This window comes from Rhodanobacter spathiphylli B39 (assembly GCF_000264295.1).
Classification (GTDB): Bacteria; Pseudomonadota; Gammaproteobacteria; order Xanthomonadales; family Rhodanobacteraceae; genus Rhodanobacter; species Rhodanobacter spathiphylli.
Map to the genome: position 1 here is coordinate 1 of NZ_AJXT01000045.1, position 57,671 is coordinate 57,671.

The following is a 57,671-nucleotide window of genomic DNA, read 5'->3' on the forward strand; positions in this document are numbered from 1 at the left end:
ATTGATCAGACCATCCTTAGGGATGTGATTCAGCACCGTTCAAGGAGCGCGATATGAGTATCCTTCTTAGCATATGTGTAACTACTTACAACAGGATCGATCTAGTCAGCAGGTTGATCGCTTCTATCTCGCTGGAATTGAGCGAGCTTGTGGAAGTTGTAGTTGTGGACGACGGATCCACGGACGGTACTGTTGCCCATATTGAGGCGCTAGATCAAACGTCGACTCTCAACATTAAATGTCATTGGCAGGAGAACCGTGGCAGGGCATCTGCTCTCAAAAAATCAATCCAACTCGCGGTGGGAAAATTTGTATTGATAATGGATTCGGATGACTACTTCATTGATGGCGGGCTAGAAACCATTGTCTCGCGACTTAATCAAATAACGGATGCAGGTATTGGAGGGTGCGTATTTCTGGTTGAGGGCGCGGACAGAAAAATTATAGGAACTGAGTTCCCTCGCCACGGGATGAGAAGTAATTTGATGGAGATATATGCTGACTACGGTGTGTCGGGCGATAAAAAGGAGGTCGTACTGAGAGACCTTCTTATCAGTAATATGTACGACTATGATTCTAAAATTCGGCGCGTCCCGACCTCGTTGCTGTGGGTGAGAATATCTAACGTCTGCGACCTCCTTTTCTTTAATGAAGCCGTTGCAATAAAAGAGTACCTCGACGGAGGTCTTACAAAAAACATTTCCGCGATTAAAAAGGAGAATGCCTCGCCTATGTACGATTTATATCGAGAGAGATTGTTGTGCTCGCGCTATAGATCTTTGCGGTATCGGATTAGATCCGCCGCGCTACTGGACCATTACGCGATCATCTCTGGCCAGAGGCTCCGCAGCTTGCCTCCCCATCCGCTTGTCGTTGCCCTTTATCCGGGAGTTCGACTGCTCAGTCTATTTTTACGGCCGCCAAAGAGCGCGCGGGTAAGGTAGGCAGATGTTTCATATTGCGTTCGTTTCTATTGCGCTAGCGGGCGTGTTCTACTTCTTGCGCCGGCCTTTAGGTGCGTTTCCCCTAGGCTACTTTTCGTCGTTGATATGGTTCGTACCAGCGTTTTTTCCGACATATCCAATAGATGACGAGGCATATTTCTATTATCTTGCGTGCCTCATCGCAATAGTGGCCGGCGACGTTCTATTCGGATGGCGGAGAAAGAACAAAAGTGTCTCGCAGACCGGAAGAAAGGACGTCGCATCATGGAGCGCCATTCTTGCGACCTTCGTCGTCTTGGGAGCGCTATATCTCCCGAGCGTTTCCATTACATCTCTTGCCCTGGGTAAAGCAAATGATCAGGCGGGTGGAGTGGTCTATTACTCATTTGCCACCTCTCTCAGCTTTTTGGCCGTCGCGGGCTTATACTTTCGCAAGCGCTGGGCGCTGGCTGTCGCGGCGATGTGCTACGCCGAAATTCTACTCTCGGGGGACAGAACGCAGATCGTGCTGACGGCTATCGCTAGCGCGATATTTCTGAGTTCAGGAAAATGTATATCGCCGCTGTCGCTTGTTAGGCGTCTTAGGTTCGCCTGGCTAGCGGCGTTCATTTTGTTAGCAATTGTTGGCATCTATGGAAAGACAATTTACGGAGCATTCTTCGATTCGCTAAATGGGGCAACATTCTCCTCCGCCATTGAACATCGGTATTCGTCGTCTGAATCTTTTGCCGACAAGTTTGAACCCTATCATACGCAGATGATAATGCAGCTCGCCGTGTCGCGCGGAGACCGAATTTCCCCAGATTATTTATTATCGGTGCCTCTCCAGTTCCTTCCTTGGTCAGGAAGTCTCGGAGGAGACGTACATGCCCAGTCCGAAATGCTGAAGAAGATGTATTTTTCTGGCTGGTCCGACTCGTCGGGCGTGGCCAGCAATTTTCTCGCGGAGGGGTATCTTGTTGGCGGCACAGCGGGCGTGACGTTCTTTATATTTCTCTACGTATTTGGCCTAGCCATTTTCTCAAAAATGCTTAGCTTAACAACGGCACTAATACCTCGAATTGGGTCTTCCTTAGGTGCCGCGTTCTGGGCCTTCTATATTCATCGATGTTCCTTGTTGCAGATGATCGGGCATGAAAAGAGGGTCGTCTATTTCTCACTATTTTTAGTTATCGTATGCGCGATGTTCTTAATAATGAGACGGAGTTTCGGTGGTGCTGGTAGTCGGAGCGATGATGGAAGAGACGGTTAGTGCCAGTGGGTTTGATAATGAATTTGGAGCGGATGGCGTCTCCCTAATAGTGTTGCCAACTGCGATGGCTGGTGGCAGCGAGTCTGTTGCTTTTGGCTTGGCGCACACTCTGGCTGCGACGGGTCAGGATGTAATCGTGTTTGTCATGGCGTGCGGTATGCAGACCTCATTGTCTCAGTTTGCGAAGCTTTCGAATGTTCGCTTGATTGTGCAACGCTATCGTTCAGAGAAGCTCTCCTCACTGCTTTCGGCGGTTCGTATTTCAGCTATATCACGTAGATATCGCTTGCGCCTCGTGTACTCCACCCACCTTCATGTAAACGCAATGCTGGGATTACTCAGGCATCTTGGGGCAATGAAGTGTGATCGACTCGCAGCCCGTGAATCAACGATTATTTCTAGACGATTTAAGGGGTTTAAAGGCTCGTTGATGAGACTCTTATACCGGTTTGGTTATGGTCGGCAGGATCTTCTGATTGCGCAGACCGAAGAGATGAAGGAGGCCCTGCCTACGTTCGTAAGGAGGTCACTTGGCAATCGAATCGCGGTTATAAAAAACCCGTTTGTTCCTCGGGATTTATCGAAACATACAAAACATGCCTGTATTTGTAGCCAGCGCCGTATTGTTGCTTGTGGCAGGCTGGTTGAAATCAAGGGCTATGATCGGCTGTTGCGGGCGTTCAAAATCCACGAAAGCAGTTTTCCAGAATACAGCCTATTTATTATTGGGGACGGACCAGAACGAGATCGCCTCCAAGAGCTCTGCAGTGACCTTGGCATTGAGCAGAAGGTGACATTCCACGGACACTCCAAGTCTCCATTACACGAGATGAGTGGTGCTTCGATGGGGGTCGTCAGCTCTCGTAGCGAGGGTTTCCCTAACGTGATTCTCGAAATGATGTACGCAGGAGTAGCTGACATTGTCAGCACTCCATGTACGGAATCTATTTCTAAGATAGAGGGCGTCCATGTTGCAGAAGACCTTAGCGTCGAGGCACTGGCAGAACAGATGCGGATATGCGCTAAAAAACCCTCGAATAATTCTTTGATCTACGCGTCTTACCTACGAGAGGAGCATTCTATGGAAGTATTTGCATCGCAAGTGGTGGGTCATCGAGTATCCATGCCTTCAGATTTTCAGCTTCCGAGCCTTGACTAGCATGAAAGGTGATTTCCAATCTGGGGACACCATTTTGATTATTGCAAGCTTTTCCGATTCTATTGTTCGTTTTAGAGGAGAGCTGATTGCGGAAATGATTAATCGAGGCGTAAGCGTGCACGTTGCAGCGCCGGGCCTAAAGACTGGCGAAAACCGTAGAGAATTGGAGGGCCTAGGCGCTTTTGTTCACGATTTTCGGCTGGACAGGACTGGGTTGAACCCGTTTAAGGACACGGTGTCTTTTTTTTCGCTTTTTGTGCTTATGCGTAGTCTTCGGCCAAGGGCGGTTATGAGTTATACGGCGAAGCCCGTAATTTATGGCTCGATTGCTGCGTGGTTGGCTCGGGTCCCTAGGCGCTTCGCGTTGATCACAGGACTAGGCTATGCGTTTGGGGATGATCGAAGCACGACCGCGATTTCAACAGTCATTCGTCTAATGTATAGATATGCGCTCGCAAAGGTTAGTCGTGTCTTTTTCCAGAATAAGGACGATGCCACTCTTTTTGCCCAATTAGGCATACTATCTAGCAGGCTGCCCGTGACCATCGTTAATGGCTCCGGCGTGGATCTTACGACATTTACACCACATCCGATTAGGAGCGGCCCTCTTAGATTTTTGATGATTGCTCGACTTCTAGGCGATAAGGGGACTCGCGAATTTGCCGCGGCGGCCCGTGTGGTTCGGCGCCAATTTCCTTTGACGGAGTTTGCACTCGTGGGCTGGATAGACAGAAACCCCGATTCGATAGCTCAGGAAGAGTTGAACGAATGGGTTTCTAACGGTGATGTAGAGTTTGTGGGGCGCTTGGAGGATGTTCGTCCAGCAATAGCAGCTTGCAGCGTATATGTGCTGCCGTCCTATCGTGAGGGCACTCCGCGCTCAGTGTTGGAAGCAATGGCGATGGGGCGGGCTATTATTACCTGTGATGCGCCTGGATGTCGCGAGACAGTGGTAGATGGTTATAATGGATTTCTTGTGCCAGTCAAATCTGTAGATCAATTGGTAATCGCAATGTCGAGGTTCATTAGTGAGCCTGGATTAGTATTGTCTATGGGTGCGCGTTCCCGATTGCTTGCTGAGGAAAAGTACGATGTTAAAATGGTTAACTCCATAATGTTGCAAGGAATGGGTATTGATTTGGAGCCGGTTAATCTTGTGGAATGCCATGAATAGATCTGATGTTACATTTGGGTCGATTGTTGCCTTCGTACGTAGTATCTATGGAGAGGGCTCTGTCACGTTGCACCGCCCCGTGTTCTCGGGCAACGAGAAGCAGTACCTGATCGACTGCATCGACTCCAACTTCGTGTCGTCGGTGGGCGCTCGCGTCACCGAGTTCGAGCAGCAGATCGCCGCATTCACGGGCGCGAAGTACGCGATCGCCACCGTCAACGGTACCGCGGCGTTGCATGCGGCGCTGCAGCTGGCCGGCGTGTTGCCCGGCGACGAGGTGATATCCCAGGCGCTCACGTTCATCGCGACCTGCAATGCGCTCAGCTACACCGGCGCACATGCCGTGTTCGTGGATGTGGATCGCGACACCATGGGCATGAGTGCCGACGCGCTGCGACGCTTTCTCACGGACAAGGTGGAGCGGCGCGACGGCGAGGCCTTCAACAAGGCGACGGGGCGGCGCATTGCGGCATGTGCACCAATGCACACGTTCGGTTTGCCCTGCCGCATCGAGGAGATCGTTGCGCTCTGCGACGAGTACGGCATTCCGGTGATTGAGGACGCCGCCGAGTCGCTGGGTAGCTATGTGGGCGGCCGGCATACCGGCACCTTCGGCAAGCTGGCCACGTTGAGCTTCAACGGCAACAAGGTGATCACCACCGGTGGTGGCGGCATGATCATCACCGATGACGAGGAACTGGCGATCAAGGCCAAGCACCTCACCACCACGGCGAAGATTCCGCACCCGTATGAGTTCGTGCATGACATGACCGGTTACAACTACCGGATGCCGAACCTCAACGCGGCCCTGGGTTGCGCGCAGATGGAAGAGCTGCCGAAGTTCCTGGCGATCAAGGCGGACGTAGCCCGTCGCTATGAGGAATTCTGCGCTGCGCAGGGGATCGCGTTGGCACAGGCTCGCGAAGGCACGGTGGCCAATTACTGGCTCAATGCGATCGTGCTGGATTCGCTGGAGCAGCGGGATGCCTTCCTCGAATACACCAACAGCCGCGGCGTGATGACTCGTCCGGTCTGGCGTTTGATGACGCGACTGGAGATGTACAAGGATTGCCAGCACGACGGTCTGGAAAACTCGCGCTGGCTGGAGGATCGCGTGGTCAATCTGCCTTCCAGCGTGCCGGACGGGGCAATGGCGGGAGATCAAGGGGCGGGATGAGGGGCTTGGCATCACGTGGCGAACTGGCGGCATTCGGTTTCGTCGGAGCTGAGCCAGCGCATCGAGCTGTGCCCCCATGCGGAGCGTCAATGCATGCGCCCTGGCTGAACGCGGGGGCGCTTGCATGGCGGGATCTGTCAGAAACCATGGTAGTATTTCTGACATGACTTCCTTGCCCGACATCATCCAGGCCCATGCCGCCGGCCTGCCCGAAGGGGCTGTGCTGACGGCGAAGGCATTGCTGCATCTCGGAAATCGTGCCGCGGTGGATCAGGCGTTGGGACGGCTGACGCGTGCCGGGTCGCTGTTGCGGGTCGGGCGCGGCGCGTACGTGGCTCCGGTATCGGGCCGGTTTGGTTCGCACCCGCCAGAGCCAATCAAGGTGGTGGAGGATTGGGCGCGCCAGTTTGGCGAGACCGTGCTGCCGCATGGCGGCTTGTCCGCCAACCGGCTGGGGCTGACCACGCAGGTGCCGGTGCAGTCGATCTTTCTTACCAGCGGGCGCAGTCGCCAATTGAAGGTGGGCAAGCTGAAGGTGGAGTTGCGCCATGCGCCACCGCGCACGCTTGCGCTGGGGCGATCGCGTGCCGGCGAGATCGTGCGTGCGCTGGAATGGCTGGGCCGCGAACATGCCGGCGAAGCCGTCGTACGCATGGCGGGCACTCTCAGCGCTGCCGAAAAGCAGGAACTGCTGGGCGCCCGGCCATTGATGCCGGGTTGGTTGTCGGATCAGGTGAGCCGGGCAGTTGGGCGTGGCTGAATCGTATTTTGACCTCGACAACGAGAATCGGCGGCAGTTGCTGCTGACTGCGGCGGGCCAATTAGGCCGCGATCCCGCGCTGCTGGAAAAAGATATCTGGGTGGTCTGGTTGTTGCGCTGGCTGTATGCCAGCCCCTGGCGCGAGCACCTCGTGTTCAAGGGCGGCACCTCACTGTCCAAGGTGTTCGGCTTGATCGATCGCTTTTCCGAAGACATCGACCTGACCTACGACATCCGTGAGCTGTTGCCTGACCTGGCCGACCAGGGGGCTGATCCGTTGCCGGTCAGTCGCGCTCAGGCGGATCGCTGGAGCCGGCAGGCGCGCGATGCATTGGCGCAATGGGTGGAGCAGCAGGTGCAGCCCGCGCTGGCTGAGGCGACACAAGCCGTCGGGGCCGGCGTACGCTGCGCGGCCGATGTGTTGTTCGTGACCTACCCGGCGACGTTTGCGCATGACGGCTTGTATATGAGCCCCGAGATCAAGCTGGAGTTTGGTGGACGCGCGACTGGCGCACCCACACAACTGGCAGCCGTCATCTGCGACGCCGCTGCGGTGCCGGCGCTGGCACCGCTCTTGCCGCATGCGCCGCAGGTGCAGGTGATGCAGGCCGCACGTACTTTCTGGGAGAAGGCGACCGCAGCCCACGTCTATTGCCTGCAGCAGGTGTTGCCCGCGGAGCGCTTTGCGCGGCACTGGTTCGACCTGGCCTGCATGGAACGTGCGGGCATCGTAGCGTCGGCATTGGCTGACACCCATCTGGCGGTCACCGTGGCCGCGCACAAGCAGATGTTCTTTCGTGCGAAGGCCGACGATACGTCGGTCATTGATTATCATCAGGCGGTCACCGGCCACCTGCAGCTGGTGCCCGATGCTGCTGCGGCGGCGCGTCTGCACATGGACTACGATGCCATGCGCTCTGGTGGCTTCCTGGGCAGCTGGCAGCCGTCATTCGATGAGGTGCTGGCGATCTGCGCGCGCATCGAGGAGCAGGCCAATGCGGTGCCATGAGCCCTGCCACAGGCACCACGAATCCGGTATACGACACGACGGCATGGCCCCGTGCCTGTTGCCCGAGACCCTTTTTCCAAACCAGCTGATGCCATGAATATTCTTGAACTCGTCGGTCGCAAGCGGCCATTGTTTGATACGGACGTGCAGGCGCACGAAGCGGAGCTTTCTTCCAAGGTGGCGTCCAGTCGCTTTCTTGTGATCGGCGGAGCCGGTTCGATCGGCCAGGCGGTGACACGCGAGATCTTCAAACGGCATCCGAAAGTGCTGCACGTGGTGGATATCAGCGAGAACAACATGGTCGAACTGGTGCGCGATATCCGCAGCACGCTCGGCTATATCGACGGCGATTTCCGCACCTTCGCGATCGACTGCGGCAGCCGCGAATTCGAGGCGCTGATGAACGCCGGCGACGGCTACGACTACGTGCTCAACCTGTCGGCGCTGAAGCATGTGCGCAGCGAGAAGGACCCCTTCACCCTGATGCGGCTGATCGAGGTGAATGTGCTCAACACCATCAAGACGATCGAGCTGGCGAAGGCCGGTGGGGCAAAGAAGTACTTCTGCGTCTCCACCGACAAGGCGGCCAACCCGGTCAACATGATGGGCGCCAGCAAGCGGATCATGGAAATGTTCCTGATGCGTGCCAGCGAGCAGCTGCCGATTTCGACGGCGCGCTTCGCCAACGTGGCGTTCTCCGATGGCTCGCTGCTGCACGGCTTCAACCAGCGCTTTGCCAAGCGCCAGCCGATCTCCGCGCCGAACGATGTGCGCCGCTACTTCGTCACCCCGCAGGAATCCGGCGAGCTGTGCCTGATGTCATGCCTGCTGGGCGACAACCGCGACATCTTCTTCCCGAAGTTGAGCGAGGCGCTGGACCTCACCCGCTTCTCGGATATCGCCGTGCGTTACCTGGCTGCACTGGGCTTCGAAGCCCACGAATGCGCCAGCGAGGACGAGGCCCGTGATCGCGCCGCCGAATTGATCGCACAGAAGGAATGGCCGTGCTATTTCTTCCCCAGCGACACCACTGGCGAGAAGGATTTCGAGGAGTTTTTCACCGATCGCGAGGTGCTCGACATGCAACGCTTCGAGAACCTGGGCGTGATCAAGAATGCGGCGAACTACGATCAGGCGCAGCTTGACCATTTCCTCGCCACGCTGGATGCGATCCGCCAGCAGCCGAGCTGGGACAAGGCGCCGATCGTCGACCTGTTCAACCACATGATTCCGGATTTTGCCCACAAGGAAACCGGCAAATATCTCGACGGCAGGATGTAAGCCATGCAGCGACTGTTCGATATTCTGTTGTCGGGGCTGGCCCTGCTTGTGCTTTCGCCCTTGCTGGTTCCGATCGCCATTGCCCTGCGTTTCAGCGGCGAAGGCGAGATTTTCTACGTGCAGCAGCGGATCGGTCGTGGCGGCAAGCCGTTCGGCCTGTACAAGTTTGCCACCATGCTGAAGAACAGCCCGAACCTGGGCACTGGTACCGTCACGGTGAAGAACGACCCGCGGGTGCTGCCGCTGGGCGGTTTCCTGCGCAAGACCAAGATCAACGAATTGCCGCAGCTGCTCAACATCCTGCTCGGCGACATGAGTCTGGTCGGGCCGCGGCCGCAGACCCAGCGTTGCTTCGACGCTTTTCCGACCACGTCGCAGGTTCAGATCATCAAGGTGCGTCCGGGATTGTCCGGCATCGGCTCGATCGTGTTCCGCGACGAAGAGGAATTGATGCACGCCAGCGCGGAGCCGGAGAAGTTCTACGACGACGTGATCATGCCGTACAAGGGTGCATTGGAAGAGTGGTACGTGGCGAACCAGGGTTTGCGCACCTACGTGATGTGCATCGTGATCACCGCGTGGGTAGTCCTGTTCCCGAAGTCGTCCATCGTGAAGAAGGTTTTCCCGGGCTTGCCGGTTGAGCCCGCAGCCTTGTCGGGCGTGGTGTGAGGCTCGATGGAACGCCGTGATCTCTATCAGCAGGTTGCCCGGTTGCATGTGGACAACATCAACAAAGGTTTCCTGGCGACGTTGGGTACGGGCTTTGTCGCACTGATGTATCAGGCGATCGACGAGGCGCCGGCCAGCGTGTTGCTGGTCGAAGAGCGCGACGATCGCGTCGTCGGCTTTGTGGCGGGTGGTTGCGGCATGGGCGCCATCTACAAGCGCATGTTGCGTTCGCCATTCCGCCTCGGAGTCGCCCTGCTGCCCTCACTGGTGCGGCCGGGACGCATCCTGCGGATTCTCGAAATCCTGCGCTACAGCCGCGGTCACAGCCTGCCGCCGAACCTGCCGGAGGCCGAATTGCTGAGTATCGCGGTCGACCCATCCTGCCGTGGGCAGCAGGTTGCCGAGCGGCTGTATCGTCGACTGGAAGAGCATTTTCGGAAAACCGGCATTCTTTCCTACAGGATCATTGTGGGAGAGGCACTGGCGCCCGCGCACAAGTTCTATCGGCGGATGGGGGCTGTACCGACCGATCAGGTGGCGGTTCACCAGGGAGAACTGTCAACCGTGTACGTGCAAACGTTGGCTCAGGTCCAGCCACACAGTCCATAGGCGAACAAGCCCAGGTATTCGTGTAGATAGGTGTGACTGCGCAACAGGGCAGAACGGTGAGGCAACCAGGCATTGCCCTCGATGGTGGGTTTCACTTGGGGCATGGTCGGCGCAGGGGTGGCGTCGATATCCTGTTCGCGAAGTACCGCAAGCGCGCGAGGCATGTGATAGGGCGAGGTCACCAGGAGAACGCGGCCAAGCTTTTCCTGTTTGAGGATGCGTGAGGAGTACAGCGCGTTTTGGTAGGTGCTGTCGGCCTGGCTCTCGACCCTCAACGCCGCCTTCGGCAGCCCTTTTGTTTCGAGTATCCGGGCCATCTTGATCGCGCCACCCTTGTTGGCCGACAGCACCATGATCGGTGCGCGTCCTGCGCGGTAGAGCTGATAGGCAAAGCCCAGGCGATTGCGGCTGATCCTGTTCGGGTCAGCCGTCCAATCGGTTTTCGGATCGGGCATGCCATCGCCGCCGAAGACCACGATGGCATCGACGACAGGGTAGGTGCTTGCTGGCGAATAGGGATATGGCGACTCGAGATTGTCGCGCATCAGGCCAACGAAGGCCGGAGTGGAGCAGAGATAGAGCCAGGCAGCGGCAATCAACAGGAATGGCCAGCCGGTTCGATAGCGCCGCAAAACCAGCAAAGCCAGCCCGATCCCCGCGACAAGACACGACTGCCAGATCGGCGAGTTCAAACGGTCCAGCAAGTGATCCACGACTAAGAGGGGTCAATCCGCCTCGGCGACGGAATCCCTGTTGACACGCTGGCGCGCGGCTGGCCGGACGACGTGGTCGTCATTGGCGGCGAGCGGTTTGGCCATGTGCATGCCTTTCCCGGCTTGCTGGCGAACCCAGATCCGCGTGACCGTGACTGTATAGACCATGGAGAAGATGCAGAACGCCGCGAGGTTGGTGCCCGAACCCAGACCCAGCGAACTGGTCACGCTGCCAAGAAACGCCATCGACGCCGCCAGTGCGACCAACGCTACCAGGCTGGCGCGCGGACCCAGGCCCATGCCCATCAGGATGTGATGGATGTGGCCGCGATCGGGCTTGAACGGCGACTTGCCCTGACGCAGGCGGCGGTACATCACGGCCAGGGTGTCCAGCACGGGCAGGGCCACGCACCACAGCACGTCGACGGGCGACAGCTGGCTGCCCGGTTCCTGGCTCAGGCGGATCAGGGTCCAGGCCAGCAGGTAGCCGAGCACCATGCTGCCGGCGTCGCCCATGAAGATCTTGCGACCCATCAGGCCGAGGTTGGCGAAGAGGTAAGGGATGGCGGCGATGGCCAGCAGGGTGATCAGGGCCAGCGATCCGCGCAGCGCGTGGGGGCCGGCGAACAGCACGATCGCGGCGATGCTGACCAGGGCCAAGCTGCCAGCCAGGCCGTCGATGCCGTCCATCATGTTGAAAGCATTGAGCAGGCCGATCACGGCCACCACGGTGAGCGGAACGCCGACCCAGCCCAGCGTGAGCTCGTAACCGAAGATGTGTCCCAGCGATTGGATGTAGACGCCGGTGCTGGCGATAACGGTGAGGATCAGTATGGTCTGCACCAGCAGGCGGGTGCGCACGCTGAGGTCGGAGCGGTCGTCCAGCGCCCCCAGCAGTACCAGCACGCATGACGTACCCAGCAGCACCTGGCCGAAGAGCTGGAACCGGCCCCAGATGCAGGCGCCTGCCAGCACGCCGATGAAGATGGCCAGGCCGCCGACCAGCGGCACGCTGCCGACGTGGTGCTTGCGCTCGTTGGGGTGGTCCACCAGTCCAAGCGCCCCCGCGAACCGCCGCAGGGCGATGATCGCGACGAGCGAAGTGATGGCCGTTGCCACGCAAGCAAGAATCATCCGTGTGTCCTGCATGAGTTATGAGTCTCCAGTATCCCTGTGGACTATTTCAAAACAGCACGATCCGGATGGACGGAGAGTGTCGCCTTTTTATGAGTCCTCTACCTTGCCGGCAGTGGACGTTTTGGTTAAGGCCAGTTCTTTGCGGGCACCAACCGGGCAACGTCGAGGCCTGGACCAGGCTGTCCGGAACTCTGTCGCCGCTCCGCCAACCTTGCTCGGGCCTACCGCAACCCGGCCCCCTGGTGTCAGAAAGAGCCGTACTGATCCGTGACGAGGATCAAGGGTTTTGGATCTTATCAGGTATGGATGGGCTTGATCAGGGCCGGGAACGAGGGCATTCAGTCTGGGGTGGTGTAGGTGAACAAGGCGTGCGGGTCGATTCTGGACCGGTGATTGGGTGCCCGTGCGTCGTTTCGTTGCAAGTTTTGCGGGGGTGAGCGTGTTTGCGCGGTGCTGCTTGCCCTTCTCGTCATGGAGGGGGCGTTGTTCGATCGCAGGAAGGTTCGGGGGTGAGGTGCAGAGTCAAAAGCGACCCCCTCCCCAGCCTCCCCCTGCTGCGCAGGGGGAGGAGCCAAGCCGAAACCAGCGCTTTGCTCCCTCCCCTGCGAAGCAGGGGAGGGCTGGGCGACCGCAGGGAGTGCTTTAGCTGGGGGTCGCTCTTCGCCCCGGCTCTACGCCCCCGCAATCAACGCCGAAATCTCCGCCGTGCGTGCCTGCATCAGCGCCGTATCTCCTCGCGACTCCACGTTGAGCCGCAGCAGCGGTTCGGTGTTGGAGCTGCGCAGGTTGAAGCGCCATGAGCCGAAGTCGGCGCTGATGCCGTCGGTGTGGTCGAGGACGGGCGATCGGCTGGCGTAATGGCTCATCACCCGTTCGGTGGCGGCGCGTGCGTCGGCGACCTTGAAGTTGATCTCGCCGCTGCAGGGGAAGGCGCGCATGCGGTCTTCCACCAGTTCGGCCAGTGACAGCCCGCGGCTGCCGACCAGTTCGGCGATCAGCAGCCAGGGGATCATGCCGGAGTCGCAGTAGGCGAAGTCGCGGAAGTAGTGGTGGGCGCTCATCTCGCCGCCGTAGATGGCGTTCTCGGCGCGCATGCGTTCCTTGATGAAGGCGTGGCCGGTCTTGCTGAGCACGGGGACGCCGCCGGCCTGCTGCACCATCTCGATGGTGTTCCAGGTAAGTCGCGGGTCGTGGATGATCTTGCCGCCGGGGTGGCGCGCCAGCAGCGCCGTGGCCAGCAGGCCGACCAGGTAGTAGCCCTCGATGAAGCGGCCGTCGGCGTCGAAGAAGAAGCAGCGGTCGAAGTCGCCATCCCAGGCCACGCCAAAGTCGGCGCCGTGGGCGCGCACCGCGTCGGCGGTGGCGGCGCGGCATTCGGGCAGCAGCGGGTTGGGGATGCCGTTGGGGAAATGGCCGTCCGCCTCGTGCTGGATGCGGATGAACTCGAATGACAGTTGCGGCGCGAGCTGGTCCACGATCAGGCCGGCGCCGCCGTTGCCGGCGTTGACCACGATCTTCAGCGGCTTCAGGCGATCGCGCTGGACGTAGCCGAGCAGGTGTTCGATGTAGGCGGACTTGTCGGTCATCGTCCGCGGCGTGGCGGTGCCGGCGGGGATGGCTGCCTGGTGGCTGGCGGCGAAGTCGCGGATCGCGAACAGGCCGCTGTCGCCGCTGATCGGCCGCGAGCCTTCGCGCACCAGCTTCATGCCGTTGTAGTCCATCGGATTGTGGCTGGCGGTGACCATCACGCCGCCGGCGGCGCCCAGGTGCATGGTCTGGAAGTAGACCTCCTCGGTGCCGCCCATGCCGATGTCGAGCACCTCGCGCCCGGCCACGTGGAAACCGTCGGCCAGCGCCGCCTGCAACGCCGGGCTGCTGAGGCGCACGTCGCGACCCAGCACCACGGGGCCCGGGCCCAGTTGGGCGGCCATGCCCAGGCCAATGCGGCGCGCCAGCTCTTCGTCCAGCTCGTCAGGCACGCGGCCGCGGATGTCGTAGGCCTTGAAGCAGGGGAGTGAGGTCACAAGCGGCTCGCTGAGGATGCTCAAACGCGCATTGTATCCATGGCGGTGCCTGTTCCCGGCATCGAGGAAGAAGCGCGGGTCGGGTCGACATCGGTCATGGCGGCCCGCCTGCCGCGATGCTGGGCCGCCGGCTCCGAACACGCGCGAGACGCGGCCGCAGGCGTGGATGCCGGCGTCGTCATCCAGGAGGAAGAACGTGCGGAGCACGGCAGCCATGCGCTGTCGCAGCCCCGAAGCACCGGCCGGCCGCTCAGGCGGGGCCTGGCCATTTCGTTTGCGTCGATTCCAGGGACCCGTGCGTCGAGGTGGGCACCCGTCCCCGCAAGCGTGCTCCCCCTGCAAGGCGTGGCAGCAACGGGCATATGTCCCGGTCAAACCGTCATAACCCGACAGCGGCGTTGCCATTAGTATTGCCGGGGAGATCACCGGAAACGACATGACGGACATCGAGACGCTCGCCCCGGCTTCGCATCTGAAGCGTCTGGAGGCGGAAAGCATTCACATCCTGCGCGAGGTGGCGGCGGAATTCGGCAATCCGGTGCTGTTGTATTCCATCGGCAAGGATTCTTCCGTGCTGCTGCATCTGCTGCAGAAGGCGTTCTACCCGGCCCCACCGCCGATCCCGCTGTTGCATGTGGATACCACCTGGAAATTCCGCGAGATGATCGCCTTCCGCGACCGCCGGGCGGTGGAGACCGGTTGCCGGCTGCTGGTGCACATCAACCAGGAGGGCGTGGCTCAGGGCGTCGGGCCGTTCTCGCACGGCGCCACCGTGCACACCGACATCATGAAGACGCAGGCGCTGAAGCAGGCGCTGGACAAGTACAAGTTCGATGCCGCCATCGGCGGGGCGCGGCGCGACGAGGAGAAATCGCGTGCCAAGGAGCGGGTGTTCTCGTTCCGCAACGCGCAGCATCGCTGGGACCCGAAGAGCCAGCGTCCGGAACTCTGGAATCTGTACAACGCACGCATTCACAAGGGCGAGAGCGTGCGGGCCTTTCCGCTGTCCAACTGGACCGAGCTGGATATCTGGTTGTACATCTACCGCGAGAAGATCGAGGTGCCTTCGCTGTACCTGGCCGCCAGGCGGCCGGTGGTGGAGCGCGACGGCGCGTTGATCATGGTCGACGACGAACGCCTGCCACTGCTGCCGGGCGAGGTGCCGGAGATGCGCAAGGTGCGCTTCCGCACACTGGGCTGCTACCCGTTGACCGGCGCGATCGAATCCGATGCGGACACGCTGCCGGCGGTGATCCAGGAGATGCTGGTGGCGCGTACCTCCGAACGCCAGGGCCGGGTGATCGATCACGATCCGTCCGCATCGATGGAAAAGAAGAAGCGCGAGGGCTATTTCTGATGGGCGCGGTGGATTTGGTTTTACGTCGTGCTGGTGGGGCTGTTTCGGGTTACGTGAAATCAAAAGCTTTACCCCCTCCCAACCTCCCCCTGCGAGCAGGGGGAGGAGCAAAGCGGGAAGCCGCCGCTTGTCTCCCTCCCCAGCGAGCAAGGGCAAGGCGCAGCGAGGCCGCTTGTCTCCCTCCCCAGCGAGCAAGCGCAAGGCGCAGCGTGGCCGCTTGTCTCCCTCTCCGGCGAGCAAGCGCAAGGCGCAGCGTGGCTGCTTGTCTCCCTCTCCGGCGAGCAAGCGCAAGGTGCAGCGTGGCTGCTTGTCTCCCTCCCCTGCTTGCAGGGGAGGGTTGGGGAGGGGTTGCTCTTCGCCCAAACACCCCCGCCCACCCGGAGGCCATCGCATGAATCGCCCGGATGCCGGCGCCAGCATCGACGCCTACCTGCAGCAGCACGAGAGCAAGAGCCTGCTGCGCCTGATCACCTGCGGCAGCGTGGACGATGGCAAGAGCACGCTGCTGGGGCGTCTGCTGTATGACACCAAACTGCTGTTCGACGACCAGCTGGCCACGCTGGAGGGCGACAGCCTGCGCCATGGCACGCAGAACGGCGAGCTGGATTTCGCCCTGCTGGTCGACGGACTGTCGGCCGAGCGCGAGCAGGGCATCACCATCGATGTCGCCTACCGTTTCTTCAGTACCGATCGGCGCAAGTTCATCGTTGCCGACTGCCCCGGGCACGAGCAGTACACGCGCAACATGGCAACCGGCGCTTCCACGGCGGAATTGGCGGTGGTGCTGGTCGATGCGCGCAAGGGACTGCTGACGCAGACCCGTCGGCACACGTACATCTGCGGCCTGCTTGGCATTCGTCATGTGCTGCTGGCGGTGAACAAGATGGACCTGGTCGACTATGCCGAGGACGTATTCCGGCCGATCGAGGCGGCCTACCGCGAGCTGGCCGGGCAGATGGGCATCGACCAGGTCACCGCGATACCGCTGTCGGCATTGCGCGGCGAGAACATCAGCAGCCGGTCGACGCTGATCGACTGGTACACCGGGCCGTGTCTGCTGGAGCAGCTTGAAACCGTGCAGATCGCCCACGCGGCCAGCGACCTCGGCTTCCGCATGCCGGTGCAGTGGGTGTGCCGCCCGGATCAGAGCTTCCGTGGTTACGCTGGCCAGGTGGCCGCGGGCACGTTGACGCGTGGCGACGAGGTGGTGGTGCTGCCGTCTGGGGTGCGTTCGCATGTTGCGCGCATCGTGACTGCCGATGGCGATCTGGAGCGGGCGCGTACCGGCGATGCGGTCACCCTGACGCTGGCCGACGAGCGCGACATCAGTCGTGGCGACATCATCGCCGCCGCGGCGAAGCCGCCGCAGGTCGCCGACCAGTTCGCCGCCAACCTGCTCTGGATGGACGAGAGCCCGCTGCTGCCGGGGCGTCCGTACTGGCTGAAGATCGGCACGCGCACGGTCACCGCGCAGATCACCGAGATCAAGCACAAGGTCGACGTCAACACGCAGGAACGCCAAGCGGCCAAACGTTTGCTGCTCAACGAAGTGGCCTACTGCAATATCAGCCTCGACCAGTCGATCGCCTTCGAGCCGTATGAGCGCTGCCACGAGCTGGGCGGCTTCATCCTGATCGATAGGCAGAGCAACGCCACTGTGGCGGCGGGCACGCTGGCGTTCGCGCTGCGTCGAGCCAGCAACATCCATTGGCAACACCTGGATGTTGACCGGGCCGCGCGTGCGTTGGTCAAGGGCCAGACGCCTGCCTGCCTGTGGTTTACCGGCCTTTCCGGCTCCGGCAAATCGACCATCGCCAACCTTGTCGAAAAACGCCTGCATGCGATGGGTTACCACACCTACATGCTGGACGGCGACAACGTGCGCCACGGCCTCAATCGCGATCTTGGTTTCACCGACGAGGACCGCGTCGAGAACATCCGTCGCGTGGCCGAGGTCGCCCGCCTGATGACGGACGCGGGCTTGATCGTGCTGGTGTCCTTCATCAGCCCGTTCCGCAGCGAGCGGCGCATGGCGCGCGCATTGTTCGACGCGGGCGAATTCCGCGAGGTCTTCGTCGACACGCCGCTGGCAATCTGCGAACAGCGCGACGCCAAGGGCCTGTATGCCAAGGCCCGGGCCGGAAACATCAAGAACTTCACCGGCATCGACTCCCCGTATGAGCCGCCGGAAGCCCCGGAGCTGCACCTGCAAACCACCACCGCCAGCGCGGAAGTCCTGGCTCAACGTGTCGTCGACAGCCTGCTGGCCTGATCATTCGGGGTGTCGCCCGTCCCGCAAGGCAACGGCTTGCGCAACAGTGGCGAACACCGTGCTCCCTGCAGAACTTCAAGCCGGGCGCGCCGGCACCGCGTCGAGGCATCGCGTCGATCAGCGGAACAACAGGTTGATCGCCACCAGCGTGACCACCAGCACCACCAGGGTCAGCGGTACGCCCACGCGCAGGAAGTCCTTGCCTTTGTAGCCGCCGGGGCCGGTGACCATCATCAGCGCGGGGTGGCCGGAGCTGAGCAGGAAAGTGTTGGAGGAGGATACGGCGACGATCAGCGCATAGGCCGACGGGTTGCCGCCGGTGGCGACGGCGACGCTGATGGCGATGGGCACCATCATCACGGTGGCGCCGACGTTGGACATCACCTGCGAGAACAGCAGGGTGAGCACGGCCAGGCACAGTTGCAGCACCCAGGGCGATGCGCTGCCCAGGTGATCCAGCACCACCTGGGCGATCCACGCGGCGGTGCCGGTGGCGTCCATCGACCAGCCCAGCGGGATCAGGCAGGCGGTGACGAAGATGGTCTTCCAGTTGATCGCCTTGTAGCCCTCGTCCATGTTCAGCACGCCGGTGAGCAGCATGCCGATCGCGCCGGTCATCATCGCCACCGACAGGTCGAGGTTGGTGAACAGGGCCAGGCACTTGGCCAGCAGGAAGAAGCCCACCGCCTGCCAGATCTTGCCGGGACGCTGCTGTTCCTTGGGGATGTCGGTGACCACGACCAGGTCGCGGTCTTCGGCGGCCAGCGACAGGTCGCGCCAGTTGCTATGCAGCACCACGGTGTCGCCGGCGCGCAGGCTGACGCCGCGCACGTCTTCGCGCAGCACCTTGTCGCCGCGGGTCACCGCCAGCACGGAAATGCCGAAGCGCTTGCGCAGGCGCAGCTCGCCCACGGTGTGCTTGATGAAGCGCGACACCGGCGGAATCACCACTTCGGAAATGCCGGCGCGGCTCGGATTGAACAGCTCGCCCAGCTGGCGCATGCGGGTGGACAGGCGGCACAGCTGGTTGTTGGCGAACTGGTTGAGTTGCTCGCGCGGGCCGAGCACGCCCAGCACCGAGCCGACCCAGATCACGTGGTCGGCCGGCGGCGCCATGCGCGCATCGTTGCCGCTCTTGATCGCCAGGATCAGCGGCGCCTCGTACAGCTGTTCCGCCTCGCCGATGCTCATGCCGACCAGTGGGCTCTCGGCGGTGACGGTGAGCTCGGCGGTCTCGCCCACGATGCCGTAGGTCTCGGCGAAGTAGCTCTCGGTGCGCCCGGGCGTCACCTTCAGCCGTTCGTCCTCGTGCCCCGGCAGCAGCTTGCGGCCGAAGAAATAGAAATAGGCGACGCCGACCACGGCCAGCGCCAGGCCCACCGGCGTCACGCTGAACAGGCCGAACTTCGGGATCGTGTGCGCGCCCGGCGGCAGGTTCACGTTGGCGCTGGCGATCAGGTCGTTCAGCACGATCAGCGGCGAGTTCGCGATCAGCGTGGTGTTGGTGGCGGTGAGGATGCAGAACGCCATCGGCAGCAGCAGCCGTGAAATCGGCACGCCGGTGCGCGCGGCGAGCCGGCTGCTGACCGGGATCATCAGGGCGGCCAGCGCCTGGCTGGGAATCACCGCGCTGAACAGGCTGGCCACCATGTTGATGACCAGGCCCAGCCGCGACTCCGCCCCGCGCGCCATGCGCATGACGAAGTTGGCGGTGAGGTTGAGTACGCCGGCGCGGTCGAGCCCTTCGCCCATGATCATGATCGCGATGATCGCGATCACCGCGTTGCCGGCGAAGCCGTTGAACACGCGGTCGGACGGAATCAGCCCGGTCAGGCCGATCACCACCACCACCAGCAGCGCCACCATGTCGGCGCGAATCCACTCGAGCACCAGCATCAGCATGGTGAAACCCACCAGCCCGAGCACCAGGATCATTTCGGGGGTGAGCGAGAGCGCCATCAGCTGACGTCCCTGCGGCGCAGCGGCTTGCGGTGGATACGGCGGGGCAGTGGAAACTTCACGCTGCTGTCGATTCGTCCCTGGGCGGATGTCCGTGAGTATAAGCGGGGTGGTGCGGTTGCTGGTGAACCGCGGGCGAAGAGTGCGATGGCGTGCGCGAAGAGCGACTACCTCAGAATCGATTCCTCCCGTGCTTGCCCCTCAAGGGACTTCCTTCGGTCGCAGGGGGAGGGCAGGAGGGGGTGCTTTTGATCTTGCTCGGGCGAAGAGCAACCCCACCCCGGCCCTCCCCTACTGCGCAGGGGAGGGAGAAGTGCGGCGGCGCTGAGTCAACTGATGCGGCGGGAGAGCACGCGCCTTTGCTCCTCCCCCTGCTGGCAGGGGGAGGCGGGGAGGGGGTAAAGCTCTTGCTCTCCTCAAGCGAAAGGACTCGCCGTGCACATCAAGTGGATCCGCGCCCGCCGCTTGCGCAATGAAGGCACCGACGCCGAACGTCGACTCTGGCACTACCTGCGCCAGCGCCAACTGGCCGGCCACAAGTTCCGTCGCCAATATCCACTGGCCGGCTACATCGTGGACTTCGTCTGCGTGCCGGCGCGACTGGTGATCGAGCTGGATGGTGGGCAGCATCTGGACGCGATCGACTACGACCGGCGACGCACGGAAGTCCTGGGGCGCGAAGGCTACCGCGTGCTGCGCTTCTGGAACGACGAGGTGCTGCTGCGCACGGAGGATGTGGTGGGGGAGATTTTTCGGGTGCTGGAGGAGAGGTCAAGAGCGTGACCCCACCCCAACCCTCCCCTACCTTGTAGGGGAGGGAGTAGTTCCGGCGAGCTCGCAGCTTTTCTCCCTCCCCTGCGAAGTAGGGGAGGGTTGGGGTGGGGTCGCTCTTGCCGCTTTGCTCCCTCCCCTGCAACGCAGGGGAGGGTTGGGGTGGGGTCCGCTCCTGCTCAGACTTTCCGGTAGAGCAGATCCCGAACCCCATGCCCCAGCTTCAGCCCGCGCCGTTCGAAGTGGGTCTCGATGCGCCACTCGGGTTTCTCGGCGTATTGCCCGGCGCCGAGCTGGTTGCGCCAGGCGGGGGCGGCCTCCATCACTTCGAGCATGTGTTCGGCGTAGGGCTGCCAGTCGGTGGCCAGGTGCAGCAGGCCGTCCGGGGCCATGCGCGAGGCGAGCAGGGCGACGAAGTCGGGCTGGATCAGGCGGCGCTTGTTGTGGCGCTTCTTGTGCCACGGGTCGGGAAACCAGATGCGCGCCTCGGCCAGCGTGCCCGGCGCGATTTCGTGCTCCAGCACTTCCACCGCGTCGTGCTTGTAGATGCGCACGTTCTGCGCGTCGCGGGCGGCCAGCGCGTTCATCAGTCGACCCACGCCGGGGCCGTGGACTTCCACGCCGAGGAAGTCGCGCGCCTGGTCGTGCTCGCTGGCCCAGGCCAGCGCCTCGCCGTTGCCGAAGCCGATCTCCAGCACCAGCGGCGCGCTGCGGCCGAAGCTGGAGGCGAAGTCGTGCGGCGTGCCGCGGTAGTCGATGCCGAAGCGCGACCACAAGGTGTCGAAGGCGCGTTGCTGCGCGGGCGTCATGCGGCCTTCGCGCAGCACGAAGCTGCGGATGCGGCGCATGTAGTCGGGTGTGGTGGCGTCGGTGGGCTCGGACATCCGCCTATTGTAGGGCTTGTGCCGGCGTCGGCTGCTGCGCCGCCTCGGTGCAAAGTCAAAAGCGAACCCCACCCCAGCCCTCCCCTGCAAGCAGGGGAGGGAGTCAGGCGTGGCTGTGCGTTCCACTCCCTCCCCTGCGAAGTAGGGGAGGGCTGGGGTGGGGTCCGCTCTTGCCCTAGTGCCGCCGATCTTCCCGATCCAGTCGCTCGCCGCCCTTTCTCGGTGAGGGCCGCGACATGTTCTGCTGCGGCCTGGGGGCTTCGACCCGCGGTGCCGGGCGTTGCGGCGGCTCGTAGCGGGGCGGTGGTGGCGCGCTGGGGCGCGGTTGCGGCCGTGGCGCTTCGCGCATGGGCTCGCGCTGCACGGGCTCGGGGCGCTGGAAGCGTGGCTGCGGACGTTCGAAGCGGCGCGGCTCCGGCTCGCCCCGCGTGGGCGTGGCGACGGGCGTCTGCGCTGTCGCGTGCTGGAACCGCGTGCGGTCATACGGCACCACGCGTGCATCGTCGCGGCGGGTCGGCGGCATCGGGCGGGGCGCGCGCTGGTCGACCGATGGCGTGGACGGGCTCGGGGCGATGTAACTCACCCCGGGGCGCGGCATGTTTTCGCGGCGGTCGGCACCGTAAGGGCTGCGTGGATGCGCAAAGCGGGCCGAGCGCGGTTCGCCGTCGTCACCTGCGTTGGTCATGCGGTCTTCGCGGGTGGCCGGCGTGATGCGGGGCACCGTCGGCAACTGCGCGGTGACGGGCGCGGCGCGGTGCACGTTGCCGCCGTCGCGATCGGCCATCGGCGGGCGTCGCCCCGGGCCCTGGCTGCCCAGCACGCGCACCCGTCCGCTGGAGGCGTCGCCGGTCAGCTTGCCGTGGTTCGGCCTGCCGTAATCCGGCACGGGGGCGTCGTGGATGTCCGGCGGCGCGCGCCGGGCGACCACTTCGCGGGTGAAGCCGCCGGCGGGCAGGTTGCGCACGTGGGTGGTGCGCGGCCCGTGCCCGCCGCGATCGGTGGGGCGCACGCCGGCGATGTCGCGCGTGCGCAGCGACGTGTCGGTGAGCTTGCGCGGATCGACATGCAGGCGATGGTTTGTCACGCGGTGACCGCCGGCGAAGTTGTCGCCGGACACCGCGGTGAAGCCGCGGGGCGCGCCGCGACGGTGGTCGCCCCGATCGAAGTCGCCGCGACGGTAGCGGGTGTAGTGGTCATCGATGTCGCGCCGCGGGTCGTGTCCGCCGCGCACGCGGATGTTGTGCACGTTGACCCGGGTGTAATAGCGGCGGCCGCAGCGATACCACGGGTTGTAGATCTCGCCCGGGCCCAGCGGGAACCAGCCCACCGGCGCACCGCCGATCCCCACCGACCAGCCACCGCCGCCGACGAAGGCGACCAGCGCCGGCGCGTAGATCGCACGCACGCCGCGCGGGCCGGGAATCCAGCCCCAGCCGCGCTGGGTGTAGGCCCAGCGACCGTAGTGGTACGGCGCGTAACCCCACGGCGCATCGTCGATCCAGGTCCAGCCCCACGGCGCGATGTACGCCCAGTGGCCGTTGCGGTAGGGCGCCCAGTCCGAACCGACGTTGTGCGGATACCACACCGCGCCGTACTCGCTGCTGTCCTGCCAGGCGCCGTACTGGTCGAGGTCCTGGTAGCCGACCACGTCGTCGGAGACGTACTGGCTGCTGTCGGACTGTGCGTAGCGACGATCGCGCTCGCTGGCCCAGTGGTCGAAGGCGTCGCCGCCGGCGAGGTCGCTGATCGTCACCATGCCCAGGCTGGCGTCGGTGAAGCGGTAGCTGCGGCCGGGGTTGATCGAGCGCTGGGCGTTGTTCTCGCCGAACACGGTGGCGGCGCCATCCAGCGCCGCGATGCGGGTGCTGCCGTCGCGCGGATCGACGTCGACGCGGAACGTGCCGGGCCGGTCCACCACCAGCGCCACCGCGGGGGTGTCGATCTCGTAGCTTTCGCCGTCGCCGAGCTGGCGCACGGTGAGGCTCAGGCTGCCCTGGGTCAGTTCGATCTGCGCCAGCTGGTCGTCGAGGTCGAGCAGGCCGAGGTCGGACTGGCCGTCGATGCGCAGCGTGCCGCCGTCGAACTCCAGCTCGGCGCGCGTGCCCGCTGCGCTGGAGAGCTTGTCGCCGGTGGTCAGCGGGCGGTTGATGTTGGCGTCGCTCCAGTCCTTCGCGCCGGAAGGCAGGAAACCCAGGTCGCCGCCGACATACGACAGGCGCGCCACCCGGGTCGGCGGATCGGCGCTGTCATCGGCGTCGGATCGGGTGTCGGATTGGGCCTGCGCCAATCCGGCGACCAGGCACAGCAGCCATACCGCCAGCACGCGCCGGTAGCGGCGCCATGAAACAGGGGACTCGGCAAACCTGGACATGCGGCTCTCCTTGGCAAGTGCGGATGAGGCGGAAGCAGGGCGGGGAAGTGTCATGTGCTCGTGAACGCGCAGTGTCGAGCAAACGATGACCCCACGCCGAGTATGCGCAGGCGATTGTTCAGCACCCGTTGGGCGCGCCGCCTTGCTCCCTCCCCTGCGTGCAGGGGAGGGCCGGGGTGGGGTCGCTCCTGACGCCGCCTTCCAACCACGCGAATCCCGGGTTACCATCCGCCGGCCAAGCGGGTGTAGCTCAATGGTAGAGCTGTAGCTTCCCAAGCTACTGACGAGGGTTCGATTCCCTTCACCCGCTCCACTCCCCCGCTGCATCGATCCCCGAGCTTCCCACAATCCACATGGCGGATCTGATTACCTTGGGCTGGCGGGAGCGGCTGGCGTTGCCGCAATTGGGCATTGCCCTGCTCAAGGCCAAGCTCGACACCGGGGCGCGCAGCAGTTCGCTGCACGTGGACACCCTCGAAACATTCCAGCGCGACGGCGATACCTGGCTGCGCTTCAGCCTGCACGTGGGGCGACGCTCGCCGCTGGCGATCCGTTGCGAAGCGCCCGCGCTGGATCGGCGCACGGTCACCGATACCGGCGGCCGCCGCACTGAGCGCTGGTTCATTCGCACTGCGGTAGAACTGGCCGGGCAGCAGTTCGAGATCGACGTCAATCTGACCGATCGCCGGCATATGCTGTTTCCGATGTTGCTGGGTCGCAGTGCGCTGAGCGGGCGCGTTGCGGTGGACCCGGCGCTTTCCTATACCCAGCCGCGGCCGTCGACCACGACCGTGCCATCCCGATGACGGCCTGCCCATGAAGATTGCGATCCTTTCGCGCAACACCCGACTGTATTCGACCAAGCGCCTGGTCGAGGCCGCGCGCGTGCGCGGGCACGTGGTAAGGGTGTTCGATCCGCTGCGCTGCTACGTGCGCATCGCGCCGGGCGCGTCGTCGATCCGCTTCAAGGGCAAGGAGGTGCGCGACATCGATGCGGTGATCCCGCGCATCGGCACCTCCAGCACGTTCTACGGCACCGCGGTGCTGCGCCAGCTGGAAATGATGGGCGTGTACACGCCGAACCCGTCCGACGCGGTGCTGCGGGCGCGCGACAAGCTGCGCTGCCTGCAGATCCTGGCCGCCCGGGGCATCGACATGCCGGTGACCGTGTTCGGCGACAACCCCGACGACACCGACGACGTGCTGGCCCTGCTCGGCGATCCGCCGCACGTGATCAAGTTGAACGAGGGCAGCCAGGGCACCGGCGTGGTGCTGGCCGAGAAGCGCGCGGCTTCGCAGAGCGTGATCGAGGCGTTCCGCGGCCTGTATGCCAACTTTCTGGTGCAGGAGTTCGTGGCCGAGGCCAAGGGCAGCGACCTGCGCTGCTTCGTGGTCGGCAACCAGGTGGTCGCGGCGATGCAGCGCGATTCCAGCCCCGGCGAGTTCCGCGCCAACCTGCACCGCGGCGGCAGCGCGAAGGCGGCCACGCTGAGCGCCGACGAGGAGCGCATCGCGGTGGCGGCGGCCGGCGCGCTGGGCCTGGGCGTGGCCGGCGTCGACCTGCTGCGTTCGAACCGCGGCCCGCTGCTGCTGGAGGTCAACGCATCGCCTGGCCTGGAGGGCATCGAGGCCGCGACCGGCGTGGATGTGGCGGCGGCGATCATGGCCTTGCTGGAAACGCAGGCCGCCGGAAAGCTGGGCGAAAGCCGCGTCCGCCGGCGTCCCGCGAAGGCCTGAGGGCCGCCGTCGGTGCCCCGCCAGGATGTGAATTGACGCGGTGTTAACTCGCTCATAACCCGTCGCCCCCTATAAAGCTCCCACTGTTTTTTGCGACACCGCGACCCACACGGCGCGGCGCCGGCAGACGATGGTATCGGGGCAGTAACTTGGGCCCAGGTGGGCGACGGCGAGTCGCGCATCTGGGCTTTTTCTTGCCCGCACGAGTGCCACACGAACGCGCGTTCAGGTTTCTTTCGCTGCCGCCGCGCTGCGTTCATCCAAGCTTGTTAAGCTGGCAGCCCCAGCCGGCCCGTGAGCCGGCTGCGCAGGAGTGACACATGCGCGTACTGGTGATCGAAGACAACAGCGATATCGCGACCAACATCGGCGATTATCTGGAAGACCGGGGCAACGTGGTCGATTTCGCGGGTGACGGCGTGACCGGCCTGCACCTGGCCGTGGTGCACGATTTCGACGTGATCGTGCTGGATCTCACGCTGCCCGGCATGGACGGCCTGGAGGTCGCCCGCAAGTTGCGCCACGAGGCGCACAAGCAGACGCCGATCCTGATGCTGACCGCGCGCGACGCGCTGGAGCAGAAGCTGACCGGTTTCGAATCGGGCGCCGACGACTACATGACCAAGCCGTTCGCGCTGCAGGAGCTGGCCGCGCGACTGGAAGTGCTGGCACGCCGCGGCAAGGGCCCGCAGAGCCGCGTGCTGAAAGTGGCCGACCTCACCTTCAACCTCGACACGCTGACGGTGAACCGCGAGGGCAAGTCGATCCAGCTGAACCCGATCGGCCTGAAGCTGCTGCAGGCGCTGATGGAAGCGAGCCCGTCGGTGGTCACCCGGCAGGACCTGGAACAGAAGGTGTGGGGCGAGGAACTGCCCGACAGCGATTCGCTGCGCGTGCATATCCACGGCCTGCGCGCCGCGATCGACAAACCCTTCGAGAAGCCGCTGATCCACACGCGGCACGGCATTGGCTATCGGATGGTCGAGCCGGATGCAGTCCAGGCGTAAGCTTCGTTTTCGGCTGGTCGTCTCCTTCACGCTGTTCGGCTTCGGCCTCAGCGCGTTGTTTGCGTTCGCCGCGTTGAACATCCGTTCGCGGGTGGAAGACCAGCTGGTCAACGCCAGCCTGCTGGACGACGCCAAGTACGCGAACCATTACGCGCAGGAACACCCGGAGGCGCCGGGCCCGGGCTCGCAGCTGATCACGGGCATGACCAAGAGCGATCGCACCTTGTACAAGGCGCCGCTGGCCTGGCAGAACCTGGCCGACACCAATGGCGTGCACGACATCATCGAGCAGAGCGAGGATGGCGACCAGCGGCACTACAAGCTGGCGGTGTATCGCGAGAACCACATCATCAGTTTCGTCCGCTACGACGTCACGCGCGAGGAGCTGGGCAAGCAGCAATTGCTCATCAGTGTCATCGCCGCGGTGTTCCTGTTCGGCCTGCTGTCGCTGGTGCTGGGCCTGTGGCTCTCGCGCAAGGTGCTGAAGCCGGTCAGCGAGCTGGCCAATCGTCTGCGCGATTTCCGCAAGGCCGGCAAGGCCGAGCCGCTGGCGCCGCATTTCGCCGACGACGAGGTGGGCGAGCTGGCGCATGCGCTGGACGAGTATTCGGCGCGGCTCACCGCGATGGTCGAGCGCGACCGCGAATTCAATTCCGACGTGAGCCATGAATTGCGCACGCCGCTGGCGGTGATCGCCAGCACCACCGAATTGCTGCAGGGCTCGCCCGATCTCACCGAAAAGCTGAGCGAGCGGCTGAAGCGGATCGAGCGCGCCTCGCGCCAGGCCACCGAGCTGATCGAGGCCTTGCTGCTGCTGTCGCGCGCCGAGCGGCGCGGCCCGACCCGCGGCGAAACCACCGAGGTCGGCAAGGTTGCCGCCGACGTGATCGAGAGCCAGCGTCCCCAGGTGCGCGGCAAGCCGCTCACCGTCGAACTGCGCACCGAGCAGCAGGTCAGCGTGAATGCGCCGGCCTCCGTGCTGTCGGTGGCGTTGACCAACCTGATCGGCAACGCGATCAAGTACACGCTCGAAGGCAGCGTGCAGGTGGTGGTGGGCAACGGCAGCATCGAAGTGATCGACACCGGCCCCGGCATCAAGCCGGAAGATGCCGAGCGCCTGTTCCAGCGCGGCGTGCGCGGCGAAGGCGCCGGCGGCAGCGGTGCCGGGCTGGGCCTGGCGATCGTGCGCCGGCTGTGCGAACTGTACGGCTGGGACGTCTCGATGCGACCCCGCAGCGACGCCAACGGCGCGATCGCCAGCATCCGGTTCAGCTGAATTCCTGTTTCCCGAGAGTCAAGAGCGACCCCACCCCAACCCTCCCCTGCGTTGCAGGAGAGGGAGTCAGGCGGCGTTGCTCCTCCCCCTGCGTGCAGGGGAGGGAGCTGGGCGGCGTTGCTCCTCCCCCTGCGGGCAGGGGGAGGCCGGGAGGGGGTTGCTCTTGACTCAGACCTGCTCCAGCCAGCCCCACTTGTCGTGGGTGCGACCGTCGAACAGGCCGAAGAACAGTTCCTGCAGGCGGCGGGTGACGCGGCCCGCGGTGCCGTTGCCGATCTGCTTGCCGTCGACCGAGCGGATCGGGGTGACTTCGGCGGCGGTGCCGCACATCAGGATCTCGTCGGCGAGGTAGAGGTACTCGCGCGGCAGGTCGCGTTCGACCACTTCGATGCCGTCTTCGCGGGCCAGCGTCTTCAGCGTGTCGCGGGTGATGCCGGTGAGGATCGAGGCGCTGGCCGGGGTGGTGTGCAGCACCCCGTCGAAGACCAGGAACAGGTTCTCGCCGGCACCTTCGCTGAGCAGGCCGCTGGAGGCCAGCGCGATGCCCTCACCGAAGCCGAGGCGACGCGCTTCGCGTGCGATCAGCTGACCGGAAAGGTAGTTGCCGCCGGCCTTGGCGCCGGCCGGGATGGTGTTCGGCGCGAAGCGCTGCCAGCTGGACACGCAGGCGGTGATGCCGTTTTCCAGGGCCTCTGGCCCCAGGTACGGGCCCATCGGCCACGCCGCCACGGCGACGTCGATCGGGGTTTCCGCGGACAGGCCGAAGCCGCCCAGGCCCCGGTAGGCCACCGGGCGCAGGTAGGACGCGCCCAGGCCGTTCTTCTTGATCACCGCGCGGCAGGCCGCAGCCAGTTCGTCGGCCGTGTACGGCAGCGCCATGTCGTAGATCTTGGCCGACTGGTACAGCCGGTTGATGTGGTCGGTCAGGCGGAAGATCGCGGCGCCGTCGGGGGTGGCGTAGCTGCGGATGCCTTCGAATACCGACGAACCGTAGTGCAGGGCGTGGGACATCACGTGGGTGGTCGCCTGGGCCCACGGCTTGATCTCACCGTTCTGCCAGATCCACTCGGGGTACTGCTGGGCCATGTCGATTCTCCAGTGGGGACCGCCCATGATAGCTGCTGTCGGCCGAGCCGGCGTCAATGGGCGCCTTCAGTCAGCGTTGCGCAACCACAGGCAGCCGGCCTGGTGGACGATGTCGAAGCGCAGTTCGCGCGGGTTGCCGTTGCCGTCGCTGTCGGCGGTGTGCACCACCAGCTGATTGCGCGCCGGCGTTGCCGGGGCGGGATCGACGTTCATGGCGAATGGATCGGCGAGGCTGCTTGCCGGGGCGGGCGTCGGCGCGGATTCGTCGGGCGCCGTCACGTCCAGCAACGGCTGTTTCATCAGCCGGGTCAGCGACTGGATGTCGGCGATGGCCGCGCCGCGACCGTAGCCATCCCACAGCATCATGCCGGCCAGCCGGTTGGCGTCATGGTTGGCGAAGGCATCGATCACGCCCTGGCGCAACGCACCCAGAGTGGCGGCGCACAGGGTTGGCGTGGTGGTGGCGGTCACCGCGGGTGCCGACGCGGCGACACGACTGGCCGGGGTGGCCTGCAGCGCGGCGCAGGGCTGGTCGGTGAACACCGCACTGCCATTGGCGCCGATGCAGCGATGGATCGGCGTCTGCGCCGCGGCGGGCGCGGCGCAGGCGAGCGCGATCAGGCAGAGCACGGTGGCCAGGCGATACATCGCGCCAGCATACCCGCCACCGCGTCTCAGGAAAGCTGCTGCAGTACCGCCTGCGTGGCGCGGGCCCGGTTCAGCGTGTAGAAGTGCAGGCCGGGCGCGCCGCCGTCGAGCAGGCGCCGGCACAGCTGTGCCACCACTTCGGCACCCAGCGCGCGCACCGCATCGGCATCGTCGCCGTGGGCCTGCATGCGCTTGGAGATCCAGCGCGGGATCTCCGCGCCGCACATCTCGGAGAAACGCCGCAGCTGGCTGAAGTTGGTGATCGGCATGATGCCCGGCACGATCGGCACGTCGACGCCGAGCTTGCGCACGTCGTCGACGAAACGGAAGTACGCGTCGGGGTTGAAGAAATACTGGGTGATCGCGCCGTTCGCGCCGGCGTCGATCTTGGCCTTGAAATGCTGCAGGTCGCGCAGCGCGTCATCGGCCTGTGGATGGGTTTCGGGATACGCCGCGACCTCGATGTGGAAGTGGTCGCCGCAGTGCGCGCGGATGAAGGCCACCAGCTCGGCCGCGTAACGGAAGTCGCCCGCCGTGGCCATGCCCGAGGGCATGTCGCCGCGCAGCGCCACCAGCCGCCGGTAGCCGGCCGCGCGGTAACCGTCCAGCAGTTCGGTGATCTCGGCCTTGGTGCCGCCCATGCAGGACAGGTGCGGCGCCACCGGCAGGCCATGCTGCGCGTGCAGCCGCGCCACGGTGTCCCCGGTATAGCTGAGCGTGGACCCGCCCGCGCCGAACGTGACGGAGGCGTATTCCGGCTGGTGCGCCTTCAGCACCTGCGCGGCGCGATCCAGCTGCGCGCGTTGTTCATCGGTCTTGGGCGGGAAGAACTCGAAGCTGATCGACGGCATCGCTGGGCATCCGGTGGGCGGTGCCGGCGAGTATATATCTTTGTTTCGCGATGAAGCGATAGATCAAGAGCGACCCCACCCCGGCCCTCCCCTGCGAGCAGGGGAGGGAGCAGAGGCGCCGGGTTGACTCCTCGCGCTGCGCAGCAGGGGAGGGAGCAGAGGCGCCGGGTTGATTCCTCCCCCTGCGCAGCAGGGGGAGGGCAGGAGGGGGTGCTCTTGATCTTCTCCACAAAAAAAACGGGGCGCATCGCTGCGCCCCGTTTCACATCAGACCAGGGAGGTTGCCTCCCCGCCCACCGCTGTCAGTAGCGGTAGTGATCCGGCTTGTACGGACCTTCCACCGGCACGCCGAGGTACTTCGCCTGCTCGTCGCTGAGCGTGGTCAGCTTCACGCCGATCTTCTCCAGGTGCAGGCGGGCGACTTCCTCGTCCAGCTTCTTGGGCAGGATGTAGACCTTGTTCTCGTAGCTGTCCCGGTGCTCCCACAGGTCGATCTGGGCCAGCGTCTGGTTGGCGAACGAGTTGGACATCACGAAGCTGGGGTGGCCGGTGGCACAGCCCAGATTGACCAGCCGGCCCTCGGCCAGCAGGAAGATCGCGCGGCCGTCGGAGAAGGTGTACTTGTCCACCTGCGGCTTGATGTTGAGCTTGGTCACGCCGGCCATCGCGTTCAGCGCGTCGACCTGGATCTCGTTGTCGAAGTGGCCGATGTTGCAGACGATCGCCTGGTCCTTCATCGCCTTCAGGTGATCGAGCCGCAGCACGTCCTTGTTGCCGGTGGTGGTGACGTAGATGTCGCCGCGGCCGAGGGTCGATTCGACGGTGTTGACCTCGAAGCCTTCCATTGCCGCCTGCAGCGCGTTGATCGGATCGATCTCGGTGACCACCACGCGGGCGCCGTAGGCACGCAGGCTGTGCGCGCAACCCTTGCCCACGTCGCCGTAACCGCAGACCACGGCGACCTTGCCGGCCAGCATCACGTCCATCGCGCGCTTGAGGCCGTCGGCCAGCGACTCGCGGCAGCCGTACAGGTTGTCGAACTTGCTCTTGGTGACCGAGTCGTTGACGTTGATCGCGGGGATCAGCAGCGACTTCGCCTCGGCCAGCTGGTACAGGCGATGCACGCCGGTGGTGGTTTCCTCGGAGACGCCCTTCCAGTCCCTGACCACGGTGTGCCAGTAGCCCGGGCGCTCGCTGTGCACGCGCTTGAGCAGGTTCTTGATCACCTGCTCCTCGTGCGAGGAGGCCTTCTCGTCAACCCACTTGCTGCCGTTCTCCAGCTCGTAGCCCTTGTGGATCAGCAGCGTCACGTCGCCGCCGTCATCGACGACGAGTTGCGGACCGAGGTAGCCGCCCTTGCCGTCGGGGAAGGACAGCGCGTCCAGCGTGCAGTCCCAGTATTCCTCCAGCGTCTCGCCCTTCCAGGCGAACACCGGCGTGCCGGTGGCGGCGATCGCCGCGGCGGCGTGGTCCTGCGTCGAGAAGATGTTGCACGAGGCCCAGCGCACGTCGGCGCCGATGTCCTTCAGCGTCTCGATCAGCACCGCCGTCTGGATCGTCATGTGCAGCGAGCCGGTCACGCGCACGCCCTTCAGCGGCTGGGCGGTGGCGTGCTTGCGGCGGATCGACATCAGGCCCGGCATCTCGTGCTCGGCGATGTCCAGTTCCTTGCGGCCGAAATCGGCGAGCGTGATGTCGCGGATCTTGTAGTCGTGGGTGGTTTCTTTCAGTGCGGCGTTCATGGATATCTCCGGTTAGTGCGAGGCTTCCGTGAAGAGTCCGGCATGGATGGCCGGTCTTTCTTCGCGAAGGGACTCGCGTAGAGCAACCGGGCGCCGTTGTGGAACGTGCCGCGCCGAGCCTGGCCGTTGTCGTGAAGAGTCCGCACGGGATGTGCGGGGCATTGCGGACGTATCCGCATTCACGACGACGGTCGCAGCGCCCCTCGGCGGGCAGTGCAAAGGAGACATTGTAGCGGCAGACATGAGCTTATGCCGCATCGTCGGGTGTCTCCCGGACCAGGATTGGTTAGGCTGGGGGCTTGACCAGCCAGGGAGCCACCGCGTGGAACAGAGTCGCGAACCCGAATTCCTGCCGCCGGACGGCCCGCTGCGCGAGGACGTGAGCCGGCTCGGCGCGATGGTCGGCCGCATGCTGGCCGAACAGCGCGGCGACGCGTTCTTCCGGCGCGTGGAGCAGGTGCGCACCGCGGCCATCCATCGTCGCCGCGAAGGTGCTTCGGTGGACGAGCTGGCCGACTCGCTGGCCGGCCAGGATGCCGCCCAGGCCGAGGCGCTGGCTCGCGCGTTCGCCACCTACTTCCAGGCCGTCAACACGGCCGAGCGGGTGCATCGCATCCGTCGCCGCCGCGACTACCAGCGCGAGGGCAGCGCGCCGCAGCCCGAATCGCTGCTGGCCGTGCTGGGTCGGCTCAAGGCCGAAGGCGTCGGCGCCGACGAACTGGTCGGCTGGCTCGACCGCCTGTGGATCGAGCCGGTGTTCACTGCGCATCCCACCGAAGCCGTGCGCCGCTCGCTGCTGGAGAAGGAGCAGGCGATCGTGGCCTCGCTGATCGATGGTTTCGATCCCCAGCGCACGCCGCAGGAATGTCGCGAGGACGACCAGCGCATCTACATGGCGCTGTCCGCCGGCTGGCAGACCGCCGAGGCCTCGCCGGTGCGGCCCAGCGTGCAGGACGAGCGCGAGCACGTGGACTTCTACCTGACCCATCCGCTGTACCGGATCGTGCCGGCGCTGTACGAATCGCTGGCCCAGGCGCTGCAGGACACCTACGGCCTGGCGATCCGCCTGCCGCGGCTGCTGCGCTTCGCCAGCTGGGTCGGCGGCGACATGGACGGCAACCCCAACGTGGGCGCCGACACCATCGCCGACTGCCTCGACTCGCAGCGGGCCATGGTCATCGAGCGCTATCGCGAAGACGTGGCCGCGCTGGCGCGGGCGCTCAGCCAGACCGAGGGCCGCGTCGAGGTCACCGGGGCCTTGCTGGCACGCCTGGCCGATTACCGGGCGCGCTTTCCCGCGGCCGCGGCGCAGATCCGCCCGCGCCACGCCGACATGCCGTACCGCTGCCTGCTGCAGCTGATCGGCGCGCGACTGGCGCTGACCCAGGAGCTGCAAACGGACGGCTATGCGTCCAGCCAGGAATTGCTCGACGACCTGCAGCTGATCGCCGACAGCCTGCTGCAGCATCATGGCGTCCATGCCGGCGCCTATTCGGTCGAACGCCTGCTGTGCCGCGTGCGCACTTTCGGCTTCCACCTGGCCCGGCTCGACGTGCGGCAGGATTCGCGTGTGCACGACGACGCCCTGGCGGCGCTGCTCGGTGATGCGGAGTGGGCCAGCCGCGAGGGTGCCGAACGCGCCGATCGCCTGCGTCCGTACGCCAGCGGCGAGGCGAGGTTTCCCGACAGCGACGACGACAGCGCCACGTCCCTGCAGGCCGTGTTCGCCACCTTGCGCGACAGCCGGCAAAGCCACGGCGTCGAGGCCACCGGCCTGTACATCATCAGCATGGCGCGCAGCGCCGCCGACGTGCTGGCAGTGCTGGCACTGGCGCGGCGGGGCGGGCTGGTCGACGAGACGAAGGACGTGCCGCTCAACATTGCTCCGCTGTTCGAGACCGTCGACGACCTGAGGAACGCGCCGGCCACGCTGCGCGCACTGCTCGACGATCCGGTCTACCGTCGCCACCTCGCCGCGCGGGGCGACCAGCAGTGGGTGATGCTGGGTTACTCCGACAGCGGCAAGGACGGCGGCACGCTGGCCTCGCGCTGGGGCTTGCAGCGCGCCCAGGTGGAGTTGCTGGAGGTGGCGAACGAAGCGCGCATCCAGCTGGCCTTCTTCCACGGTCGCGGCGGCTCGGCCAGCCGCGGCGGCGCGCGCATCACGCCGGCGCTGATGTCCTCGCCGCGGGGCGCAGTGGCCGGCGTGTTGCGGGTGACCGAGCAGGGCGAGGTGATCCATCGTAAGTACGGCATCCGTGCGCTGGCGCTGCGCAATCTGGAACAGACGGTCGGCGCGGTGCTGCGCGCCAGCCTGCGGCCACGCGAAAGCGAGCCGCGCGAACGGCGCTGGCGCGAGCAGATGGACGCCTTGTCCGCGGCCAGCCGCAAGACCTACCGGGCCTTCGTCGAGCGCGCGGGCTTCGTCGACTATTTTCGCAGCGCCACCCCGGTGGACGTGATCGAGCAGATGACCCTGGGCTCGCGCCCGGCCAGTCGCCGCAGCATGCGCGGCGTGCAGGACCTGCGCGCGATCCCGTGGGTGTTCGCCTGGACCCAGTGCCGCTCGATCCTGCCCGGCTGGTACGGCCTGGGCAGCGCGCTGGAGCAGGGCGCGGGGGAGTTCGGTGAGGACGCGCTGGCCGGGATGGCGCGCGACTGGCCGTTCTTCGCCAACCTGCTCGACGACGTGGAGATGGTGCTGGCCAAGTGCGACCTCGACATCGCCGAGGCGTTCTCGAAACTGTCCGGCCCGTTGCACGACGAATTCTTCGGCCTGATCCGCGACGAGTTCGCCCGCACCCGTCACTGGCTGCTGCAACTGAAGCGCAGCGACGCCCTGCTGCAGGACGCCCCGCGCCTGGCCGCCTCGATCCGCCTGCGCAATCCCTACGTCGATCCGATGAGCCTGCTGCAGGTCGACCTGCTGCAACGCTGGCGCGACGGCGGCCGCACCGACGACGCCGTGCTGCAGGCCCTGGTCGCCTGCGTCAACGGCGTGTCGCAGGGCCTGCAGAACACCGGCTGATACATTCCATGGGGGCACCATGCAAGGATGGCTTTTTTGGCTGGGACTTCTGCAGGCGGCACCGGTGGTCGCAACGCCGTGCGCCAGCCTGGACCGCTGCATGCAAGAGTTTCACGTCGCCGCGTCAACGTTGACGCCTGGCACGTGGTACCCGTCGTGCGATGCCTTGCGCGAACGGTTCGAAGTCTACGGTGAAGAAGCCAAGCAACGATTGCTGGCCACGGCCAATGCCTCGAACCCGGCCGAGCGCGACATCGCGGGTTGCCTGCTGGCGGGCTGGCCGGCGTGGTCGCCATCCGACCTTCCAGCGCTGAAGCAGGCGATCTCGCGTGAACGCGGTGGCGGCTGGATTGTGCGCGCGCTGGCGAAGTTTCCGGTCGAACAGGCCGCGGCCTTGGTCATCCCGATCGTCGAGCGCGAAGGCGGGATGAACCAGGCCGGTTTCGTGCTGGGCGAAATGCTGCCCCGGGCCTTGCCGCAGGTGTTGCGCAGGATGGCCCACGCACCCGGGGCCGAACGCGACAACCTCGCTGCCGCGCTGTCATTTGACTCCTCGCTCCCCGAAGCAGCTCCCTCCCGGACCCCCATGCTGCAGGCTCTGGTCGACGCAGCGACGAATCGTTCGCTTCCCGCCGACGAGCGGGAGCAGGCGCTGCGGCTCGTTGCCGCCTTCGGCGAGCGGGCACGCTCGCACGGCGCTGCGATCCGGCCCCTGGCCAGTGACCGTGACCCGCGGTTGCGCAAGGCTGCGCATTCCGCCTTGCGCTCCATGCTTGATCCTTCAGTGCTGGGGGAGATCCTGGCCAGCTGTCCGCCGCCAGGAACCGAGGCTGCGTTCAAGCCGGATCCCGGCGCGCCACCGCCGCTGGTGGATGCGCCCGGCGAAAGCGAGGCAGCCGATTGCTTCGGCGCCTTGGCCGGCATGGGGCAGGATGTCGGACAGGTGGCGCCGCAACTGCTGCCTTATCTGGAATCCACGTCCTGGCGATGGCGGATGCAGACTGCGGAGGCGCTCGGCCAGTTGGGCAACCGTTCGGTGAGTTCGGCCCTGCATCCCCTGCTTCAGGACCGCGACTGGCAAGTCGTGGCCGCCACGATTCTTGCCGAGGTCCGGCTGGGCGACGAGACAGCCGTTCCGGCGCTGCGGCAGGTCGCGCAGACACACTGGTTTGCCGCAGTCCGGCGCGCCGCCGACGAGGCCGTCGCGGCCCTGCAGGCGGGCAAGCCCAAGGCGCTGGAATCGCTGTACAGGACGGATAACCGGTTCGCCAACCTGCTCTGGAACAATCCGCTCGCCAAGGAGGCGGCCAGCTGTGCATTGCCTGCGGCGACGCGAGCGCCAATGAGCTTGGATCTTCACGGCGGCACGCTCGGCGGAAGCGATCGCGGGGAGTTTGGCGGCAACCTGACATGGATGCGCGCGGGCGCTCCGCCGAAGTTGCTGCTCGAAAGAAACGTCAGCGGCATGCTGAAGTTGTCCGATCGCACGGCGTGGGTGATCACCGGCCTGTCGCACATGGGCATGGAATACGCAGCGGTCTACCGGGTCCAGATAGCAGGCGACGGCAAGGTCGCGATCTCCCGCCTGCTGAACCTGCCCGCGGCCAGTCGCGATCTTTCGATCGACGGAGATGGACTGCGCAGCAGCGGCTGGGTCGGCTCGTACCTGCTGGTCCCCGCGGATGCCGGAGGTAGATCGGTGCGGATCAGCCGGGTCGATTGCACGCACTGAAGACACTGGATGCGGCGCAGCGGTCGCGATCTTGCGCGCCATCATGATGGCGCGCCGCGATGTACGACTCCGGACGCCACTGTCCGTCTTCGAACGGGCGTGATGGTCGACAGGCAGGACGTTTCCTTGTGGGACGGGCATCTGGCGGCGTGGCACGGCCCTTGCTCTGATCGGCGCATGGATATCGCCAACCCGCTCGCCGCCCAGCGCAAACGTCGTCGCCGCCAACTCGCCATCGCCGGCGGCGTGTTGCTGCTGGCGGGTCTCGTCATCGGTGCCGTCAATCTCGGGCCGGCGCTGCCCACGGTGGAGCGATCGGCGGCCTGGATCGATACCGTGCAGCGTGGCGACATGCTGCGCGAGGTGCGCGCGCCGGGCACCCTGGTGCCGCGCGACATCCACTGGCTGGCGGCGCAGACCAGCGCCCAGGTGAGCAAGATCGAGGTGTGGCCGGGTACCCGCGTGGAGGCCGACACGGTGCTGCTGCGACTGTCCAGCCCGCAGGTGGACAGTGACCTGCGCAACGCCCAGGCGCAGGTCGCCGCGGCCGAGGCGCAGGTGGCCGCGAAGCAGGCCGCCCTGCAGTCGCAGTTGCTGGACGAGCGTTCCTCGCTGGCCCAGGCCCAGGCCGACTATGCCTCGGCGAAGGTGCGCAGCGAAGCCGATGCGAAGGCGATGGAGAAGAACCTGATTCCGCGGGTGCAGTACGAGCAGGAGCTGATCGCGGTGAAGCAGCTGCAGCATCGCACCGACGTGGAGCAGCAGCGCGTGCAGGCGTTCGGTGCCGGCATCGCGGCGCAGATGGCGGCGGTGCGGGCGGAGCTGCAGCTGCAGCAGAGCAACCTGCTGCTGCGCCAGCGCCAGTCCGATGCGTTGCAGGTGCGCGCCGGCATCGCCGGCACCTTGCAGCAGGTCGCGGTGCAGGAAGGTCAGCAGGTGGCTGCCGGCGCCGACCTGGCGCGGGTGGCGCGCGGCGACGTGCTGATCGCCCGGCTGCGCGTGCCCGAGGTGCAGGCCAAGGACGTGGCGCTGGGCATGGCCGCCCAGGTGAATACCTACAACGGCCTGATCGACGGCACCGTCACCCGCATCGATCCGGCGGTGGTGGACGGCAGCGTGCAGGTGGACGTGACGCCGTCCGGCGCACTGCCTGCGGGGGCGCGTCCCGATCTTTCGGTGGACGGCCGCATCCGCATCGCCGAACTCAAGCAGGTGCTGTCGATGGGACGCCCGGCCCAGGTCGAGCCGAACAGCGAGGCCAGCCTGTTCCGTCTCGACGCCTCCGGCAACACCGCCAGCCGCATCAAGGTACGGGTGGGCGCCACCTCGGTCGACCGGGTGCAGATAATGCAGGGCCTGCAGCCGGGCGACCGCGTGATTCTTTCCGACACCAGCCAGTGGGACAAGTATGAGCAGCTGCGCCTGCGCTGATTCGAGCAGCGGCACGGCAGCCTGATCGACATCTTTCCGGACTCTTCTTTCAACAGGACGACCGCATGAACGACACCAGCAACGTCATCACCCTCGGCGGCATCCGCAAGGTGTTCCAGGCCGATGAGGTGGAAACGCACGCGTTGAGCGACGTGCACCTGGACGTACGCCTGGGCGAGTACGTTTCCATCTCCGGCCCGTCCGGCTGCGGCAAGAGCACGCTGCTGTCGATCCTCGGCCTGCTCGACACCGCCGACGCGGGCAGCTACGTATTGAGCGGGCATGACGTCGCGGGGATGAACGCTGCCGAACGCGCACGCATCCGCAACGCGGAGATCGGCTTCATCTTCCAGGCGTTCAACCTGATCGGCGACCTCAGCGTGCAGGAAAACGTGGAGCTGCCGCTGACCTACCGCAGCGGCATCGGCGCGGCCGAACGGCGCGAGCGGGTGCAGGAGGCGCTGGAGCGGGTCGGCATGGCGCACCGCATGCGGCATTACCCGGCGCAACTCTCCGGCGGTCAGCAGCAGCGCGTCGCGGTGGCCCGCGCCCTGGTCGGCAAGCCGGCGATCCTGCTGGCCGACGAACCCACCGGCAACCTCGACTCGCGCAACGGCGAGGCGGTGATGGCCCTGCTCGACGAGCTGCACAAGGGCGGCGCCACCATCTGCATGGTCACCCACGACAGCCGCTACGCCGAACTGGCCCAGCGCAAGATCCGCATGTTCGACGGCCGCGTGGTGGACGAGGAAACCTTCGACCGGCTGCGCCGCGAGGACGAGCAGCGCATCGACGCCTTGATCGGCCAGCGCGTGGAAGTCGACGCGTGAACATCTGGGTCACCGAAATCTGGCGCGCGTGGCGTGCGAGTGTGCGCCGCCCGGGATTCCTGCTGCTGGCCACCGGCGTGCTGGCACTGGGCATCGGCGCTACCGTTGCGGTGACCACGCTGATCGGGAACACCTTGTGGCGGCCGTTGCCGGTACCGCACCCGGAGCAGCTCATGGTGCTGGGCCAGTTGAGCGACAGCGGCCATCCCGGCGGCATCTCGCCACATGAATACCAGTATCTGGACAAGCTCGACGGCGTCACCTCGCTGGGCCTGGAACGTCCCGGCTCGACGGTGAACATCGCTGGTGCGGGTACGCCGGCGCAGGTGCCGGTGATCTACATCGACCGGGGCATGCTGCCTGCGTTGGGCCTGCAACCCGTGCTGGGGCGCAATTTCGATGTGCGGGAGGATCGTCCGCACGGACCGCCTGCCGTGATCCTCGGTCACGGCTTCTGGCAGCGCAGCTACGGTGGCGATACGCGCGTGATCGGGCGCAGCCTGCGTGTGGAAGGCTTGCCGCGCACCATCGTCGGCGTGCTGCCGGCCGGCTTCAACACGGTGCTGGGACCGGGCGACGTGATATTGCCGACGGCGCTGCCGCCGGCGAGTCGCGAGTACAGCCACAACGGCACCGTGGCGATCGCAAGGTTGGCCAGTGGTGCCGACATCGCCGCAGTGTCGGCCCGGGTCGATGCACGCGAGCGCGCGATGTATCGCGACATGGCGATGGGTGGCAACTGGCAGAAGCCGCGCTTCGGTGCCGGCGACCTGGTCTCGACCGTGCAGCGGGATGCGCGGCCAATGCTGCTGCTGTTCCTGGCCAGCGCGTTGCTGGTGCTGCTGATCGCGCTGGTCAACCTGACCAACCTGATGCTGCTGCGTGCGCTGTCACGCAATCACGATGCGGCGGTACGCAGCGCGCTGGGCGCGTCGTTGCCGCGGCTGATGTTGCCGGCGCTGGGCGAAGGCTTGCTGGTGGGCGGCGTCGGCGCCTTGCTGGGCATGGCGTTTGCCGTGATTGGCCTGACCCTGCTGCAGGGATTCATTCCCGCCGAATGGTTGTGGGGCGGGCGGTTGCGCATCGGCGCCGCGGCCTGGGTGCTGGCGTTCGGCGTGGGCCTGCTGGGCGCGCTGCTGGCGGCGGTGCTGGCGCTGTGGCGCAGCCGCAGCGCGACCACGGTGGACGAACTGCGCGAAGGCGGGCGCAGCGGCATCGGCCTGCGCAGTGGCCGGCTCGGCCGCGTGCTGGTGGTGGCGCAGGTGGCGCTGGCGGCGGTGTTGCTGTGCGCGGCCGGCGTGTTCATGCACGGGCTCTACGACGCGTCGCAACTGCGGCTGGGCTTTGCCGATGACCACGTGCTCACGTTCGATCTGGCGCCGGTGCAGGCCAGGTATCCGGACGTGGCCGCCGTACACGATCTGTCGCAGCGACTGGTGCAGCAACTGCAGTCGATACCGGGCGTGACCGATGCGACGGCAACCACCAACCTGCCTGCCAGCAACGGCATGGTCGGCCAACTCCAGACCTCCCCGCACACACCGGACGGCAGGGAATTCGTGTCGCAGTACCACGGCATCGGAGAAGGCTTCTTCGGCCTGTTTGCCATCCCGCTGCTCGAGGGCCGCGGCTTCACCAGCGGCGACGTGCGCGGAAGCGAGCCGGTGGCCATCGTCAGCAAGGACCTGGCCGACAAGTACTACGACGGCCGAGCGGTCGGCAAGATGGTCGAGGTGCCGAGCACAGGCGACGAGTTCCGGCCGGTGCGCATCGTCGGCGTGGTGGGCGAGACCTACCAGCGCGGTCCGCTGCAGCCCATGCAACCCGTGCTGTACGTACCGCTGGCGCAGATGCCCGATCCGGTGATGACGATCATCCGCAACATGGAGCCCTTGCGCTTTGTATTGCGCGGCCACGGCCACCCGATGGACTGGCAGGCCGGCGTGCGCAGGGTTCTGGCGGAAGTCGCTCCCGAACAGCCCATCGCGAACTTGCGCGACATGCGCGGCATCGTGCGCCAGACCACGCAGAACGCCCGGCTCAGCCTGTGGCTGATCGGCCTGTTCGCCACGCTGGCGCTGATGCTGGCGGCGGCGGGCCTGTATGCGGTGATGGCCGTGGCGGTGGCCGCGCGCGAGCGCGAGTTCGGCGTGCGCATGGCGCTGGGCGCCGCGCCGCGGCGTCTGCTTGGCCTGGTGTTGCGCGGCGGTCTGATCCAGATCGCCGCAGGGCTGGCCATCGGGGTGGCGATCGCGTTGGGTGCATCGCATGCGTTGGCGGTGTTGCTGATGACCCTGCTCGGCCGCAGCAACGCGTTCGATCCGGCAGTGGTGCTGGGGGTCTGCGCGACGCTGGCCGCGACGGGTCTGCTGGCCTGCCTGTGGCCGGCCGTGCGCGCGGCACGCGTGCAGCCGATGCGCGCTCTGCGGGGGGAGTGATGGCGATGAATGGCACGATGCAGGAGGTCACGCGATGAACATCTGGCTGGCGGAAATCTGGCGCGCCTGGCGCGCGAGTCTGCAGCGCCCGGGTTTCCTGCTGCTGGCCGCCGGCGTGCTGGCGCTGGGCGTCGGCAGCACCGCGGCGGTGTTCACCCTGATCGAGCAGGTGCTGCTGCAGCCGCTGCCGGTGCCGCAGGCCTCGCGGCTGCTGGTGGCTGGCCCCCGCAATGGCGACCATGTCAGCTCGGTGTCGCCGCAGCAGTACCAGCACATGCAGTCGCTGGGCGGCGTGCAATCGATCGGCCTGATCCAGGATGGCCCGAAGTTGAACATCGCCGGTGACGGCCAGCCCGAGCTGGTGCCGGCGAGCTACGCCGATCGTGGCCTGCTGCCGACGGTCGGCCTGCCCCTGCAGCTTGGTCGCAACTTCAGCGCCGAGGAGGACCGGCCGCACGGGCCGCAGGTGGTGATCCTGGGCCACGGTTTCTGGCAGCGCCGTTATGGCGGCGACGCCGGCGTGATCGGGCGCAGCATCTCGATCGAAGGCGCACCGCACACCATCGTCGGCGTGCTGCCGCAAGGTTTCGCTGCGCTGGGCTTCGCGGGCGACGTGGTGCTGCCCGCCGCGTTGCCGCCGGACAGCGTCAACGACGGCACCAACTACATGGCGCTGCTGCGCCCGAACGCCGGTGTGGCGCCCGCCACGGTGGCGGCCGAGGTCGACACGCGCCTGCACGCGATGTACGTCGCGCTGGGCAACGATGACTGGAAGCGTGCCCACTTCGGCGCGCAGCCGTTCAGTGCCTGGCAGCATGCCGATGCCGCACACGTGCTGACGCTGTTCCTCGCCAGTGCGCTGTTCGTGTTGCTGATCGCGCTGGTCAACCTGACCAACCTGATGCTGCTGCGTGCGCTGTCGCGCAGCCACGATGCCGCGGTGCGCGGTGCACTGGGCGCGCCGATGTCGCGGCTGGCACTGCCGGCGCTGGCCGAAGCGCTGCTGGTCGGCGTCGTCGGTGCGCTGGTCGGCATGTTGCTGGCGGTGGTCGGCCTCGGCGCCTTGCAAAGCCACATGCCGGCGGAGTGGTTGCCGAATGGTCGGCTGTATTTCGATGCCGCGACATGGCTGCTGGCGCTGCTGGTCGGGCTGGGCGGCGCGCTGCTGGCCGCGGCGCTGGGTCTGTGGCGCGGGCGCCGCGCCAGCGAGATCGACGAATTGCGCGAAGGCGGACGCAGCGGGCTGGGCCCGCACAGCGGTCGGCTGGGCCGCGTGCTGGTGGTGGCGCAGGTGGCGCTGGCGACCGCGCTGCTCAGCGCCGCGGGCCTGTTCCTGCACACGCTGTACGACGCCGCGCGCACGCCGCTGGGTTTCGACAGCGACGGCATCCTCACTTTCGAGCTGGCGCCGGTGCTGGCCGACTATCCCGACGCCGCCGCGGTGGAGCGCCTGTCGACGCGCGTGCTTGAACGTCTGCGCGTGATACCCGGCGTGACCACGGTGACCGCTACCACCAATCTTCCGGCGGACCTGTGGAGCGGCCAGTTCAACCTCGGCGGCCTGCACCTGCCCGGTAGCGGGGAAATGTTCAACACGCAGTACCGCGGCGTCGGCCCCGATTTCTTCGCGCTGTTCGGCATCGCCACGCATGAGGGGCGCACGTTCGGTCGCAACGATATCCGCGGCGGCGAACCGGTGGCGATCATCAACCGGGCGATGGCGCAGAAGCACTATGGCGGCCAGGCCCTCGGCAAGTTGATCCAGCGAGGTGAACGCGGCGACCATGCCGGACTGTGGTCGGCGCGCATCGTGGGCGTGGTCGGCGACACCCACCAGTTCGGTCCGCTGGAAGAACAGCCGGAAGTGCTGTACGTGCCGCTGGCGCAGATGAGCGACAACGCCATGGCGATTTTCCGCAGCTTCGAGCCGATGCGCTTCGCGCTGCGCGGTCATGGCGATCCGAACGCGTGGCGCGATGCGCTGGCCACGGCGGTGGCCGCCGTCGCGCCGAACCAGCCGATCGCCAATGTACGCAGCATGCAGGGCATCGTGCGCAGCACCACCGCCGACATGCGTCTCAATCTGTTGCTGGTCGGCATCTTCGCCGCGCTGGCGCTGTTGCTCGCCGCGGCCGGCATGTACGCGGTGATGGCGGTGGCGGTGGCCGCCCGCGAACGCGAGTTCGGCGTGCGCAGCGCGCTGGGCGCCTCGCCATGGCGTTTGATGCAACTGGTGCTGCGCGGCGGCCTGTGGCAGATCGGGCTCGGCCTGGTGCTGGGCGTCGGCCTCGCGCTGGGACTGTCCGGCGTGCTGCGCGCGGTGCTGGAAGACATCGGCCGCGGCGCGGTCGACCCGGTGGCCATCGGCGGCGTCTGCGCGGTGCTGGCCGTGGCCGGTGTGCTGGCCTGCCTGGTGCCGGCGCTGCGTGCCGGCAGGGTTCATCCAATGCGCGCGTTGCGCGGGAGCAGGGAATGATCGTGCGTGAATTTCGCGGTGCATGGCGGCGCCTGGCGCGTCGCCCCGGGTATGCGCTGCTGTCGGCAATGGTGCTCGGCGTGGGCCTTGGCGTGACGCTGTTCCTGTTCAGCCTGGTCAACACGCTGATCCTCGATCCGCTGCCGCTGCCGCACCCCGAACGCATCCTGGCCGTGGGCGAGCCCTCGCGCAGTGGCCATGGCATCGATACGCTCGACAGCGACCAGTACCTGGCGCTGCGTGGCCGGCTGGGCGGCGTCGACCTGCTCGGCGCCTACGTGGCCACCGGCGCCGGCGTGGAGCAGGGCCGCGGCGCGAATTACTACCAGGGCAGCCGCGTGACTGCCTCGATGATGACGCTGCTGGGCATCCGGCCGCTGCTGGGGCGCGGCCTGCAGCCGGCGGACGAGGCAGCCGGCGCGCCAGCCGTGGTGCTGCTGGGCGAGAACCTGTGGCGGCGCGGTTTCAACGCCGATCCGCAGATCGTGGGGAGCGCGGTGCGGGTCAACGGCGAGTGGGCCACGGTGGTGGGCGTGCTGCCGGCCGATGCGACGAGCATGCCGGTCACCAACAGCCAGGTCTGGATGCCGTTGAAACTGCTGCCGGGCGAGCACCGCGACGTGTGGGGCGTGGTCCGGCTGGCGCCCGGACAGCAGCTGGCGCAGGCGCGCGCGCAGCTGGATGCATGGGCTGCCCGCCTGCAGGCGGCGCTGCCGACGGGGCGGCATACGCGGGGCGTCATCATCAAGCCGTGGAAGTTCAGCTTCGTGCCCGAGGACATGCGCCAGTGGGTGTGGCTGATGTTCGGCGCCGCGGTGCTGGTGTTGCTGCTGGCCTGCGTCAACGTGGCCAACCTGCAACTGGTGCAGACCCTGCAGCGGCGCCACGAACTGGCGTTGCGCAGCGCGCTGGGCGGCAGTCGCGCCCGGCTGGTATCCGGCGCGCTGCTGGAAAGCCTGCTGTTGAGCCTGGCTGCCCTGGCGCTGGCATTGCCGATCGTGCACTGGGGCAATCGCTGGATCGTCTCGGTGTACTTCAAGGATGCAGCGGGTGCGGTGCCGTTGCATCATTTCGGCCTCGACGGTCGCGTGCTCGCGGCGGCATTGGCGGCGGCGCTGCTCAGCACGGCTTTGGCGGGCGTGATTCCAGCCTGGCGCGCCTCACGCGCCGACCTGCAGGATCTGCTGCGCGATGGCGGCAAGGGTTCGGGCGCCGGTTTCGCCCGGGCGGCGAGGATCATGGTGATGGCGGAAGTCGCCTTGACCGTGGTGCTGCTGGTGGGGGCGGGCACCTTCGTGCGCGCGGTGGGCACCGTGCTGTCGCAGCCGATGGCCGGCGCGGCGCATGCCGCGCACGTGCTCACCGCGGAGGTGATGCTGCCTGCGGCCGGCTACGGCGACGACGCGCAGCGCATCCGCTTCTTCGACGCGGTCGGCGAGCGCCTGCGCCAGGGCGCCGGCGTGGTCGAGGCCACGGCGTCGGACACCGTGCCAGGTGCCGTGCTGGGCAGCCATGAAGACGTATCGCTGCCGGGCCAGCCGCAACCTGCGGACGGCTGGCCGCGGGCGCAGATGGCCATCGTCGATGCGCATTTCCCCGGCACCTATGGCGTGCGTTTGCGGGAGGGCCGCTTCTTCGACGCGCGCGACCGTGCGCACAGCGTGCCGGTGGCGGTGGTCGACGCGAAGATGGCGGCGGCGACATGGCCGCACGGCGATGCGCTGGGCAGCACGCTGGTGCTGTGGCCGGGCCGTCCGTTCGCCCGCACGCTGACCGTGGTCGGGGTGATCGAGCCGCTGCAGCTGGACGGCGTGCTGGAAAACCCGCGGCCGGGCCTGCTGTTGCCGCTGGACCAGTCGGTCGGGCAGGGCCCGTTGCACGCGGTGGGGCTGGCGGTGCGCACGCATGCCGTCGCCGACAGCGCCGCGCAACAGCTGATCGATGCCGTGCACGCGGTCGAGCCGCAGGCGGCGGTGTACGGCATGCGCAGCCAGGCCGCCGCGATGGCCGAGGCGCGCGTGGGCCTGACCGTGCTCAGCAGCGTGTTCGGCGCGCTGGGGCTGGTGGCGCTGCTGCTGGCCGGCGCGGGCCTGTATGGCGTGCTGGCGTTCGCGGTGGCCCAACGCACGCGCGAGATCGGCATCCGTCGCGCGATCGGCGCCGGCAACGCTGCGATCGCGCGCGAGGTGGGGCGACAGTTGCTGTGGCAGCTCGGGCTGGGACTGGGTGTCGGCCTGCTGCTGGCCTGGCCGTGGTCGGCGCTGCTGGCCGACCCGGGCTTGCACACCCGGGCGCACGACATGCGCGTATTCGCGCCGGTCCTGCTGACCGTGTTGCTGGTGGCGCTGATCGCCTCGCTGGTGCCGATGATTCGCGCGTTGCGAGTGGCTCCCGCCGTCGCCCTGCGCTACGAATGATGCGCGTGTGCGCGGCGGAGTCGATATGCTGCGCTGAACCCGCGAACGGAACGACATGACCCGCGAATCGAATCCCACCGTCCTGCTGGTCGACGACCAGGCCGACGTGCGCGAGGCGCTGCGCCTGCTGCTGAAGTCCGAGGGCTTCGCCAGCATCGGCGTGGACGGTCCCTCGGCCGCACTGGAGACGGTGCGCCAGCGTGATTTCGGCTGCGCGCTGATCGACCTCAACTACACCCGCGACACCACCTCGGGCGAGGAGGGCCTGGCCCTGCTCGATGCGCTGCGCCAGCACGTGCCGGAGCTGCCGGTGGTGGTGATGACGGCGTGGGGCAACGTGCCGCTGGTGGTCGATGCGCTGCGCCGCGGCGCCGGCGATTTCATCGAGAAGCCGTGGGACAACGCGCGCGTGCTCAGCATCGTGCGCACGCAGATCGCGCTGGGCGAGGGCGCGCGCCGACAGCGCCGTCTGGAGGCGGAGAACGCGCTGCTGCGCGGCGGCGGCGAAGCCCTGATCGCGGAATCGCCGGCGATGCGCCGGGTGATGGAGCTGGTGGCGCGGGTGGCGCCCAGCGACGCGAACGTGCTGGTGCTGGGCGAGAACGGCACCGGCAAGGGCGTCATCGCGCAGGCGCTGCACGCGCAGTCGCGACGCGCAGCGAAGGCGCTGGTCAAGGTCAACATGGGCGGCATCGCCGAGAACGTGTTCGAGTCGGAGATGTTCGGCCACGTGCGCGGCGCGTACACCGACGCCAGGAGCGAACGCATCGGCCGTTACGAGCTGGCCGATGGCGGCACGCTGTTCCTCGACGAAGTGGGCAACGTGCCGATCTCGCAGCAGCCGAAACTGCTGCGCGTGCTGGAGGATGGCGAGTTCGAGCGACTGGGTTCCTCGCGCACGCAGAGCGCCGACGTGCGGCTGGTCTCGGCCACCAATGCCGACCTGGCCGTCGAGGTGGAAGCGGGGCGCTTCCGCAAGGACCTGCTGTATCGGCTCAACACGCTGGAAATCCGCCTGCCGCCGCTGCGCGAACGCCGCGACGACATCCTGCCGCTGGCGCGCAGTTTTCTCGAACGCAGCGCCGCGCGTTATGGCCGCCACGATCTGCGCCTGGCGCCGTCGGCCGAGCGCGCGTTGCTGGCCTGGCGCTGGCCGGGCAACGTGCGCGAGCTGGGCCACCTGATGGAACGCGCCGCCCTGCTGGCCGAGCAGGACCTGGTCAGCGATTCGGCGCTGGCCTTCGGTCCCGGCCCGGGTGGCGGCACGGCGGCGGCGTCGACGGAACTCGACGACATGACCATCGACCAGGCCGAGGCGCATCTGGTGCGGCGCGCGCTGGAGCGTCACGACGGCAACCTGCAGCATGCCGCCGATGCGCTGGGGATCACCCGCCAGACGCTCTACCGCCGCATGGAAAAGCACGCGCTGCGCGATCCCGCCAGTGACGACGATGGCTGAACCCGCGGCCAGGACGTCATCGCGGCGCCGGGCGCGCATGCCCGCGTTCGAGCGACGGGTGCTGCTCGGCGGCTGGCTGGTGGCACTGCCCGCGCTGGCGGCGCTGGCGATCGTGCTGCTGACGGGCCGGCCCGGGGTCGAGCTGCGCTGGGTGCTCGCCGGCGCCGCGCTGGTGCTCACCGCGATGATCGCCCGCTGGCAACACCGGCGCGTGGTGTATCCGCTGTACACCCTGGTCGGCCTGCTCGAAGCCTTGCGAGAAGGCGACTACAGCCTGCGCGGCGTGAGCGGGGGCGTGCTGGGCGAGGCGATCTACGACATCAACGCATTGGCGGACCGGCTGCAGCGCGAGCGCCTGCAATCGGAGGATTCGGCGCGCCTGCTGGGCAAGACGCTGGCCTCGCTCGATGCCGCCGTGTTCGTGTTCGACGGCGACCTGCGCCTGCGCCTGCTCAATCCCGCCGCGCAACGCCTGCTCACCGGCGAGCGTCACGCGCTGATGGGCCGCCGCGCGGACGAGCTGGGGCTCGATGCGCTGCTCGCCGCGCCATCGGCGCAGGTCGTGCGGCACGTCTTTCCCGGTCGCAGCGGCCGCTTCGAGATTCGCCACGCGCCGCTGCGCAACGAAGGCCGCAACGGCCAGCTGCTGGTCGTCAACGACGTCGGCCGCGCGTTGCGCGAGGAAGAGCGCCAGGCCTGGCAGCGCCTGCTGCGCGTGCTCGGCCACGAGGTCAACAACTCGCTGGCATCGATCCATTCGCTGGCTGGCACGCTGGCCAGCCTGGTCGCGCGCGATCCACTGCCCGACGACTGGCGCGACGATACCCGCGGCGGCCTGCAAGTGATCGGCAACCGGGCCGAATCGCTGGCCCGTTTCCTGGCCGGCTACAGCAAGCTGGCCGCGTTGCCGCCGCCGCAGCAGCGGAGCGTCGACCTGGCCGAACGCATCGCGGCGGTGGCGCGACTGGAGCAGCGCCTTGCGGTGCGCGTCGAAGACGGCCCGGCGCTGTCGCTGCAGGCCGACCCCGACCAGCTCGAACAGGCGCTGATCAACCTGCTGCGCAACGCGGTCGAGGCGAGCCTCGACGGCGGCAAGGGCGAGGTGGTGATGCGCTGGCGCAGCGAGGGCGAGCGTGTGCTGATCGAGATTCTCGACGACGGCCCCGGCCTGCCCGGCAGCGACAACCTGTTCGTGCCGTTCTTCACCACCAAGCCCGGCGGCTCCGGCATCGGCCTGGCCCTGGTGCGGCAGATCGCCGAGGCACACGAAGGCGGCGTCAGCCTGGGCGCCCGCGAAGGCGCGCCCGGAGCCGCCGCCCAGCTGTGGTTGCCGCTGGAGCTGGCGCGCGACTAGCCGGCGTCGCCGCCGGTGTACTTCCCGTGCAGCGCCACCGGCGCCACCTGCCGCTTCGCGCGCCGCCGAATCCACAGGTTGATCAGCTCCACGAACACCGAGAAGGCCATCGCGGCGTAGATGTAGCCCTTGGGAATGTGCTGGCCGAAACCGTCGGCGAACAGCACCAGGCCGATCATGATCAGGAAGCTCAGCGCCAGCACCTTGACCGTGGGATGGCGCTCCACGAACTCGCCGATCGGCCGGGCAAACGCCAGCATGAAGCCGATCGAGGCGAGGATCGCGGTGACCATCACCCAGCGCTCGTCGACCATGCCCACCGCGGTGATGATGGAGTCCAGCGAGAACACGATGTCGAGCAGCATGATCTGCGCGATCACGCCGCCGAACGTCGCGGTGGCCGCGCCCACGGTCACCTGTTCGCTGGCGCCTTCCAGCTTCTGGTGGATTTCGTGGGTGGCCTTGCCGATCAGGAACAGGCCGCCGCCGAGCAGGATCAGGTCACGCCACGAGAAGGCGTGGCCGAACAGCGAGAACAGCGGCGCGGTCAGCCCGACGATCCAGGCGATCGCCATCAGCAGGCCCAGCCGGGTGATCGCGGCCAGCACGATGCCGAGCCGGCGCGCCTTGTCCCGCTGCTCCGGCGGCAGCTTGCCCGCCAGGATCGAGATGAAAATGATGTTGTCGATGCCGAGCACCAGTTCCAGGGCGGTCAGCGTCGCGAGGGCGATCCAGATTTCGGGACTGGCCAGTGATTCCATGGGGATCTCTTTGAGGTGGGTGGCTGCAGGACACGTGGGTCGCGCGGTGGGGCCACGGCGTCAAAGGCGTTCGTGATGGACGCAGCTTCGCCGTGGGACGGCGAAGGTCTTGCTCGCAAACCTGGCGGTTTGCCGCTGCACCGGGGTCAAGCCCGTATTGGCGGTGACAGCGAGCGGGAGCTACTCCCCTTCACGGGTGATGCTAGCACGCGTTCGTGCGTGTCACGCCGACATGCCTTCCCGCAGCGCCGCGATGCGTTGCGCCCGCGGCAGGCGTTTCCAGGCCATCTCCAGCCGCAGCGCGTCGCCATGGCTGGCGACCCACACCCAGCCCAGCAACTGCCGCGGCGGGTTGGAGCGGGTGAAGCGCGCGCCCTTGCCGGCAAGGTGTTTTGCGTAGCGCTGTTCGGGGTCGCGGGCGATGCCGGTGTAGACGCGGCCGTCGGCGCATTCAAGCAGATAGACCGCCCAGGTATCGGCGCCGGGCGCGTCGCTCATGCGTTCAAACCCATTCCGTCAGCCCTTCGGCGGCGCAAACCTGCTTCCACGACGCTCGCGCCTTCAATCGCGTGGCCAGCGCCGCCAGTTGCGGCCACTCGGTGGCCGGGCGCGGCATGTTGCGCGACCAGCGCATCAGCATCAGCACATACAGGTCGACCACGCTGAGCTGTTCGCCCAGCATGTACGGACCGTGTGCGGCGAGCCGGGCGTCGACATGCGACCAGCATTTTTCAATGCCGATGCGGGCCGCTTCCTGCACGGTGTCGGCCGCCGCCGGCAGCTGGTCGCCGGGGTAGAACCATTGGCGAAACAGCGGCTGCAGCGAGTTGGCGAGATAGAACATCCATTGCAGGTAGTCACCGCGCTGCGCACTTCCCGCTGCCGGTGCCAGGGCGGCTTCGGCATGCCGCTCGGCCAGCAGCATCGCCAGCGCAGCCGCTTCGCCATGCGGCGCGCCGTCAACCATCAGCGTCGGCACCACGCCGTTCGGATTGATCGCCAGGTACGCAGCGCTGCGCTGCTCGCCCTTGTCGAGGTCGACGCGCTTGAGTTCGTGCGGCGCGCCGATTTCAAGCAAGGCCAGGTGCACCAGCAGATTGGCCGAACCGGGGGCGTAGTAGAGCGTGTACATGGCGATGATCCGTGGTGGCAAGCCTTCGGATGATACGCCGGAACTTGCGCTTCGCCGGGTGCGGAACAGGCCGCCCGGCGGGCGTCGGGGCCCGATCCGCGTGAGGTTCCGCAAGAAAATCACAACACAGTTCGCGTCTGCGAGCATTCGCGCGCGGAGGCCCTTGTTTACTTTTTTGACCGTGTTTAGGTTTACCGGTCGCGTCCGTGGGACGAGCCGCGATATCCGGTACGCGGCAGGGGGTGCGTACGTCTGTATTTCCTTCATGGAGAAGATCATGAAACTCAGGCAAGCCATTGCATGTGGACTGTTGTCGCTGGCGTCGTTGGGGGGCGCTGCCAGCGCCGCAACACCAAAGAAGGTCTGGCTTACGCTCGATCAGAACAGCTACACCGCGCTGCAACAGGTCGATCCGGCCGCACGCAGCCTCGAGAGTCGCTACGTCGCCAACGGCACCACCAACAAGGGTCTTATCACGGTGGACAGGATCCACATCGTGCCGGTCGATGACAGCGTGCTCGGCGCGCTCAGCGCACAAGTACACCGTCAATTGCATCATTGCGCGGGTTACATCACTTACGACTCGCTCGACGCCGCCCGGGTGGCGTTGCAGCCCCGTCAGGCTCTGGCCGGCCTGACCGTGCCGGACTACACGATCGACCAGCAGGCGCTGGTGACGCCGTGGATCGCGCAGCAAACCGCGGGCCATATCGCCGACACCATCCAGAGCCTGGCCGGATTCAACAATCGCTACTACAACGGCAGCACCGGCGCGGAAGCGTCCGACTGGTTGAAGAGCACGTGGCAGACGATGGCCGCAGGCCGCTCCGACATTGCGGTGAAGCAGGTCGTGCGGGGCAGCGACAAGCAGGCCTCAGTGGTGTTGACCATCACCGGTACCCAGCATCCCGAGCAGATCGTGGTGATGGGTGCGCACCTGGACACGGTCAACTGGAATGACGCCGGTGGTCAGTCGCATGACACCTCGCGTGCGCCGGGCGCCGATGACGATGCCTCCGGTGTGGCGGGCCTTACCGAAACCCTGCGCGTGCTGCTGGCCAACGGTTACAAGCCGGCGCGGACGATCCAGTTGATGGCCTATGCGGGTGAGGAGTTCGGCCTGTACGGCTCCAACTACATCGCCACCGACTACGCCAACCGCAATGTCGACGTGGTCGGCATGCTGCAGCTGGACATGACCAACTACAAGGGCTCGGCCGGCGACATCTATCTGGAGGACGACTACACCGACGCGGCGCAGAACCAGTTCGTCGAGTCCCTGGTGAATACGTACCTGCCGCAGCTCAGCGTGGTGCATGACCAGTGTGGTTACGGTTGTTCGGATCACGCGTCATGGCACAACCAGGGCTACGCCACCTCGATGCCGTTCGAGTCGCGCCTGGGTGACGACAATCCGTATATCCACTCCAGCAAGGACACCTACGCCAACTCGGGCAACCAGGCGCAGCACGCGCTGAAGTTCACCCGGCTGGCGCTGGCCTTCGCCGTCGAGCTCGGCGGCAACGGCGACGGTGACACGCCGATCCCGCCCACCGGTGGCGACGTGCTCGCCAACGGGGTGCCGAAGAGTGGACTCTCCGGCGCCAGCGGCAGCACCGTGCTGTACAAGGTCACCGTGCCGGCGGGTGCCAGCAACCTGGTCATCTCGACCAGTGGCGGCAGTGGCGACGTGGATCTCTACACGCGTTACGGCGCTGCACCCACCACCAGCAGCTACGACTGCCGTCCGTATCGTTCGGGCAACAACGAGAGCTGCACGGTGGCGACGCCGCAGGCGGGCACGTACTACGTGCAATTGCGTGCGTACCAGGCCTATGGCGGCGTTACCGTCAAGGCGAGCTGGACGACGGGCGGTGACCCGCAACCACCGGCCGATGATGAGCTGGCCAATGGCGTGGCGAAGACCGGCTTGAGTGGAGCCACCGGCGGTACCGCGCTCTACAGGGTGATCGTGCCAGCCGGGTCGACCAACCTGACGATCGGCAGCAGCGGTGGCACGGGTGACGTGGACATGTACGTCCGTTTTGGCTCGGCGCCCACGACCAGCAGCTACGACTGCCGCCCGTACCGCAATGGCAACAGCGAGAGCTGCACGTTCACGCAAGTCCAGGCGGGAACGTACTACGTCATGCTGAAAGGCTATCAGGCGTACAGCGGAGTCTCGTTGAAGGCCAGCTGGAACGGCGGCTAGCGCGGGACCGGTCAAGGGACACCATGAAGCATTGACGGCTTCATGGTGTCCCGACGCAAGAACGGAAAAGGCCCGATCAGGATGATCGGGCCTTTTCCGTTCATTGCCATCTTCGATGCGAAAGAAGTGGTCAGACCATCCGGCAGATTCAGCCGTCCAGTTCGGACCAGCGCGCATAGGCCGCATCCAGCTCGGCCTGCAGCGCGGCGACCGTCTCGTTGGCCTTCACGATGGCGGCGCTGTCCTGCTGGAAGAACGCCGGCTCGTTCATCGCGGCGGTGCGCGTGGCGATGTCGGTTTCCAGTTGCTCGATGCGCTTGGGCAACTGTTCCAGCTCGTGCTGTTCCTTGAAGCTGCGCTTGCGCTTCGCCACTGGCGGTGCGGCTGGGGCGGGGGCAGGGGACTTGCCGGTCGCGGTGGTGCCGCGCGGAGCCGGCCGCTGGCGCAACCAGTCGCTGTAGCCGCCCACGTATTCGCCGATCCGGCCCTCGCCCTCCAGCACCAGGGTGCTGGACACCACGTTGTCGAGGAAGGCGCGGTCATGCGAGACCAGCAGCAGGGTGCCCTGGTAGTCGGTCAGCAACTCTTCCAGCAGTTCGAGTGTTTCCACGTCGAGGTCGTTGGTCGGTTCGTCCATCACCAGCAGGTTGGACGGCTGGGCGAACAGCTTGGCCAGCAGCAGGCGGTTGCGTTCGCCGCCGGACAGCCGGGTGATCGGCGCGCGGGCGCGTTCGGGCGAGAACAGGAAATCCTGCAGGTAGCCGATGATGTGCTTGCGCTGGCCATTGAGTTCGATGAACTCGCGGCCCTCGGCCACGTTGTCCAGCGCGTTGAGCGAGTCGTTGAGCTGCAGCCGGTGCTGGTCGAAGTAGGCGATCTGGATCGACGTGCCCAGCTCGGCGGTGCCGCGCAGTGGTGTCAGTTCGCCCAGCATGATCTTCAGCAGGGTGCTCTTGCCGGCGCCGTTGGGGCCGATGATGCCGATGCGGTCGCCGCGCAGGATGGTGGTCGAGAGGTCGTCGATCAGCACGCGGCCGTCGTAGGCCTGGTGCACGTGCTTGAGGTCGATCACCTTCTTGCCGGAAGACTGCGCGTTGGCCGCGGTCATCTTCACGTTGCCGCCCAGGTTGCGCCGTTCGGCGCGCTCGTTGCGCAGCGCCTTCAGCGCCCGCACGCGGCCCTCGTTGCGGGTGCGCCGGGCCTTGATGCCCTGGCGAATCCACACTTCCTCCTGCGCCAGCTTCTTGTCGAACAGCGCGTTGGCCTGCGCTTCGGCGTGCAGGCGTTCCTCGCGGCGGCGCAGGTAGTTGTCGTAGTCGCCCGGCCAGTCGGTGAGCTGGCCGCGATCGATCTCGACGATGCGGGTGGCCAGCGCGCGCAGGAAGCTGCGGTCATGGGTGACGAAGATGATGCTGCCGGCGAACTGCTTGAGGAAGCTCTCCAGCCAGCCGATCGCCTCGATGTCGAGGTGGTTGGTCGGCTCGTCCAGCAGCAACACGTCGGGCTTGCGCACCAGCGCCTGGGCCAGCAGCACGCGGCGCTTCATGCCGCCGGACAGCGCCGCGAAGTCGGTCTCGCCGGGCAGTTCCAGCTGGGTGATCACGTCGCTGACGCGGCGGTCCAGGTCCCAGCCGTGCTGCGCCTCGATCTCGTGCTGCACGTCGCCCAGCGCGTCGAAGTCGCCGGTGTCGAGCAGGTGGTGATAACGCGCCAGCAGCCGGCCCAAGTCACCCAGGCCCTCGGCGACCACGTCGAACACGCTGCCCTCGGTGCCGTGCGGCACCTCCTGCGCCATACGCGCCACCACGATGCCGTTCTGCACGCGCACTTCGCCGTCGTCGGCATGCAGCTCGCCGGCGATCAGCTTCATCAGGGTGGATTTGCCTTCGCCGTTGCGACCGACGATGCAGACACGCTCGTTCGCCTCGATCGACAGATCGACGTGTTCGAGCAGGAGTGGGCCGCCGATGCTGAAGTCGACGCGTTGCAATTGGATAAGAGACATCCGCCCATTGTAGCGGTAGCCGCGTCCTTGCTCGCGTTTGCATGGCCCCAAAAGAAACGGGCCGCACCGGGCGGCCCGTTTCATGTCGCTGGAGGATGTCGCTTACTTCAGCTTCGCATCCTTGCGCAGGGCCTCGGCGCGGTCGGTCTTTTCCCACGAGAACGAGGTGAACTTGTTGCCGTTGGCGTCGACCAGGTCGCGCGGGGTGCGGCCGAAGTGGCCGTAGCTGGCGGTCTGCTGGTACATCGGGTGGATCAGGTCGAGCATCTGCAGGATGCCGTACGGGCGCAGGTCGAAGTGCTTGCGGATCAGCTTCTCGATCTTCTCGTCGCTGATCTTGCCGGTGCCGAAGGTGGTGACCGAGATCGAGGTGGGATGCGCCACGCCGATCGCGTAGCTCACCTGCACTTCGCAGCGGTCGGCGATGCCGGCGGCCACGATGTTCTTGGCCACGTAGCGCGCGGCGTAGGCGGCCGAGCGGTCGACCTTGGACGGGTCCTTGCCCGAGAACGCACCGCCGCCGTGACGGGCCCAGCCGCCGTAGGTGTCCACGATGATCTTGCGGCCGGTCAGGCCGCAGTCGCCCACCGGCCCGCCGATCACGAACTTGCCGGTCGGGTTGATGTGGAACTTGGTGCCCTTGTGCAGCAGCTTGGCCGGCAGCACCGGCTTGAGGATTTCCTCGCGCACGGCCTCGATCAGGTCCTTCTGCTTCACGCTCGGGTCATGCTGGGTCGACAGCACCACGGCGTCGATCGCGGTGGCGATGCCGTTCTCGTAGCGCAGGGTGACCTGGCTCTTGGCGTCCGGGCGCAGCCACGGCAGCGGCGAGTTCTTCTTCTTGCGCACCTTGGCCTGCTGCTCGACCAGGCGGTGCGAGTAGTAGATCGCGGCGGGCATGAAGTCCTTCGTTTCATTGGTCGCGTAGCCGAACATCAGGCCCTGGTCGCCCGCGCCCTGTTCTTCCGGCTTCTTGCGGTCCACGCCCTGGTTGATGTCGGGCGACTGCTTGCCGATCAGGTTGATCACGCCGCAGGTGGCGCCGTCGAAGCCGACGTCGCTGGAGTCGTAGCCGATGTCCAGGATCACCTTGCGGGTGATCGCTTCCAGGTCGATCCACGCATCGGTGGTGATCTCGCCGGCGACGATCGCCACGCCGGTCTTGACCATGGTTTCGCAGGCCACGCGGGCGCGCGGGTCCTGCGCGACGATCGCATCGAGGACGGCGTCGGAGATCTGGTCGGCGACCTTGTCCGGATGGCCTTCGGAGACCGATTCGGAGGTGAACAGGTAGTTGGACATCGCGGTTTATATCCCTTTGTTCGGATAGAAAGATAAATGAAGTCGGGCATGATACATCCCCGCTCCGGGTTTTGCAGCTTGCGCCGATTCCCGTCCCTGCGGGGTTAGGCGCGTGTTCAGCCGTCTGGACGGCTGCGCGTTCAGGCGGCCAGCCGGTCGCCGGCGGCAAGCGCCGCGAAATAATCGCGGGTCAGCCGCAACTGCTCGTGGACTGTTTCCGCCCGGTTGACCACCTGCCGGAACGCGGCGTTCTCCGGACGGTCCTTCGCGTACCAGCCCAGGTGCTTGCGCGCGATGCGCACGCCGGCCTGTTCGCCATAGAACGCGTACAACTGCTCGAGGTGGCCGAGCAGGATGGTGCCGACTTCGGCCGGCTCCGGCTCGGCCAGCAATTCGCCGGTGGCGAGGTAGTGGGCGACCTCGCGGAAGATCCATGGCCGTCCCTGGGCACCGCGGCCGATCATCAGCGCGTCGGCGCCGGTGACGTCCAGCACGTGCCTGGCCTGCTGCGGAGTGTTGACGTCGCCGTTGGCCAGCACCGGAATGCGCACGGCGGCCTTCACCGCGGCAATGGTGGCGTACTCGGCCTCGCCCTCGTACTTGTCCGCGCGGGTGCGCCCGTGCACGGCCAGCGCGGCGATGCCGTTGTCCTGGGCGATGCGGGCGATGTTCAGCGCGTTGCGGTTCTGCCGATCCCAGCCGGTGCGGATCTTCAGCGTCACCGGCACCTCGACGGCGTCGACCACTGCCTTGACGATGCGCGCCACCAGCGGCTCGTCCTGCAGCAGGGCGGAGCCCGACCACACGTTGCACACCTTCTTGGCCGGGCAGCCCATGTTGATGTCGATGATCTGCGCGCCGTTGGCCACGTTGAAGCGCGCCGCTTCGGCCAGCATCGCCGGGTCGTAGCCGGCGATCTGCACGCTGACCGGTTCGGGTTCGCCCTCGTGGTCCATCCGCTGCAGCGACTTGCGCGTATGCCACAGCCGCGGGTCGGCATTGGTCATCTCCGACACGGCCAGCCCCGCGCCCAGCCGCTTGCACAGCAACCGGAACGGCTTGTCGGTGACGCCGGCCATAGGGGCCAGCACCACGGGCGGGTCGATCAGGTAGGGGCCGATGCGCATCGGCGCATTGTAGCGGCCCGCGGCTGCCGCGACGCGGCGATCAGTGCGTGGGCACCGCCCGCTGCGCGGCGGCGCGGTCATGCCGGTGCTTGAACAGC

At 66.1% G+C, this 57,671-nt stretch carries 44 protein-coding genes, 1 tRNA gene and 1 riboswitch (1 of these 46 running past the window's edge); of the genes, 28 read left to right on the forward strand and 17 right to left on the reverse strand.

The window, feature by feature from the left end; genetic code table 11:
* The first annotated feature begins 53 nt into the window (after window positions 1-53).
* The 10 genes from UU7_RS17750 (at window position 54) to UU7_RS13900 (ending at window position 10,034) form a co-directional block, all read left to right on the forward strand.
* Window positions 54-944, forward strand: a complete 891-nt coding sequence (locus UU7_RS17750; protein WP_007809298.1) for a glycosyltransferase family 2 protein — start codon at window positions 54-56, stop codon at window positions 942-944.
* Between the two features lie 4 nt (window positions 945-948).
* Complete coding sequence (locus UU7_RS18465) at window positions 949-2,196, forward strand: hypothetical protein (RefSeq protein ID WP_157582307.1); 1,248 nt, start codon at window positions 949-951, stop codon at window positions 2,194-2,196.
* Window positions 2,156-3,355, forward strand: coding sequence for a glycosyltransferase (locus UU7_RS17755; protein ID WP_157582310.1), 1,200 nt, complete (start codon window positions 2,156-2,158; stop codon window positions 3,353-3,355). Before UU7_RS18465 ends, UU7_RS17755 begins: the two co-directional genes overlap by 41 nt.
* A gap of 1 nt (window position 3,356) precedes the next feature.
* A complete protein-coding gene (locus UU7_RS17760) occupies window positions 3,357-4,529 on the forward strand; it encodes a glycosyltransferase family 4 protein (protein ID WP_083846002.1) in 1,173 nt (390 codons plus the stop codon).
* On the forward strand, window positions 4,510-5,706 hold the full coding sequence (locus UU7_RS13875) for a LegC family aminotransferase (RefSeq protein ID WP_238530954.1): 1,197 nt from the start codon (window positions 4,510-4,512) through the stop codon (window positions 5,704-5,706). Before UU7_RS17760 ends, UU7_RS13875 begins: the two co-directional genes overlap by 20 nt.
* 163 nt (window positions 5,707-5,869) lie before the next feature.
* A complete protein-coding gene (locus tag UU7_RS13880) occupies window positions 5,870-6,466 on the forward strand; it encodes a DUF6088 family protein (RefSeq protein WP_007809306.1) in 597 nt (198 codons plus the stop codon).
* The gene (locus UU7_RS13885; RefSeq protein ID WP_040673502.1) at window positions 6,459-7,475 is read left to right on the forward strand and encodes a nucleotidyl transferase AbiEii/AbiGii toxin family protein; all 1,017 of its coding nucleotides are present in this window, start codon (window positions 6,459-6,461) and stop codon (window positions 7,473-7,475) included. The genes UU7_RS13880 and UU7_RS13885 overlap by 8 nt, the downstream gene beginning before the upstream one ends.
* A gap of 93 nt (window positions 7,476-7,568) precedes the next feature.
* Window positions 7,569-8,756, forward strand: coding sequence for a UDP-N-acetylglucosamine 4,6-dehydratase (locus tag UU7_RS13890; RefSeq protein WP_007809309.1), 1,188 nt, complete (start codon window positions 7,569-7,571; stop codon window positions 8,754-8,756).
* 3 nt (window positions 8,757-8,759) lie between these two features.
* Window positions 8,760-9,425, forward strand: coding sequence for a sugar transferase (locus UU7_RS13895; protein WP_007809312.1), 666 nt, complete (start codon window positions 8,760-8,762; stop codon window positions 9,423-9,425).
* A gap of 6 nt (window positions 9,426-9,431) precedes the next feature.
* Window positions 9,432-10,034, forward strand: coding sequence for a GNAT family N-acetyltransferase (locus tag UU7_RS13900; protein WP_007809315.1), 603 nt, complete (start codon window positions 9,432-9,434; stop codon window positions 10,032-10,034).
* Here UU7_RS13900 and UU7_RS13905 read toward each other — a convergent pair.
* From UU7_RS13905 to UU7_RS13915, 3 genes are all read right to left on the reverse strand, one after another.
* Complete coding sequence (locus UU7_RS13905) at window positions 10,010-10,747, reverse strand: YdcF family protein (RefSeq protein WP_007809317.1); 738 nt, start codon at window positions 10,745-10,747, stop codon at window positions 10,010-10,012. The genes UU7_RS13900 and UU7_RS13905 overlap by 25 nt on opposite strands.
* Before the next feature lie 12 nt (window positions 10,748-10,759).
* Window positions 10,760-11,881, reverse strand: a complete 1,122-nt coding sequence (locus UU7_RS13910) for an undecaprenyl/decaprenyl-phosphate alpha-N-acetylglucosaminyl 1-phosphate transferase (RefSeq protein WP_238530955.1) — start codon at window positions 11,879-11,881, stop codon at window positions 10,760-10,762.
* 674 nt (window positions 11,882-12,555) lie between these two features.
* Window positions 12,556-13,908 (reverse strand): phosphohexomutase domain-containing protein, encoded by a 1,353-nt coding sequence (locus UU7_RS13915; protein ID WP_007809321.1) that lies wholly within the window; start codon window positions 13,906-13,908, stop codon window positions 12,556-12,558.
* A 436-nt stretch (window positions 13,909-14,344) separates the two neighbouring features.
* Here UU7_RS13915 and cysD point away from each other — a divergent pair, with 436 nt between their 5' ends.
* Window positions 14,345-15,265 carry a sulfate adenylyltransferase subunit CysD gene (gene cysD, locus UU7_RS13920; RefSeq protein WP_007809323.1) on the forward strand — a complete coding sequence of 307 codons (921 nt, stop codon included), beginning with the start codon at window positions 14,345-14,347 and terminating at the stop codon, window positions 15,263-15,265.
* Between the two features lie 391 nt (window positions 15,266-15,656).
* Window positions 15,657-17,537 (forward strand): sulfate adenylyltransferase subunit CysN, encoded by a 1,881-nt coding sequence (cysN, locus tag UU7_RS13925; protein ID WP_007809325.1) that lies wholly within the window; start codon window positions 15,657-15,659, stop codon window positions 17,535-17,537.
* 117 nt (window positions 17,538-17,654) lie between these two features.
* On the opposite strand, the gene UU7_RS13930 is transcribed toward cysN, so the two are convergent.
* Window positions 17,655-19,496, reverse strand: coding sequence for an SLC13 family permease (locus UU7_RS13930; RefSeq protein ID WP_007809326.1), 1,842 nt, complete (start codon window positions 19,494-19,496; stop codon window positions 17,655-17,657).
* Between the two features lie 435 nt (window positions 19,497-19,931).
* Between UU7_RS13930 and UU7_RS13935 the strand changes: the two genes are divergently transcribed.
* Window positions 19,932-20,279 carry an endonuclease domain-containing protein gene (locus UU7_RS13935; RefSeq protein WP_007809328.1) on the forward strand — a complete coding sequence of 116 codons (348 nt, stop codon included), beginning with the start codon at window positions 19,932-19,934 and terminating at the stop codon, window positions 20,277-20,279.
* A gap of 167 nt (window positions 20,280-20,446) precedes the next feature.
* On the opposite strand, the gene trmB is transcribed toward UU7_RS13935, so the two are convergent.
* Both trmB and UU7_RS13945 read right to left on the reverse strand, forming a co-directional pair.
* Entirely contained in the window at window positions 20,447-21,151 is a 705-nt protein-coding gene (gene trmB / locus UU7_RS13940; protein WP_007809330.1) for a tRNA (guanosine(46)-N7)-methyltransferase TrmB, read from the reverse strand.
* Window positions 21,152-21,326: 175 nt separating this feature from the next.
* Window positions 21,327-23,522 carry a DUF6600 domain-containing protein gene (locus tag UU7_RS13945; RefSeq protein WP_007809332.1) on the reverse strand — a complete coding sequence of 732 codons (2,196 nt, stop codon included), beginning with the start codon at window positions 23,520-23,522 and terminating at the stop codon, window positions 21,327-21,329.
* A 239-nt stretch (window positions 23,523-23,761) separates the two neighbouring features.
* On the opposite strand from UU7_RS13945, the gene UU7_RS13950 reads away from it, so the two are divergent.
* From UU7_RS13950 to UU7_RS13970, 5 genes are all read left to right on the forward strand, one after another.
* Window positions 23,762-23,835: transfer RNA gene (locus UU7_RS13950), tRNA-Gly, on the forward strand.
* Window positions 23,836-23,875: 40 nt separating this feature from the next.
* Entirely contained in the window at window positions 23,876-24,328 is a 453-nt protein-coding gene (locus tag UU7_RS13955) for an ATP-dependent zinc protease family protein (RefSeq protein ID WP_007809334.1), read from the forward strand.
* A gap of 10 nt (window positions 24,329-24,338) precedes the next feature.
* On the forward strand, window positions 24,339-25,259 hold the full coding sequence (gene rimK, locus UU7_RS13960) for a 30S ribosomal protein S6--L-glutamate ligase (RefSeq protein ID WP_007809335.1): 921 nt from the start codon (window positions 24,339-24,341) through the stop codon (window positions 25,257-25,259).
* A gap of 320 nt (window positions 25,260-25,579) precedes the next feature.
* Entirely contained in the window at window positions 25,580-26,266 is a 687-nt protein-coding gene (locus UU7_RS13965; protein ID WP_007809337.1) for a response regulator transcription factor, read from the forward strand.
* Window positions 26,250-27,542 (forward strand): sensor histidine kinase, encoded by a 1,293-nt coding sequence (locus tag UU7_RS13970; protein ID WP_007809339.1) that lies wholly within the window; start codon window positions 26,250-26,252, stop codon window positions 27,540-27,542. The genes UU7_RS13965 and UU7_RS13970 overlap by 17 nt, the downstream gene beginning before the upstream one ends.
* Window positions 27,543-27,710: 168 nt before the next feature.
* Here UU7_RS13970 and UU7_RS13975 read toward each other — a convergent pair whose 3' ends face one another.
* From UU7_RS13975 to ahcY, 4 genes are all read right to left on the reverse strand, one after another.
* On the reverse strand, window positions 27,711-28,628 hold the full coding sequence (locus UU7_RS13975) for a branched-chain amino acid transaminase (protein ID WP_007809341.1): 918 nt from the start codon (window positions 28,626-28,628) through the stop codon (window positions 27,711-27,713).
* 66 nt (window positions 28,629-28,694) lie between these two features.
* Window positions 28,695-29,276, reverse strand: coding sequence for a DUF4124 domain-containing protein (locus UU7_RS13980; protein ID WP_007809343.1), 582 nt, complete (start codon window positions 29,274-29,276; stop codon window positions 28,695-28,697).
* Between the two features lie 26 nt (window positions 29,277-29,302).
* A complete protein-coding gene (gene metF / locus UU7_RS13985) occupies window positions 29,303-30,127 on the reverse strand; it encodes a methylenetetrahydrofolate reductase [NAD(P)H] (protein WP_007809345.1) in 825 nt (274 codons plus the stop codon).
* Window positions 30,128-30,429: 302 nt separating this feature from the next.
* Window positions 30,430-31,869, reverse strand: coding sequence for an adenosylhomocysteinase (gene ahcY / locus UU7_RS13990; RefSeq protein ID WP_007809347.1), 1,440 nt, complete (start codon window positions 31,867-31,869; stop codon window positions 30,430-30,432).
* Window positions 31,870-31,950: 81 nt separating this feature from the next.
* Window positions 31,951-32,080: riboswitch (S-adenosyl-L-homocysteine riboswitch) on the reverse strand.
* A gap of 111 nt (window positions 32,081-32,191) precedes the next feature.
* Between ahcY and ppc the strand changes: the two genes are divergently transcribed.
* The 9 genes from ppc to UU7_RS14035 all read left to right on the forward strand — a co-directional run bounded on the left by ppc (window position 32,192) and on the right by UU7_RS14035 (window position 49,034).
* Window positions 32,192-34,897 (forward strand): phosphoenolpyruvate carboxylase, encoded by a 2,706-nt coding sequence (gene ppc, locus UU7_RS13995; RefSeq protein WP_007809348.1) that lies wholly within the window; start codon window positions 32,192-32,194, stop codon window positions 34,895-34,897.
* 100 nt (window positions 34,898-34,997) lie between these two features.
* Window positions 34,998-36,629: a HEAT repeat domain-containing protein gene (locus tag UU7_RS14000; RefSeq protein WP_162098652.1), complete on the forward strand. Its 1,632-nt coding sequence runs from the start codon at window positions 34,998-35,000 to the stop codon at window positions 36,627-36,629.
* 177 nt (window positions 36,630-36,806) lie between these two features.
* A complete protein-coding gene (locus UU7_RS14005; protein WP_007809352.1) occupies window positions 36,807-38,060 on the forward strand; it encodes an efflux RND transporter periplasmic adaptor subunit in 1,254 nt (417 codons plus the stop codon).
* Between the two features lie 65 nt (window positions 38,061-38,125).
* Window positions 38,126-38,890, forward strand: coding sequence for an ABC transporter ATP-binding protein (locus UU7_RS14010; RefSeq protein WP_007809354.1), 765 nt, complete (start codon window positions 38,126-38,128; stop codon window positions 38,888-38,890).
* Window positions 38,887-41,328 (forward strand): ADOP family duplicated permease, encoded by a 2,442-nt coding sequence (locus UU7_RS14015; RefSeq protein ID WP_007809356.1) that lies wholly within the window; start codon window positions 38,887-38,889, stop codon window positions 41,326-41,328. Before UU7_RS14010 ends, UU7_RS14015 begins: the two co-directional genes overlap by 4 nt.
* Window positions 41,329-41,362: 34 nt before the next feature.
* Window positions 41,363-43,804, forward strand: coding sequence for an ADOP family duplicated permease (locus UU7_RS14020; RefSeq protein ID WP_007809358.1), 2,442 nt, complete (start codon window positions 41,363-41,365; stop codon window positions 43,802-43,804).
* Window positions 43,801-46,221 (forward strand): ADOP family duplicated permease, encoded by a 2,421-nt coding sequence (locus UU7_RS14025; RefSeq protein WP_007809360.1) that lies wholly within the window; start codon window positions 43,801-43,803, stop codon window positions 46,219-46,221. The genes UU7_RS14020 and UU7_RS14025 overlap by 4 nt, the downstream gene beginning before the upstream one ends.
* 55 nt (window positions 46,222-46,276) lie before the next feature.
* Window positions 46,277-47,680 (forward strand): sigma-54-dependent transcriptional regulator, encoded by a 1,404-nt coding sequence (locus UU7_RS14030; protein WP_007809362.1) that lies wholly within the window; start codon window positions 46,277-46,279, stop codon window positions 47,678-47,680.
* A 37-nt stretch (window positions 47,681-47,717) separates the two neighbouring features.
* The gene (locus UU7_RS14035) at window positions 47,718-49,034 is read left to right on the forward strand and encodes a sensor histidine kinase (RefSeq protein ID WP_007809364.1); all 1,317 of its coding nucleotides are present in this window, start codon (window positions 47,718-47,720) and stop codon (window positions 49,032-49,034) included.
* Here the strand turns inward: UU7_RS14035 and UU7_RS14040 are convergent.
* The 3 genes from UU7_RS14040 to UU7_RS14050 all read right to left on the reverse strand — a co-directional run bounded on the left by UU7_RS14040 (window position 49,031) and on the right by UU7_RS14050 (window position 50,927).
* Window positions 49,031-49,795 (reverse strand): TerC family protein, encoded by a 765-nt coding sequence (locus tag UU7_RS14040; RefSeq protein WP_007809365.1) that lies wholly within the window; start codon window positions 49,793-49,795, stop codon window positions 49,031-49,033. The genes UU7_RS14035 and UU7_RS14040 overlap by 4 nt on opposite strands.
* A gap of 222 nt (window positions 49,796-50,017) precedes the next feature.
* Complete coding sequence (locus tag UU7_RS14045) at window positions 50,018-50,293, reverse strand: GIY-YIG nuclease family protein (RefSeq protein WP_007809367.1); 276 nt, start codon at window positions 50,291-50,293, stop codon at window positions 50,018-50,020.
* A 4-nt stretch (window positions 50,294-50,297) separates the two neighbouring features.
* Window positions 50,298-50,927 (reverse strand): glutathione S-transferase family protein, encoded by a 630-nt coding sequence (locus UU7_RS14050; protein WP_007809368.1) that lies wholly within the window; start codon window positions 50,925-50,927, stop codon window positions 50,298-50,300.
* A 277-nt stretch (window positions 50,928-51,204) separates the two neighbouring features.
* Here UU7_RS14050 and UU7_RS14055 point away from each other — a divergent pair, with 277 nt between their 5' ends.
* The gene (locus UU7_RS14055) at window positions 51,205-53,139 is read left to right on the forward strand and encodes a M20/M25/M40 family metallo-hydrolase (protein WP_040673504.1); all 1,935 of its coding nucleotides are present in this window, start codon (window positions 51,205-51,207) and stop codon (window positions 53,137-53,139) included.
* A 148-nt stretch (window positions 53,140-53,287) separates the two neighbouring features.
* On the opposite strand, the gene UU7_RS14060 is transcribed toward UU7_RS14055, so the two are convergent.
* The 4 genes from UU7_RS14060 to UU7_RS14075 form a co-directional block, all read right to left on the reverse strand.
* Complete coding sequence (locus UU7_RS14060) at window positions 53,288-55,144, reverse strand: ATP-binding cassette domain-containing protein (protein ID WP_007809373.1); 1,857 nt, start codon at window positions 55,142-55,144, stop codon at window positions 53,288-53,290.
* A 102-nt stretch (window positions 55,145-55,246) separates the two neighbouring features.
* The gene (gene metK, locus UU7_RS14065) at window positions 55,247-56,446 is read right to left on the reverse strand and encodes a methionine adenosyltransferase (RefSeq protein WP_007809375.1); all 1,200 of its coding nucleotides are present in this window, start codon (window positions 56,444-56,446) and stop codon (window positions 55,247-55,249) included.
* A 140-nt stretch (window positions 56,447-56,586) separates the two neighbouring features.
* Window positions 56,587-57,573 carry a tRNA dihydrouridine synthase DusB gene (dusB, locus tag UU7_RS14070; protein ID WP_040673506.1) on the reverse strand — a complete coding sequence of 329 codons (987 nt, stop codon included), beginning with the start codon at window positions 57,571-57,573 and terminating at the stop codon, window positions 56,587-56,589.
* Window positions 57,574-57,613: 40 nt separating this feature from the next.
* Window positions 57,614-57,671 carry the final stretch of a nucleoside permease gene (locus UU7_RS14075; protein WP_007809379.1) on the reverse strand. Its footprint extends 1,223 nt past the window's final position, so 58 of the gene's 1,281 nt are visible here — the last part of the coding sequence; the start codon falls outside the window, past its right edge; its stop codon occupies window positions 57,614-57,616.

Excerpts from the sequence above, each read along its gene's own strand:
- UU7_RS17750 (WP_007809298.1), top strand. The coding sequence starts at position 54 with ATGAGTATCCTTCTTAGCATATGTGTAACTACTTACAACAGGATCGAT.
- UU7_RS18465 (WP_157582307.1), top strand. The coding sequence starts at position 949 with ATGTTTCATATTGCGTTCGTTTCTATTGCGCTAGCGGGCGTGTTCTAC.
- UU7_RS17760 (WP_083846002.1), top strand. The coding sequence starts at position 3,357 with ATGAAAGGTGATTTCCAATCTGGGGACACCATTTTGATTATTGCAAGC.
- UU7_RS13880 (WP_007809306.1), top strand. The coding sequence starts at position 5,870 with ATGACTTCCTTGCCCGACATCATCCAGGCCCATGCCGCCGGCCTGCCC.
- UU7_RS13890 (WP_007809309.1), top strand. The coding sequence starts at position 7,569 with ATGAATATTCTTGAACTCGTCGGTCGCAAGCGGCCATTGTTTGATACG.
- UU7_RS13895 (WP_007809312.1), top strand. The coding sequence starts at position 8,760 with ATGCAGCGACTGTTCGATATTCTGTTGTCGGGGCTGGCCCTGCTTGTG.
- UU7_RS13900 (WP_007809315.1), top strand. The coding sequence starts at position 9,432 with ATGGAACGCCGTGATCTCTATCAGCAGGTTGCCCGGTTGCATGTGGAC.
- UU7_RS13910 (WP_238530955.1), bottom strand. The coding sequence starts at position 11,881 with ATGATTCTTGCTTGCGTGGCAACGGCCATCACTTCGCTCGTCGCGATC.
- cysD (WP_007809323.1), top strand. The coding sequence starts at position 14,345 with ATGACGGACATCGAGACGCTCGCCCCGGCTTCGCATCTGAAGCGTCTG.
- cysN (WP_007809325.1), top strand. The coding sequence starts at position 15,657 with ATGAATCGCCCGGATGCCGGCGCCAGCATCGACGCCTACCTGCAGCAG.
- UU7_RS13930 (WP_007809326.1), bottom strand. The coding sequence starts at position 19,496 with ATGGCGCTCTCGCTCACCCCCGAAATGATCCTGGTGCTCGGGCTGGTG.
- trmB (WP_007809330.1), bottom strand. The coding sequence starts at position 21,151 with ATGTCCGAGCCCACCGACGCCACCACACCCGACTACATGCGCCGCATC.
- UU7_RS13945 (WP_007809332.1), bottom strand. The coding sequence starts at position 23,522 with ATGTCCAGGTTTGCCGAGTCCCCTGTTTCATGGCGCCGCTACCGGCGC.
- UU7_RS13955 (WP_007809334.1), top strand. The coding sequence starts at position 23,876 with ATGGCGGATCTGATTACCTTGGGCTGGCGGGAGCGGCTGGCGTTGCCG.
- rimK (WP_007809335.1), top strand. The coding sequence starts at position 24,339 with ATGAAGATTGCGATCCTTTCGCGCAACACCCGACTGTATTCGACCAAG.
- UU7_RS13965 (WP_007809337.1), top strand. The coding sequence starts at position 25,580 with ATGCGCGTACTGGTGATCGAAGACAACAGCGATATCGCGACCAACATC.
- UU7_RS13970 (WP_007809339.1), top strand. The coding sequence starts at position 26,250 with ATGCAGTCCAGGCGTAAGCTTCGTTTTCGGCTGGTCGTCTCCTTCACG.
- UU7_RS13975 (WP_007809341.1), bottom strand. The coding sequence starts at position 28,628 with ATGGCCCAGCAGTACCCCGAGTGGATCTGGCAGAACGGTGAGATCAAG.
- UU7_RS13980 (WP_007809343.1), bottom strand. The coding sequence starts at position 29,276 with ATGTATCGCCTGGCCACCGTGCTCTGCCTGATCGCGCTCGCCTGCGCC.
- metF (WP_007809345.1), bottom strand. The coding sequence starts at position 30,127 with ATGCCGTCGATCAGCTTCGAGTTCTTCCCGCCCAAGACCGATGAACAA.
- ahcY (WP_007809347.1), bottom strand. The coding sequence starts at position 31,869 with ATGAACGCCGCACTGAAAGAAACCACCCACGACTACAAGATCCGCGAC.
- UU7_RS14000 (WP_162098652.1), top strand. The coding sequence starts at position 34,998 with ATGCAAGAGTTTCACGTCGCCGCGTCAACGTTGACGCCTGGCACGTGG.
- UU7_RS14005 (WP_007809352.1), top strand. The coding sequence starts at position 36,807 with ATGGATATCGCCAACCCGCTCGCCGCCCAGCGCAAACGTCGTCGCCGC.
- UU7_RS14010 (WP_007809354.1), top strand. The coding sequence starts at position 38,126 with ATGAACGACACCAGCAACGTCATCACCCTCGGCGGCATCCGCAAGGTG.
- UU7_RS14020 (WP_007809358.1), top strand. The coding sequence starts at position 41,363 with ATGAACATCTGGCTGGCGGAAATCTGGCGCGCCTGGCGCGCGAGTCTG.
- UU7_RS14025 (WP_007809360.1), top strand. The coding sequence starts at position 43,801 with ATGATCGTGCGTGAATTTCGCGGTGCATGGCGGCGCCTGGCGCGTCGC.
- UU7_RS14030 (WP_007809362.1), top strand. The coding sequence starts at position 46,277 with ATGACCCGCGAATCGAATCCCACCGTCCTGCTGGTCGACGACCAGGCC.
- UU7_RS14035 (WP_007809364.1), top strand. The coding sequence starts at position 47,718 with ATGCCCGCGTTCGAGCGACGGGTGCTGCTCGGCGGCTGGCTGGTGGCA.
- UU7_RS14040 (WP_007809365.1), bottom strand. The coding sequence starts at position 49,795 with ATGGAATCACTGGCCAGTCCCGAAATCTGGATCGCCCTCGCGACGCTG.
- UU7_RS14045 (WP_007809367.1), bottom strand. The coding sequence starts at position 50,293 with ATGAGCGACGCGCCCGGCGCCGATACCTGGGCGGTCTATCTGCTTGAA.
- UU7_RS14050 (WP_007809368.1), bottom strand. The coding sequence starts at position 50,927 with ATGTACACGCTCTACTACGCCCCCGGTTCGGCCAATCTGCTGGTGCAC.
- UU7_RS14055 (WP_040673504.1), top strand. The coding sequence starts at position 51,205 with ATGAAACTCAGGCAAGCCATTGCATGTGGACTGTTGTCGCTGGCGTCG.
- UU7_RS14060 (WP_007809373.1), bottom strand. The coding sequence starts at position 55,144 with ATGTCTCTTATCCAATTGCAACGCGTCGACTTCAGCATCGGCGGCCCA.
- metK (WP_007809375.1), bottom strand. The coding sequence starts at position 56,446 with ATGTCCAACTACCTGTTCACCTCCGAATCGGTCTCCGAAGGCCATCCG.
- dusB (WP_040673506.1), bottom strand. The coding sequence starts at position 57,573 with ATGCGCATCGGCCCCTACCTGATCGACCCGCCCGTGGTGCTGGCCCCT.